Here is a 55907-nt window from a genome sequence, read left to right on the forward strand (position 1 = left end):
TGTTGCGCAGCGCCTCCGCATCCAGCTCATCGGCGATTGCACCCAGGTCCACGGGCGCTTCCCCGGCCGCCCCCACCGCGTCCAGCACAGCCAGTCCGGCGGCGAAGTAACGCAACAGGCCAAACTCGGCACGGACCGCGATCCGCGGTTCCAGCACGGCGGCCCGACCGGCTGTGGCGTCCCGCAACGGACCTTCATAGGGGGCGACCACCACCACGCGCGCACCCCGACGCACCCCAGCGGCTGCGGCGGCGACCAGCGCTGGATCCCCGGGGTCATCGCCGGCCACGGCCAGGACGTCCAACGACCCGATCCACGCCGGTGCCTCAGCCGCCAGCACCAGGGGTGCTCGGGCGGCATCGCCACGCACCGCAGCCAGCATGCTCCCTGCCATGGCCGCGGCTCCACGGGTGGACAGCCAGATCACCGACCGCGGTGGATAGTCCCGGCTCTCGTTGCGGACGCCGTCCAACGCACCCTCGTCGACCGCGGCGGCAGTCGCGCGCACCTGCGCCCCAGCCGTCGACGCAGCCCACAGCGCACCGTCGTGGTCGGCGGCCAGCAGGGCCTCGGTGTCATCGAGGTCGACGGCGGAGAAGGAGCCGGAGAAAGCGGTCACGGACGCGGCGTCTCCGCGGCCTGATGATCGATCTGTTCGGCCACCCGGGCCACCACCGCGTCCACCGCGGCGGCGTCGGGTGCCTCCACATTGAGCCGCAACAACGGCTCGGTGTTGGAACTGCGCAGGTTGAACCAGCTACCCGCACCCAGGTCCACGGTCACCCCGTCGAGGTGATCGACGGAGACCTTCTCTCCGAACGAGGAGACCACGGCATCCACACAGGCCTGCGCATCAGCGACGGTGAAGTTGATCTCGCCCGACGCCGCGTAACGCTGGTAGTCGGCAGTCAGCTCCGACAGTGGCCGCGCCTGTTCACCGAGGGCGGCCAGCACGTGCAGGGCGGCCAGCATCCCCGAGTCTGCGCCCCAGAAATCCCGGAAGTAGTAGTGCGCCGAGTGCTCCCCGCCGAAGATGGCCCCGGTCTCCGCCATCAAAGCCTTGATGAACGAGTGCCCCACCCGCGACCGCAGCGGCGTGCCGCCGCGTTCGGCCACCAACTCGGGAACAGCATGCGAGGTGATCAGATTGTGGATGACCGTGGCCCCGGGTTCGCGGGCCAATTCGCGAGCCGCCACCAGACCGGTCACCGCCGACGGCGACACCGGCTCGCCGCGCTCGTCGACCACGAAGCACCGGTCGGCATCGCCGTCGAAGGCCAACCCGATATCGGCACCCTGTTCGCGCACGAACGCCTGCAGATCGGTGAGGTTGGCCGGATCCAGCGGGTTGGCCTCGTGGTTGGGGAAGTTGCCGTCCAGCTCGAAGAACAGTGGCAGCACGGTGATCGCGCCGACCGATCCGAATACCGCCGGGGCGGTGTGGCCGGCCATTCCGTTGCCGGCGTCGACAGCAACCCGCAGTGGGCGCACTCCGGAGATGTCGACCAGGGAATGTAGGAACGCCGCATAGTCGGCCAGCACGTCGCGGTCGGTGATGCTGCCCCGCGGTCCGTTCCCGTCGCCGGCCGGGTCAACTCCGGCGATCAGCTCATCGCGAATCCGTCCCAGACCGCTGTCAGCACCCACCGGCTTGGCCCCCGCGCGACACAGCTTGATGCCGTTGTAGGCGGCCGGATTGTGGCTGGCGGTGAACATCGCGCCCGGGCAGTCCAGCGCCCCGGCCGCGTAATAGAGCTGATCGGTGGAGGCCAGCCCGATCCGGACCACATCGAGCCCTCGGGCCTGCACCCCTTCGGCGAACGCCGCCGCCAGCGGAGGCGAACTGTCCCGCATGTCGTGGCCGATCACCACCTGGCGGGCGCCTTCTTCGGCCATCAGCCGGGCAAACGAATACCCGACCTCAGCAACGAGGGATTCATCGATCTCTGAACCGACCAGGCCACGTACGTCGTACGCCTTGATCACACGGTGGACAGCCGCAGCGGGCCGAGACATGGGTAAGGGCTCCTGACGACGTGGACTCGAGACACCCAAGCCTAGCCCGGAACCTGCGGTCAGTCCGACGGGTCGGGCAATACACGCAAGTGGCCGCGGCGACGACCGTTGGTCTTGCCGGGCGGACCAGCGGGTGCCAACAGGCCGCCACCAGGCGCAGCAGCCGGTGCGCCCCGGTTGGGCGAGTCAACCGGATTGGTCTGCGGGTACCACCCGTTGGCGGGGGCCGCCCGACCGGATTCCCCTTCGCGAACGGCCTCGGCAAGCGCGATCAGGTCATCTTCTTCGGGTGACACCCACGGGCCGGGGTGGCGGACCAGCTCCCAGCCCCGTGGGGCGGTGATCCGGCCGGCATGGCTGAAACACAGGTCCCAGGAATGCGGCTCAGCGGCCGTCGCCAGCGGACCGACCACGGCGGTGGAGTCCGAGTAGACAAACGTCAGCGTCGCCACCGCATAGTGCGGACACCCTGGCCTGCAGCAGCGGCGGGGAACGTTCACGCGGTCGAGGCTATCGTGGCCGCGCGCCGCGACGCCGCCGGACACGCGCAAGCGACGGGCACCCTATGCACAACCGTTACCATCGTGGGCGTGATCGCCACGCGTCGGCATTGGCGCGGCCGTGAACCCCGCGGGCCGCTGTTACCGCCGACTGTGCCAGGTTGGCGCAGTCGCGCGGAGCGTTTCGATATGGCGGTCTTGGAGGCCTACGAACCCATCGAACAGCGGTGGAAACAACGGCTGGCAGCCCTCGATGTGGCCGTCGACGAGATCCCGCGAATCGCCGCCAAGGATCCCGACAGCGTGCAGTGGCCCCCTGAGGTGGTCGCGGACGGTCCGATTCCGCTGGCCCGCTTGATTCCTGCCGGGGTAGACGTTCGAGGCAATTCCACGCGCGCCCGGATCTTGTTGTTCCGCAAGCCGATTGAGCAGCGCGCAAATGACAGCACTGAACTCGATGAGCTATTGCACGAGATCCTGGTGGCCCAAGTGGCCACCTACCTGGATGTCGAACCCAGCGTCATCGATCCGACGATCGACGACTGAGTTCTCCGAACATCACGCGCGCAGCGGCGCGGCCGAGACCGGGATCAGATGATGCCGCGCTTGAGGCGACGGCGCTCCCGCTCGGACAGCCCGCCCCAGATTCCGAAACGTTCGTCATGCGCCAGGGCATACTCCAGGCACTCACTACGTACCGAGCAGCGCTGGCAGATCTTCTTTGCCTCGCGGGTAGAGCCGCCCTTCTCCGGAAAGAAGGCCTCGGGGTCCGTCTGGGAGCACAGCGCACGCTCCTGCCACTGCTCGTTGGTGGCCGTCTCGGGGTCGAACGGGTCGAATTCGTCGTACTCCTCGGGCTCCGGAACCAGACTCAGATGCGGCCGACTGGGCGCCACTTCGAGTCCGGTCGACGGGATCTCGAGTCCGGTCGGCGCAGCCAATTCGGCACCGGCGTGCGTTGCGCCCCCCATCACGCCCCAAAGGTGCTCATAGGACATGCTCCGCTCCTCACCTGTAGCGCGATACTGATATGACGGCCCAAACTCGAGATACTGACCATCCCGATTCGAACATGTGATCGAATCTCGGTCTGCGACACCAAAATCGGCTGGCCAACCGGGAAATGACACTAGTGTGATTAGACACGGGTTGCCCCAGCGCGGTCAAGCCGATTGGCCAAATTCCTTACCATCTCGTGATCGTTTTCCCACGCGTCCGTGATCGGCGAGTCCCTGTCATCTACCCCACATCGGGGTATCGGCGTGTCTTACCGCACTGCGCGGTGGCGCCGATGACGGTCCGCCACAACGACCATATCGGCGCCAAAGGTACTGTCGTGCGCTGTGAAGGTCACCGTTCTCGTCGGGGGGGTAGGCGGCGCCCGATTCCTGCTCGGCGTCCAGAAACTGCTGAGTCTGGGCCAATTTGCGCCCTCCTCAGCCGACGAAACGCCCGCGCACGACCTGACGGCAGTGGTCAACGTGGGCGACGACGCCTGGATGCACGGCGTGCGGATCTGCCCGGATCTCGACACCTGCATGTACACCCTGGGCGGCGGCGTGGACACCGAGCGCGGCTGGGGCCACCGCGACGAAACCTGGCACGCCATGGAGGAGTTGGCCCGCTATGGCATGCAACCGGACTGGTTCAGCCTCGGCGATCGCGACCTGGCGACCCATCTGGTCCGGACCCAATCGTTGCGGGCCGGCTATCCGCTGTCGGAGGTGACGGCCGCCCTATGTGAGCGCTGGCGGCCCGGAGCGCGGCTGCTGCCGGTCACCAATGACAGCTGTGAAACCCACGTCGTGATCACCGATCCCGAAGATGACACTCAGCGCGCGATCCACTTTCAGGAGTGGTGGGTGCGCCACCGCGCCCAGGTGCCCACCCACGGCTTCGGCTTCGTGGGCGCGGAGAAGGCATCGGCCGCACCAGAAGTCGTTGATGCCATCACCGGTGCCGATATCGTGCTGCTGGCCCCCTCAAACCCGGTGGTGAGCATCGGCGCCATCCTGGCAGTCCCGGGTGTGCGCGCAGCCCTACGTTCGACGGCGGCGCCCGTAGTCGGGTACTCCCCGATCATCGCTGGAAAGCCGTTGCGCGGCATGGCCGATATCTGCCTGAGTGTGATCGGCTTGGATTCCACCTCGCGGGCCGTCGGCGAGCACTACGGCGCACGCAGCGGAACCGGGATATTGGACTACTGGCTGGTGCACGAGGGCGAACAGGCCGGCGGCGACGAAATCGCCGGAGTGACCGTACATGCCGCCCCACTGCTGATGACGGACCCGTCGGCGACCGCCGAGATGGTGCGCGCCGGGCTGGATCTCGCGGGCGTGCGATGACCGAGCACGGCAGCGCCGCCAAAGTTGAGATCCTGCCGGTGAGCGGGCTCGGCGAATTCCGGCCGGGCGACGATCTCGCATCGGCTCTGGCGCAGGCCGCACCCTGGCTTGCCGACGGCGACATCGTGGTGGTCACCAGCAAGGTGGTGTCCAAATGCGAGGGCCGTATCGTCCCGGCGCCGCACGATGCCGAGGCGCGGGACGCGTTGCGACGTCAACTGGTCGAGGCAGAGGCGGTGCGGGTGCTGGCCCGCAAAGGCCGCACCTGGATCACCGAGAACCGCATCGGACTGGTGCAGGCGGCAGCCGGCGTGGACGGCTCCAACGTCGGGGCCGACGAACTCGCCTTGCTGCCGGTCGATCCGGACGGCAGCGCCGCGCAGTTGCGCACCGGTCTGGCCGAGCGGCTGGGCGTGGACGTGGGTGTGCTGATCACCGACACCATGGGACGGGCCTGGCGCAACGGACAGATCGACGTCGCGATCGGTGCGTCGGGCCTGACCGTCCTCAACGGCTACGCCGGTGCACTCGACCGGCACGGCAACGAGTTGGTCGTGACCGAAGTCGCCGTCGCCGACGAACTGGCTGCCGCCGCGGACCTGGTCAAAGGCAAGCTCACGGACGTGCCGGTAGCCGTGGTGCGCGGGGTCTTAAGCCCCGACAACGGCTCCACCGCGGCAGCACTGGTGCGCTCAGGTCCCGACGACCTGTTCTGGCTGGGCACCGCCGAGGCCATTGAGGCCGGACGAAGCCAGGCTCAGCTGCTGCGCCGCTCGGTGCGCAGCTTCACCGGCGAACCTGTTCCGGAACAACTGATCACCGACGCCATGGCCGAGGCTCTGACCGCACCGGCGCCGCACCACACCCGCCCGGTGCGGTTCGTCTGGTTGCAGACTCCGCAGCTGCGGACCCGGCTCCTCGACGCCATGGCCACCCAGTGGCGCGCCGACCTGACCGACGACGGTAAGTCCCCGGAAGTCATCGAAGCCAGGGTGTCACGCGGCCAGATCCTTTACGACGCACCCGAAGTCGTCATACCGATGATGGTTCCCGACGGCGCACACCACTATCCCGACGCGGCCCGAACCGCCGCTGAGCACACCATGTTCACGGTCGCGGTCGGCGCCGCAGTCCAGGGCCTGTTGGTTGCGCTGGCGGTGCGCGGCGTGGGCAGCTGCTGGATCGGGTCGACCATTTTCACTCCGGCACTGGTACGCGCCGAGCTCGACCTTCCTGCCGATTGGGAACCGTTGGGCGCCATCGCTATCGGCTATCCCACCGAGCCGCCTGAGCCGCGCCCGCCGGCCGATGTCGGCGAGCTGCTGGTGCGCCGATGAGTCTGCACGACTCCGCTGTTGCGGCACTGAGGTCCTGGACCGCACCGGATTCCGCGCAGGATTCGCTGCGGCACGCGGTACTGGCATTTCTGGATGCGCGCAGTGACGCATGCCTACGGGAATGCGTTCCCGGCCACATCACCGCATCGACCTTGGTGCTCGACCACACCGGCGGGCAGGCCCTGCTGACGCTGCACCCGCGGGTCGGGCGCTGGCTGCAGCTCGGCGGGCACTGTGAGGACACCGACGCCGATATCACCGCCGCCGCACTGCGCGAGGCCACCGAGGAGTCCGGTATCGCCGGCCTGCGACTGGATCCGCAGCTGGCGGCGGTTCACGTGCACCCGGTGACGTGCTCACTGGGAGTGCCGACCCGGCACCTCGACCTGCAGTTCGTGGCGCATGCGCCGGCCGACGCCCAGATCGGGATCAGCGAGGAATCGCTGGCCCTGCGCTGGTGGCCGGTCGACGCGCTGCCACCGGACGCCGACGACGCCTTGGCGCATCTGGTGGCACAAGCAGTCGGGTAGACCTTTTACGGGGAATCGGTCACTCGCGTCCAGGGCTGACAGTTGTGCGATTCAAAGGCCTTGACCGATGCCGGAATGCTGGCATACATCGGGCCGATCGACGTGTTCGCCGCGACCACATGATCTTTGGTCGCATCGGGTGTGCTGTAGGTGAACCACGAGCACATCGACTCCTGGGTCGGCACATCGTTGATCCACACGCCGAAGGCCGAACCCGAACCGCCGGTGTGGTAGAGGCCCGGTGCGATATCGGCGCCTACGTGAAAGACGCCGTTGCCCGGTATCGGGTCAAGCGGATCCGCAGCGGCAGGCACCGCCATGGCTACTGCTGCCACGCACACGATGCAGACCCTGGCGAACATAGCTCTCACTATTCACCGTTGACTCTGCGTGTAGGGCGGAAAAGTGCGAGAAGGGTGCGCCGTGAGCGCAGAGTCAACGCACGACGCGGCTCAAACGTCGCTGGAGTAGCGGATCCCGCAGTCGGGAATCGACACCCCGGGCCACACCCGGGCACCGCGCAGTAGCTCGCAGCGGGCCCCGATGTCGGCGCCGTCGCCGATCACCCCGTCCCGGATCAGCGCCCGTGGACCGATCCGCGCGCCGAATCCGATGATCGAGCGTTCGATCACGCAACCGGCCTCGACCTTCACCCCGTCGAAGATCACCGCGCCGTCGAGCCGAGCCCCCGGGCCGATCTCCGCGCCCCGACCGACCACGGTCCCGCCGATCAGCACCGCACCCGGCGCCACCGAAGCACCGTCGTGCACCAGTGCCTCACCCCGTTGGCCAGTCAGCGCCGGCGACGGCGCGATGCCGCGCACCAGGTCCGCCGAACCGCGCACGAAGTCCTCCGGAGTGCCCATGTCGCGCCAGTAGCTGGTGTCGACGTATCCGCAGACCTTGACACCGTCAGACAGCAGGACCGGGAACACCTCGCGTTCCACCGAGACCGGCCGTCCGCGCGGAATAGCTTCGATCACTCTGCGGGACAACACATAACAGCCGGCGTTGATCTGGTCCGTCGGCGGGTCCTCGGTCTTCTCCAGGAATGCGGTGACCCGACCGTCGCGGGTGGGGACACAACCGAAAGCCCGCGGGTCGCCGACGCGCACCAGATGCAGAGTGGCCTCAGCGGCCTGCTCGCGGTGGTAGTCGTACAACTCGGTCAAGTCCGCTCCGGACAAGACGTCGCCGTTGAACACCATCGCGGTGTCGTGGCGCAGCTTTCCGGCGACGTTGGCGATGCCGCCGCCGGTGCCCAGTGGCTCCTCTTCGGTCACGTAGTCGATCTGCAGGCCCAGCGCGGACCCGTCACCGAATTCCTGCGCGAACACCTCCGGTTTGTAGGACGTGCTGAGGATGACGTGCTCGATACCGGCGGCGGCGATCCGCGACAGCAGGTGCGTCAGGAACGGCAGACCCGCGGTCGGCAGCATCGGCTTGGGCGCCGACAGCGTCAGTGGACGCAGCCGAGTGCCCTTGCCGCCGACGAGGACGACCGCGTCGACTTCGCTCAGTGTCACGATTGCCCCTTCGTCAGTTTGCGGCGAGCATTGCGCACCGCCAGGTGTGAGCGCACCGCCAGCGCGCCCCGCATGCTCCAGCGCAACGGGGCACGCGACCAGCCGGTGTGCCGGTCGGCCAGGTAGGTGTAGGTGCTGCGGTGGTGTGCCGCCAGGTTGCGCGCCGGGTCCTTGCCGGTGGCATGCCCCTTCTGGTGCAACACCTCGGCGGAGGGCACGTAGACGTTGAGCCAGCCGGCCTTGTCCAGCCGGTCCCCCAGGTCGACGTCTTCCATATAGAGGAAGTAGCGCTCGTCGAAGCCGCCGATCGCGTCGAACGCCGCCCGGCGCACCAGCAGGCAGGCCCCCGAGAGCCAACCCACCGGGCGCTCGCTGGGCTCCAGCCGTTCCTGTCGATAGGCGCGGGTCCACGGGTTGTTGGGCCACACCGGGCCGACCACGGCGTGCATACCGCCACGGATCAGGCTGGGCAGATGGCGGGCTGAGGGGTATACCGAGCCGTCCGGCTCCCGGATGAGCGGACCCAGCGTCGCCGCTTTCGGCCAACGGGCGGCCGCATCCAGCAGGGCATCGATGCTGCCCGGGCCCCACTGAACGTCGGGGTTGGCCACGATGAGAAATTCGCTGCGTTCGCCGTCCTCGGCGTCCAGTTGCGCCACGCCGGCATTGACCGCTCCGCCGTAACCCAGGTTGGCCCCGGTACGCAGCAGGTGCACGTGGGGATACCGCTGCACGGCCTCCTCCGGCGCACCATCGGTCGATCCGTTGTCGGCAATCACCACGCGAACCGGGCGATCGGTCGCCATTGGCAGCGATGCCAGGAAGCGATCGAGATGTCGTCCCGGCGAATAGGTCACCGTCACCACCGGTAGCGCCTCACTCACGGCGTAGAGGTTATCTGGCCAATGCCGCGGACAGTGCATCGCTCCACTGGCGCAGCGGTTGCAGGCCGGCCCGCGCCGATTCGGCTCCCGACAGGGCGGAGTAGGCGGGCCGGGCAGCCGCGCGGGGATGCGCAGCGCTGCTGACCGGGCGGACCCGGTCCGGATCGGCACCGACCGCGGCGAAGACCGCCCGGGCTTGTTCATACCGACTCGCGGCCCCGGCGTTGGCCGCATGCACCACCCGGGCACGTGGCGGTGCGGCCGCCAGCGCCAGCAGCGCATCCACGAGGTCGCCGACGTAGGTCGGGGACCCGACCTGGTCGTCGACCATCTCCACGTCGCCGTCACCAGCGGCCTTTTTGCGCATCACCGCGACGAAGTCGGAGCCGCCGGGGCCGCCGGTGTAGACCCAGGCGGTGCGCACGACAAGAGCATCCGGTGCGGCTGCCAGCACGGCGCTCTCCCCGGCCAGTTTCGTGCGCCCGTACACCGACAACGGCCGGGTGGCATCACCCGGTTCGTACGGTCGTGGCGGGGCCCCACCGAAGTCGCCGTCGAAGACGTAGTCGGTGGAGATGTGGATCAGCCGCGCACCGGCACGTGCACACGCGGCCGCCAAGTGCCCCGGTCCGGCCGCATTGACGGCATGGGCGCGCTCGGCATCGGCCTCGGCCGCGTCCACCTGGGTGTAGGCCGCGCAGTTGATCAGCACGTCACCGGACCGCAGGTCGACGCGGTCCACCGCGGCGGGATCGGTGATATCGCATTGCGCCGAAGTCAGTGCCAACACGTCGCTACCTGCGTCGGCAGCGCGTTTGGCCAGGAAAGTGCCGACTTGGCCGCCGGCGCCGGTGATCACGATCCGCATGAGCGTGAGCTTATGCGGCGGCCCCAGCACGGCTAAACCGCCGAGCTTATGCGGCGGCCCCAGCTTCGCCTCTCCTCCGTCGAGGCTCGCTAGGCCGCCCCGCCCATCCGGCGGCCCCAGCTTCGCCTCTCCCCGTCGAGGCTCGCTAGGCCGCCCCGCCCATCCGGCGGCCCCAGCTTCGCCTCTCCTCCGTCGAGGCTCGCTAGGCCGCCCCGCCCATCCGGCGGCCCCAGCTTCGCCTCTCCTCCGTCGAGGCTCGCTAGGCCGCCCCGCCCATCCGGCGGCCCCAGCTTCGCCTCTCCTCCGTCGAGGCTCGCTAGGCCGCCGAGTCTGGCACGCCGATGTCGGCTACCGGCGATACGGCAGTTACGCAAGTAATCTGAAGTGATGCCTGCGCAACGTGTGATTCGTGTGATCGCCACGGTGGCAGCCGTCGCCATCGTCCTGGGCACCGGGGTCGCCTGGAGCCAAGTCCGGTCATTCGAAGACGGCATCTTCCATGTCTCGTCGCTGGCGCTGGGCGACGGCGGGTCCGACGGCGCGGTCGACATCCTGCTGGTCGGGATGGACAGTCGCACCGACGCGCATGGAAATCCGCTGACCCCCGAAGAGCTGGCCGCACTACGCGTCGGGGACGACGAAGCCACCAACACCGACACCATCATCTTGGTCCGGATCCCCAACAACGGTAAGTCCGCCACCGCGATCTCGATCCCCCGCGACTCCTACGTGGCGGCACCCGGGCTGGACAAGACCAAGATCAACGGCGTGTACGGGGCCACGCGGCTCGAGACTGCCGACGCGCTCGTCGAATCCGGGATGGATCCGGTGCAGGCGCAGGCCCGCGGCACCGAGGCAGGACGCGAGGCCCTGATCCAGACGGTCGCCAATCTGACCGGAGTCACCGTCGATCACTACGCCGAGATCGGGCTGCTCGGGTTCGCGCTGATCACCGATGCCCTCGGCGGCGTCGACGTCTGCCTCAAGGAACCGGTCTATGAAGAGCTCTCCGGCGCGGACTTCCCCGCCGGCTGGCAACGGCTCGGCGGCGCCCAGGCCCTCAGCTTCGTCCGGCAGCGCCATGAACTCCCCCACGGCGACCTGGACCGAGTCCGGCGCCAGCAGACGGTCATGGCGTCGCTGGCGCACCAGGTCATCTCCGGCAAGACACTGTCAAGCCCGGGCACCCTGTCACGACTGCAGGCGGCCGTACAGCGTTCGGTGGTGCTCTCTGCCGGCTGGGACGTGATCGACTTCGTCACCAAGGCCCAAGACCTGGCGGCGGGCAAGGTGGCTTTCGCCACGATCCCGGTGCTCGAGGAGGCTGGGTGGAGCGACGACGGCATGCAGAGCGTGGTGCGTGTCGACCCCAACCAAGTGGCCGACTGGGTGGCCGGTCTGCTGCACGATCAGGACGAGGGCAAGACCGAGCTGCTGGCCTACAGCCCGGAGGAAACCACCGCCAGCGTGCTCAACGACACCGACATCAACGGCCTGGCCTCGGCGGTCTCCGGGGTACTCAACGCCAAGGGGTTCGGGACCGGGGCTGTCGGCAACAACGAAACCGGTCATGTGCCCACCAGTCAGGTGCAGGCTGCCTCGGCCGAGGACCCCGGCGCGCGGGCGGTGGCCAGGGATCTGGGCGGACTGCCGGTGGTGGCCAACGAGTCCGTTCCGAGCGGCACGGTGCGCGTCGTGCTGGCCAATGACTACACCGGGCCCGGATCGGGCCTAGGCACCGGCGACCGCACCGAGGCGGCCGGTATCTCCAGCTTCGATGACGACGACGCACCTCAAATCCCGGTTGCGTCACCGATTCTGACCGCAGGTTCCAACGACCCGCAGTGCGTGAACTAACGTCGCTGCGGTGACCAACCTCAGCTCGGCGATCCTTGATCCGATCCTGCGCGCCGACCCGATGGGGCCACGAATCACCTACTACGACGACGCGACCGGGGAACGTATCGAGTTGTCCGCGGCGACGTTGGCGAATTGGGCCGCCAAGACCGGCAACCTGCTGCGCGACGAACTCGGCGCCGGCCCGGGCAGCCGCATCGCGGTGTTGTTGCCGGCGCACTGGCAGACCGCGGCGGTGCTGTTCGGCGTGTGGTGGATCGGCGCCGAAGTGCTGCTGGCCGCACCGGACGGCGATGCCGACGTCGCGCTGTGCACGGCCGACCGTCTCGATCAGGCCGACGCGGCGGTGGCCGAGACCGGCGGCGAGGTGGTGGTGCTGTCGCTGGACGCGTTCGGCCGGCCCGCTCCGGACCTGCCGGTGGGCGTCACCGACTACGCGACATCGGTGCGCGTGCACGGCGACCAGATCGTCGCCGAACGGCACCCCGGCCCGGCCCTGACGGGATCCTCCGTCGACGACGTGCTGGGGCAATCCCGGAGTGTCGCGGCGGCAGCGGCGCTGACACCGTCGGACCGGGTGTGGTCCACCCAGGGCTGGGACACCCCGGCTGAGCTGATCGAGCACTTGCTGGCGGTGTTCGCCGTGGGCGCGTCCCTGGTACAGGTCGCCAACCCCGATCCCGACCTGCAGGAGCGCCGTCGGGCCAGCGAGAAGGTCACCCGAATCCTGGCCTGACTCGCCCCGGCCCTCGAGCCGGAATTTCACGACGCGACACGCCCACGTCGCGTCGCCAGATTCCGACTGGGGACGCGTTCGCGTCCGATATCGGGGCCAGACCGCGCCGCCTATTCATGCATAGATGCTTATATGCTGATACCCTTACCCGCAAGAATCCGCCGCGTGAAAGAGGAGAAGGCTCATGGCAGTGCAGGGATTGTTGGCTAAAGCGGCATCGACGGTGTTCACCGGTCTGGTCGGAGTGAGCGCGTACGAAGTGGCCCGCCGGGCACTGGCGAAGGCTCCGCTGCACGAGGCAGCGGTCACCGCCACCGAGTGGAGTCTGCGGGGAACCCGCCGGGCTGAAGAAGCGGCCGAGTCCGCCCGACTGAAGGTGGCCGACGTGGTCGCCGAGGCTCGTGAGCGCATCGGCGAAGAGGCGACCCCGCCGGCCGCGGCCGTCGCGCACGACCACGACCACTGAGCGCCCGGCGCCGACGATGGGGAGTGCAGCGATGACACGCAACGGCACCGTGGCGACCGTGCCCACCGACGAAGAGCTGGCCGTCGTCTCCGACGCGGCCGGGCGGATGCGGGTGCGGGTCGGGTGGGTGCGCGGTGACTCGCGACGCGCCGTGGCCGCCGAGGAGGCCGCCGGACGCGTCAACGGCGTCCGCACCGTGCACGCCTATCCCCGCACCGGCGCTGTCGTGGTCTGGTACTCACCGAAGCGCAGCGACACCGCGGAGATCCTCGCGGCGATCGCCTCCGCGGCCACCGTCGCCGCCGAACTGATCCCGACTCGCACTCCCCGCTCGGCCGACATCCGCAACACCGACGTGCTGCGCATGGTGATCGGCGGCGCCGCACTGGCACTGCTGGGTCTGCGCCGCTACGCCTTTGCCAGACCGCCCCTGCTGGGACCCAGCGGCCAGCTCGTCGCCACCGGTGCCACAGTGTTCATGGGCTACCCCTTCCTGAGGGGTGCGCTGCGCTCGATCCGGTCCGGCAAAGCCGGAACCGACGCGCTGGTGACCGCTGCGACGGTGGCCAGCCTCGTACTGCGTGAGAACGTGGTGGCCCTCACCGTGCTGTGGTTGCTCAATATCGGTGAGTACCTGCAGGATCTGACGCTGCGCCGCACCCGCCGCGCCATCTCCGACCTGCTTCGGGGCAACCAGGACACGGCCTGGATCCGGCTGACCGACGGTACCGAAGTACAGGTGCCCATCGACACGGTGCAGATCGGCGACGAGGTGATCATCCACGACCACGTTGCGATCCCGGTCGACGGCGAAGTCGTCGACGGCGATGCGATCGTGGACCAGTCCGCGATCACCGGCGAGACTCTGCCGGTCACCGTGGCCACCGGCGCGGGCGTGCACGCCGGTTCCGTGGTGGTACGCGGCCGACTCGTGGTGCGGGCGACCGCGGTGGGCAATGAGACCGTGATCGGCCGGATCATCAGCCGCGTGGAGGAGGCCCAGCTCGACCGCGCCCCGATCCAGACCGTCGGCGAGAACTTCTCCCGGCGCTTCGTTCCGGCTTCGTTCCTTCTGTCGGCGGCCACCCTGGTGCTTACCGGCGATGTCCGCCGCGCGATGACGATGCTGCTGATCGCCTGCCCCTGCGCGGTGGGCCTGTCCACACCGACCGCGATCAGCGCCGCGATCGGCAATGGTGCTCGCCGCGGAATCCTGATCAAAGGTGGATCGCATCTGGAGCAGGCCGGCCGGGTCGACGCGATCGTCTTCGACAAGACCGGAACATTGACGGTGGGCCGCCCAGTGGTGACCAACATCGTTGCTATACATAAAGATTGGCAACCCGAGCAGGTGCTCGCCTACGCGGCCAGCTCAGAATTGCATTCGCGGCACCCGCTGGCCGAGGCGGTGATCCGATCCACCGAAGAACGCCGCATCATCATCCCGCCGCATGAGGAGTGCGAGGTCCTGGTCGGTCTGGGCATCCGCACCTGGGCCGATGGCCGCACATTGCTGCTGGGCAGCCCGAACCTGCTGCGCTCGGAGAAGGTCCGCATCTCGAAGAAGGCGGCGGCCTGGGTCACCAAGCTGCGCGCGCAAGCCGAGACCCCGCTACTACTGGCGGTGGACGGCGTGCTGGTCGGTTTGATCAGCCTGCGCGACGAAGTCCGCCCGGAGGCTCGTGAGGTGGTCGAGGAGCTGCGCGCCACGGGAATTCGCCGGATCGTCATGCTCACCGGCGACCACCCCGAGACCGCGGCGGCAGTGGCAGACGAACTCGGCATCACCGAATGGCGCGCCGAGGTGCTGCCCGAGGACAAGCTGCAGGTGGTCCGCGGGCTGCAGGACGAGGGCTATGTGGTGGGCATGGTCGGCGACGGTGTCAACGACGCGCCGGCGTTGGCAGCCGCTGACATGGGCATCGCGATGGGCCTGGCCGGCACGGATGTGGCGGTCGAGACCGCCGATGTCGCACTGGCCAACGACGATCTGCGCCGGCTGCTCGATGTCCGGGATCTGGGCGGCCGGGCCGTCGAGGTGATCCGGCAGAACTACGGAATGTCGATCGCGGTCAATGCGATCGGCCTGCTGATCGGTGCCGGCGGTGCGCTGTCACCGGTGCTGGCGGCGATCCTGCACAACGCGTCGTCGGTGGCCGTCGTGGCCAACAGCTCGCGATTGATTCGCTACCGGCTCGAGACAGAACCGTTGGCGTCTGCCCCCGCGGTGCCGTAATCTGTCTCCCGTCCCGACTGTTCCTGTCGAGCACCACCACCAGCTCCAGGGCAGTCGGGACTTCGCGTTCCTGCGGGAGGCGCGACCGGGTTTCCCCGGTGGTCAGCAGCCGCAGCCCTCACCGCGCCAGGAGCGGAAGCCCTGCCACACCGAGACGCCGGCCACCCCCAGACCGATCAGCGGGTCCAGCCACCAACCACCGGCCCACTGCGTGGCCAGCGTGAGCCCGACCAACACTGCGGCGGCCTGGATCGCACACAAGTAGTTCTGCACGCCCTCACCGACGGTCGCCGCCGAGCCCAATCGGGTGCCGAGCCGCCGCTGGGCACGGCCCAGAATCGGCATCACCAGAGCGGCGGCGGCCGTCACCGCGATACCGATGGCGGTGCCCTCACTGTGCTGGTCGCCGAAGAAGTGATGTACCGACTCCGCGGCGATGTAGGGGGCGTTGATCCAGAACGAGATCGCCACCCCGATCTGGGCACGCCGCTCGGCGGTCTCGGAGAGGGTACGAGCACCGGTGAAACGCCAGATCACCACCGCCCCGGCCAGCGCCTCGGGAATAGCACCCAGGGCCCAACCGGTCAGAGCGATCGACCCGGCTGCCAGACCCTGCCACAGGCCCACCACGCCTTCCACCGAGACCAGCACCAGACTCACCCAGGCGAGCCGACGGGCCCAGATCGCCGCCCGGCGCCAGCCCTCGTCGCGGACCACACCAACGGTGTGGGCGTGCCCCGCGTGATCGTGGTCGTGCTGCCCGGTGGTTGCGACCGCCGCGTCGATCACCGGCTCGGTGATGCCCGTTGCAGGCCCCACGACGCGACTGTCCACGAAAAAAATGCTACCTGCCGTTTCAGTGAGACAGCCGTCACAGCGGCGGCGGCGCCGGTCGCCTAACTGTCGGTGTCCACCTTGACCACCCGGTCATTACCGCGGTCGGCGACGTAGACACCGCCATGCTTGTCGACCGCCACGTCCAACGGAGCGTTGAGACCGGTGAACGGGAGCACCACCGGGATCGCGGCCCCGGCCGCCAGTTTCACCACCTTGTTGCGGTTGTGTTCGGTGACGTAGACGTCACCGGCCTCGTCGACCGCGATACCCCATGGGGCGACGATCCCGGCGAAGGGCAACACCACCTGTTCGCCCGAGGCAACCACTAGTTTGAGCACCCTGTTATTGCCGGTGTCGGTGACGTAGACGTTGCCGGCGGAGTCGACCGCCACCCCGTCGGGCTTGTTGAGGCCGATGAACGGCACCGTGGTCTGGATATTGGAGACGGCGTCCAGCCGCAACACCACATCGTTGCCGCGGTCGGCGACGTAGACGTTGCCCTCGGAGTCCACCGCGACACCGTCGGGGTCGTCCAGGCCGGCGAACGGCAGCACCGTGTGGGTGTCCGACTCTGCGCCGAGTTTGATCACTCGGCTGTTGACATCGGAGAAGTACACGTTGCCGATGCTGTCCACCACCAGGCCGCGCGGCTGGTACTGGTCACTGAACGGCATCACCGTCGAAGCGGCCGAGTCGGCGGCCAAGCGCACCACCCGCCCGTGCATGCCCTCGCTGGCGACGTAGACGTTGCCATCGCCGTCCACCGCCACCCCACCGGGTGAGAGTCGGTACTCCAGGTTGGTGAAGGGCAGCACATCCTGGGGTGGCGCGGCGACGGGCGTCGCCGACGAGGGCTGCGACACCAGATGCCCGATGCCGGCGACGACCGTGACCACTGCAACCGCAGCGGCGGCCACCAGCACCGGTTTGCTGGGACGCCGCCAGCGCCGGGACGGGGTGGGGATGATCGGGGTAGGCGCCTGCAGGTCGCCGCGCAGCAGGGGCGACATGGGCAACGGTGCCGGGGCCGGGCCACCAAGACCGGCTTCCGCCGGCGTCCATCCCGTTCGGCTGACACCTGCCGGCAGCGCAGCGCCGCCGCGGAACTCGGATCGGGGTTCAGGCTCCAGGCCGCCGGGCAGGTGCAGTGCCGGCTCGCCGCGCCGCAGAATGCGGGAGACCTGGTGGCGTTCGGGCTCCGTCAGCGCCTGGTAGGCCGCGGCCGCCAGCTCACCGGCGCTGCTGTAGCGCTCCTCGGGTTTCCGCGCCAGCCCGCGTGCCAGCACGGCGTCGATGGCCGCCGGAACTCGCCCGGGACGGAGCCTGCTCGGCTGCGGGAGCTCCGCCGTGCGGCGTTCCTCGATCGCCTCGTCAACTGTCTCGGCGGCGAATGGGGGCACCCCGCTGAGCGTCTCGGCCAACACACAGGCCAGCGAATAGATGTCGGCGAGGTGCGTGACCTGCTCCCCGGAGAGACGCTCGGGCGCCATGTAGGCGAGAGTTCCTGCAGAGGGCTTGGCCCTCGCACCGGGTTCGGCGAGCGCCGCGGCCACCCCGAAATCCATGAGGTAGGCCAGATCGTCCCCGGTGACAAGGACGTTGGCGGGTTTGACGTCGCGGTGCACCACATAGGCGTTATGTGCCGCGTCCAGCGCGGCGGCGATCTGGCGCACGATGGCCACCGCACGTGGCGGGCTCAGCGGACCGGAATCCGCCAACACCGTCGCCAGGTCGGCGCCGTCGAGCAGACCGGTCTCCAGATACAGCACACCGTCGATCTCGCCGTAGGCACGGATCGGCACCACATGGGGTTCGGTGAGCTGACCGGCAGCCTCGGCTTCGTCTTCCAGCCGGCCGCGGAACGCCGCGTCGGCCGAGAGCACCTCGGAGATCAGGTTGAGCGCCACCATCTCGTCATGGCGAGTGTCCTCGGCCCGGTAGAGGTCGCCCACGGCATCGTGGCCGAGCAACCGCCCCAATTGGTACGGGCCGAATCGCGATCCGGTCCGCGAACCCGGTTCGGGCTTGTTCACCGACGACACTCCCTTCGACCCACAGTGCCGCGCACTGCGGCGAAAGATTGGCTACCAGACTAACCGGCAACAACGCCGCAAACGGTCACGAGATCGCGTTCGCTGCCGCCAGGACCCGGGATGAGAAGGACGCCGGCAGCGGAATGGAGCCGTACTGATCCAGGCCATCCTGGCCAGGACCGATCGCGGCCTGCAGGAACGCCTTGACGGCCGTGCCGGTCGCGGCGTCGGGGTATTTGGAGCAGACGATCTGGTAGGTCGCCGACACGATCGGATATGCGCCGTGGTCGACGGGCCGGTACAGCGAGGTCGTGTCGAGCACCAGGTCATTGTTCGCGTTGATGTCGGAGACGAATTTCGCCCCGGCGATCGTCTTACCGACCGATTCTGCGGAGATCGCCACCGGTGCGGATCCCGCCGAGGCGACGACCTGGGCGATGGGCAGCTGCTTGCCCACCGCAAACGACCACTCGCTGTAGGTGATGGAGCCCTCGGTGCTCTGCAGCGCTGTCGCGACACCGCTGTTGCCGGTGGCGGCCTCACCGATACCGCCGTTGAACATATCGCCGCCCCCGGCGAACCACGCGCCGTCGGAGGCGCTGTCGAGGTACCTCTGGAAACTGGCGGTGCTGGAGGCTCGATCGCCCCGGTAGACCACATGGATGGGCAGTGCAGGCAGGGCGACCCCGGCGTTGAGCGCCTTGATCACGGGGTTGTCCCAGCTGCCGATGCTGCCGTTGAAGATCTTCGCCAGAGTCGGCCCGTCCAGGCTGAGGTTGTTCACCCCGGCGATGCGATAGGTGACCGCGATCGGACTGAACACGACGGGCAGGTTCCAGGCCGGTGAACCGCAACGCTCCGCGGCCCGTTCCGGCTGAGTCTTGGCGGGATCCAGGGCGGCCTCGGAGCCGGCCAGATCGAGCTCATTGGCGATGAAGTCGTCGACACCGCCCGCTGAGCCGTCGGCGACGTAGTCCACGGTCTGGCCCGGGCAGGCCCGGCTGTAGGCGTAGCCGAACTGTTCGATCGCCTTCGCCTGGGCGGTCGAGCCGCCGGCGCGCAGCTCGCCCTTGCCCCCGCAATCCACCCCCGCCGACGGGTCGGCGGCGGACACCAACTGAGTGGCACTGTCGCTGCAGGCCGAGACCATCACTGCGCCGATCGTCAGTAGCGCCGCAAGCACGGTCGATCGGCCGGATTTCACAGGACGAGACTGTACCGCGACCGCCCGCCCGCGGGCCTGGTACCGCCGGTTTCAGCGCGGGCAGTCAGACGCGGTTCCGGGCCCGGTGAGGAGCATCCGTGCACCGGTCAACGCGGCCAATATCACCGCGACACAGATCAGCCCGTCATCTTTGAGCCCCCACTTGACCGCGACCAGTGTCGCGGCCCCAGCCACCAGAAGCAGCAGGCCCGCGACGGTTCCGCGGCCCGGGGCCGCGACGATCGGGGCGTCCCAGCCGGGCAGGGCGTTGTTCTCCAGCCCCCGCAGCACCACAAACAGCCAACCGACCGCGGTTACCACCAGGATCAGCTGCATGACGCTGATGACGGCGAAGTGCGGCAGTCCCGGATAGCGAGCCCAGCCCATCTGGTCGAAGAGCAGGTGGACGCCCAGCAACACCGGGATGTGCCACAAATACAGCGTCATGGCTCCGGAGTTGCCGACCGCGGCCAACCACCACACCCGTGGCCGGTGCGCCCATCGGGTGATCACCGGGGCGGCGCAAATCGCCAACGCACTGAGCACGATCGCGTGCCCGGCCAGCAGCAGCGACGGCGGATTGGTGTTGGACAGTTGGTGATCGCCGGTGCCGACCATGCTCAGTTGGTAGGGCCCGAAGACCACCAGCGCGACATCGATCATCAGGAGCGCCGCCGCGATTGCCAGCGCCACGCGCCGGGCCAACAGCCCGCGCCGGAAAGCGACACCGAACATCGCCGGGATCAGCCATACCGCCAGGTTCAGGTAGCCAAGCGGCGCGAACGCCGGATCGTGCAGCCGTAGGACGTCGATGACCGCGATTGATCCGTAGACAGCGGTGACACCGACGAGAAGTCGGCCTGCGGTGGTGATCCGAGACAGCATCGGCATCGCGGCAAGCACCAGCACGTAGGCCCCGAGGAACCACAGCAGCTGAATACTGATGCCGGCCACCGGTTCGTAGACGTGGCGGGGCAACAGCGGCCGCAGCACGGACAGCGCGACGGCCCAGAAACCCAGGTAGAAGAACACCGGCCGGAACAACCTTGTGCAGCGTCTCATCAGCCAGACGCCCCACTCGCCTCCCGGACGCCAGGTGCTCAGGCAGGCGGCGGCGCCGGCGAAGAAGAACAGCGGCATGACCTGGAAGACCCAGGTCAATCCCGCCAGTGCCGGCGTGGCGGTCAGCAGGTTGTCCCAGATCAGCACTCCGTCACGGATCACGCTGGTGGCCATCACCGTGTGGCCGGCGACCACGCCCACCAGCGCGGTGATGCGCATGACGTCCAGAGCGCGATCACGCTCGACCGGCGTCGCCGCAGCGAGCTCGGCGGGTCCCGGGAATCCCAACAAGGTGGTCATCATCGGCTACCGCTCGTCCTGCTGCGCCAGACTGCGCGCGTACCCGGTGCCCATGCCCAGCAGCAGCAGGCCCGCGACGATGAACGCCGCTACCCGGAACATGCCGTCCAGAGTGCCCAGGTCGAACAGGAAAAGCTTGGCGGTGGCGGCTCCGGTGAGCGCCAGACCGGCCGCGATCGCCCACGTACGGGCACCGCGGTCGGCCAGGCGCAACGCGTGGCGCAGCAGCACGGCAGCCATCGTGATCCAGCACAGGGTGGCCGCCATGTGACCAGCCAGGAACCCGCCCCCGGTACCGCCGACAGCGACGCCGGCGGTGACGGTGAACGCGGTGACGGCATAGCCGATCAGCGCCCCACCGGCCACCGCCAAGATCGGAGCATTGGCCGGATCTGTGCTGTCGGCCAGCGCGTAGGCCCGGGCCACGGCGATCACCAGCGCGATCACCAGCAGGCTCGCAACCAGCGTTGCGACCGTGTCGGGAATCGACATCTGCGTTGGGCTGATCAGAGTGCCCGGTGCTGCATAGCCGAGGTAGACGATGCCTCCCGCGAAACCGAAACCTGCTGAGACCCAACGGCCCACGCCACTGCGCTGCCCGGCGATCGCGACCAACAGGGCCATGCCCAGCAGCACCGGCGCCAGTACCGAGCCCTGGAACGCCGTGGTCACCGCGATCAGTGCGGCGACCGCGGACAGCGCCGCGAAGACCTGCACGGCCACCGGCTGCAGTGCCCGGTGAGCAAGGACTATCCCGAGCATGACGACCGAAAGCGCACCCGCGAGCACGGTGGCCGGCGCCCGGCCCACCACGGCTCCCACTGCCAGCACCGGCAGTGTGCCGGCGGCCGTCAACAACGCGACTGTGCCCGGCCTGGTGCTGGTCGGAAGTACCAGCAGGCCACCGATGACGGCGAGCACTGCCGCCACCGCGCAGGCCCCGCCGAGCAGCAGCCGGTGGTCGTCACCGCTGACCGCGACCAGCGCGGTCAGCAGGGGCAACGTCGCCGCCGCGATGCGTGCCCCGAACATCGCGGTCCAGTCCTTGCCCAGCTGCACCGGCAAGGCCGTCGCCGACAAGGCCAGCAGGAAACCGATCAGCAGCAGGTCGATGTCCCCGGTCAGGACCGGCGCCAGACCAATCAGCGGAACCAACACCAGCACCCCGAGGTGCTCAGAGTCCCAACGCCTCGACAAGACCAGTCCGGCTCCGCCGACCGCGGCCGCAACCACCAACCCGACGGCCGCCGGCACCCACTGGTAGTAGGCGGTGATCGCGACGATGTCCAGGTAGGCCGCGGCGATTCCGGTGGCCGCCAACGCGATGGCCCCGGTCCGTCCGCCAGGGCGACCGTGCAGCCGGTGTGCCGCTCCGACCAGCAGGGCCGACAGTACGAAGCCGCCGACCACCCGGATCTGGGGACGCAGGATGCCGGCCTGGGCCGCCAGCACGAGAAGCAGGACGACGCCGACGAGTGTCACCGCGACACCCGCAACGGCAAGCAGTTTGCCGACCCACCCCGAGGCGCCCACGGGGACTTCAGGTTTGGGGACTACCTGAGTTGGTGACGGCGCCGGGCTCGGCGGCACGTACGGCGCTGCCACCGGGATCACGGGCACGGCGGCAGCCGGCGGGATGCTCGGTGCGCTGAGCTGCCGATCCAGTTCGGCGAGCTCCGTCGAGACTCGGTAGAGCTGCCAGGACAGTGCGTGGCATTCCGCGGTAAGCCGAGTAAGAACAGCACGTGGTTCGGTCACGTCGGCAACGATGCCGCACGGCAGGCGAAATCGGATGAGTAGGACTACTCGACTTTGCCCTTCAGCTGTCCAATCCGTGTTCGATGGCATACCGGGCAAGTTCAACCCGGTTGGCGACCTGCAGCTTGCGGAACGTCGCCTGGACATGGTTTTCCACGGTGCGATGACTCAAGCTGAGCCGCTGCGCGATCTGCTTGGCGGACAGGCCCTTGGCCACGTGGCGTAACACCTCGGTCTCCCGCTCGGTCAGGGCGGGCGTGTCCGGTCCTGCCTCCGGGCTGCGTTCCAGGCGGCGATACTCGCCCAACACCAGTCCGGCCAAACCCGGGGTGAACACCGCGCGCCCGGCGGCGGTGGCGTGTACCGCCTCCGTCAGTTCCTCCCGGGAGGCGCTTTTGACCAGGTAACCGGTGGCCCCGGCCTTGACCGCCTGCAAAACGTCGTCACGTTCGTCCGAAGCCGACAACACCAACACGCGGGACTGTGGCGAGACCGCGAGGATCGCCGTTGTTGCGGTCACCCCGTCGCCGTCGCCCATGCGCATGTCCATCAGGACCACGTCGGGCTTGACCGCCTCGGCCCGCCGACGCGCACTGTGCACACCGTCGGCGGTCGCGACCACGGTGAACCCGGAATCGGCCAGGTCGCGAGCGACGGCGTCGCGCCAGATCGGATGGTCATCGACCACCATCACCGTCGGATGCTCAGTTCCCACTCTGTTCCCTCCCCGACCTCGGTGCGCAGGACTGCGCCGCCGCCCAACGCGGCCAGCCGACCCACGATCGACTTCGATACCCCGACATGTCCCTGGCGAACGGCCTCCTCCAACCGGCCGGCGGCGATTCCCACCCCGTCATCGCGCACGCTGACTGTCACCGTTGCACCCAGGTCTTCGCAGAGCACGAAGGCCCGAGCGTGCACCCCGGCGTGGGCCCACACGTTGTCCAGCGCATTACCCACGGCCGCGTCGAGCTCGGCGGCCGTATCCGCCTGCAGCAGTACCGGAGTGCCGGGCAGGCTGAGCGAAACACGTTCGCCGGCTCGGCGGTTCAACAGCGCCCGTAGGTCCGTGGCGCCGGTGGCGTCATCCTTCGCCGCGACGTCTCCCGAACTCACCAGCCGGCGCAGTGCTCGCTCCTGTTCGCCGGCCAGCTCACCCAGCTCTGCTGCGGCGCCACCGATCTCACGTCCGCGGCGGGTGACCAACGCGAGCACCTGGATGACTCCGTCGTGCACATGCCGCGACAGCCGCTCGCGTTCTTCGGTTGCCGCCGCCAGCCGGGTCGCCCGCTGCAGCTCGTTGTGGGCTCGGCGTGCAGTCTGGGCGGCCATGCCGACCGCCAGGCCCAGTGCCAGTTCGACGATCATCGTGGCGTTGCGGCCGAAGTTCAGGCTCACGTAGCCCTTGACGAAGGCGCTGGCCGCGGTCACGAGGGCCGCGGTCGCCATCCCTCCGGTCGAGCCGAACTGCAGCGCGGCCGAGACCGTGGCATTGCTGGCCCACAAGGTCGTCGGCCAGGATTGGTTGTCGAGTTCCCACTGCCGAGAGGCCACCACATCGGTGGAGAGCATCAGGGCCACGACCACGATGATCTCGGTGATCACCCACGCCGGCCGGCGAGCGAAGCCGCGTAGATAACCGATCCCACACAGGCCGCTGAAGCCGATCAGGACCGCGAACAGCAGCCAGGCCAGTCCGGGACGGCGCATGTCGTCGTTGATCGCCAGCTGGAATCCCAGCGCATATAGACAGCTGAGTAGCCGAAAGACCTGCGCGGCCCGCCACAGTGGGGTCACCGGGTCCGGGTCGCAGGCGGTGCTCACACGAACTGCCAGGCGGCCCGCGCTATCGCCAACTCTTCGTTGGTCGGTACCACCAGGACGGTGGTGGGTGAGGCGTCGGTGGAGATGACGCGCGCGCCCTTGCCGCTGCGGTTGCGCTGGGGATCCACCACGATGCCCAGCCCGTCCAGGCCCGCCAGCGCGTCTTCGCGCACGCTGGGCGCGTTCTCCCCCACCCCGGCGGTGAAGGCGATCGCATCGACACGACCCAGCACCGCCAGGTAAGCGCCCACGTATTTGCGCAGCCGGTGAATGTAGACGTCGTACGCCAGGGTGGCGGCCTCAGCTCGCGAACCGCCGGCGGCGCGCTGCTCGAGCAGTTCCCGAAAGTCGTTGACCCCGCACAGCCCTTTCAGGCCGGAGCGCCGGTTCAGCAACTCGTCGAGCTCATCGATGTCCAGTCCGGCAGTGCGGTTGAGGTGGAACAACACCCCCGGGTCGATGTCGCCGCTGCGGGTGCCCATCACCAGGCCCTCCAGCGGGGTCAGCCCCATCGATGTCTCCACGGCCACCCCGCCGCGCACGGCCGACGCCGAGGCGCCGTTGCCCAGGTGCAGCACGATGATGTTCAGCTCGCGCGGCTCTCGGCCCAGCAGCACGGCCACCTCACCCGAGACGTATTCGTGCGATGTGCCGTGGAATCCGTAGCGGCGGATGCCGTACCGGGTTGCGACGTCGTGGTCAATGGCGTAACTGGCGGCGGCGGCCGGCAGCGAGTGGAAGAACCCGGTGTCGAACACCGCCACATGCGGGACGTCCGGAAAGTCCTTGCGCGCCAACTCGATCCCGATCACATTAGCCGGGTTGTGCAGGGGCGCCAGTTCGGACAGTCGCGCCACCTCGGCCACCACCTCATCGGTGATCAGCGTGGGGGCGTAGAACAGGTTGCCACCGTGCACCACCCGGTGCCCGACGGCCCGAACGGCGGCAAGGTCGATGCCGGAGTCGGTGAGCTGCCGATGGATCAGGCGCAGCCCGGCCGCATGGTCGGCCACCGGACCGTCGGGTTCGCCGATCTGTTCCACCAGGCCGGACAGCGGCACGGTGCCCACCACCGGGTCGACCAGCTGGAACTTGATCGACGACGAGCCCGAATTGAGCACCAGCACCAACCCGGGTGCGGCCGCGGTCATCGAGCCGCCTCCTGCGCTTGGATCGCGGTGATGGCCACGGTGTAGACGATGTCGTCGACCAGGGCTCCCCGGGACAGGTCGTTGACGGGTTTGGCGAGGCCCTGCAGTACCGGGCCGATCGCGACCGCGCCGGCGCTGCGCTGTACCGCCTTGTAGGTGTTGTTGCCGGTGTTGAGATCGGGAAACACCAGTACGGTGGCGCGCCCGGCGACCTTCGACTCCGGCATCTTGACCGCGGCGACTCCCTCGTCGACCGCTGCGTCGTACTGGATCGGTCCGTCGGCGAGCAGGTCGGGGCGCCGCTCGTGCACCAACTGCGTTGCGGCCCGGACTTTGTCCACACCGGCACCCGACCCGGACTCACCGGTGGAATAGGACAGCAGCGCCACCCTGGGTTCAATGCCGAACGCGGCCGCGGTGGCGGCCGAGGAGATGGCAATGTCGGCGAGTTGCTCCACGGTGGGATCCGGTACCACCGCACAGTCTCCGTAGGCCAGCACCCGATCCGACAGGCACATCAGGAAGACACTCGACACCGTTGATACCCCGGGTGCGGTCCGGATGATCTCGAAAGCTGGTCTGATCGTGTGGGCCGTGGTGTGCGCGGCACCCGACACCATGCCGTCGGCGATCCCCAGGTGCACCATCATGGTGCCGAAATAGGAGATGTCGCGCATGATCTCGCTGGCACGCTCTTCGGTCATGCCCCGGTGCGCACGCAGCCGGGTGTATTCGGCGGCGAATCGTGCTTGCAGTTCGCTGCTCGCGGGGTCGATCACCCGTGCCGAGTCCAGGTCCACGCCCAGTTCGGCGCCGCGTCTGCGCACCGCGCCTTCCACGCCCAGCAGGGTCAGGTCGACAATGCCGCGAGACAGTAATCGTCCTGCTGCCAACAAGATTCGATCATCGCTTCCTTCCGGAAGTACGATATGACGGCGGTCGCGCCGGGCTCGTTCCAACAGCCGGTACTCGAACATCTGCGGGGTGACGACGGTCGACTGCGGAACCCGGAGCCGTTCGGCCAGTTCGACGCCGTCGACGTGAGCCGCCATCAGTGCCAGTGCGGTGTCGATCTTGCGCAGCGCATCGACGGTGATCTTCGATCCGGTATTGGACACCATTTCGGCGGTGTCGTAGGTGCGGTGGCTGGTGGCGATCAACGGCAGCGTGGGCCGCAGACCCTTGACCAATTTGTCGATGGCCGGGTGCGGCAACAGGCCGCCGTTGAGGATCATCCCGGCGAGCGAGGGAAATCCCTGCGCTTCATGGGCGTTCACCAGTGCCAGCAGCACATCGGAGCGGTCGGCGGGCACGATCACCACTTGACCTTCGATCAGCCGGTCAAGAATGTTCTCAGCGGTCATGCCGCCGACCATGACGCCGAGAACTTCGCGTCGCAGTAACTCCGGGTCGCCGCTGTAGACGGTGCCGCCCAGTGCGGCGCAGAGTTCACCCATCGTCGGAGCCGACAGCAGGGCGACCTCGGGCACTGCGAAGGTCGGGATGTCGGCGCCGGCCAAACTCACCGAGATGGCACTGGTGATCTCGGCCAGCCGGTCCGGGTCACAACGGTTGGCGATCACCGCAGCTGTGTGTGCATGCACCGCGGCCACTTCGGCCAGGCATCGATCGGTGATCTCGGCGATCGCCTGTGGGTCGCGCTGGTGTCCGTTGACGGCGAGCACCAGGGGCGCCCCCAGGTTCACCGCGATGCGCGCATTGAAGCTCAGCTCGCTGGGGTTGACGATGTCGGTGTAGTCGCTGCCGACCACCAGTACGGTGTCGCAACACCGGGCTACTTCGTGGAACTGCGCGACGATCTCACTGAGCGCGGCGTCCCGGTCGGCGTAGACCTGCTGGTAGGTGACGCCGCGGCAGGCGTCGTGGTGGTCGACGGTGGCGGTGGCATGCGCAAGCAGCAACTCAAGCAGCTCGTCGGGTTCGTCCAGCGATCGCACGACCGGACGGAACACACCCACGCGTGCCGATGAGGCGGCCAGCTGGTTAAGCAGGCCCAATGCCAGGACGGACTTGCCGGTGCCGCCCTCGGCGGCGGCGAGGTAGATGCTCGAGGCGCCCGCGTTGCCGTCTGACATCGGTTCAGGCCACGGCGATCCGGTCAAGCGCCGCAGTCAGTCGCGCCACCGTTCCCTCGACGTCAGCGAGCTTGTCCAGCCCGAACAGACCCAACCGGAACGTACTGAACGCCGCCGGCTCATCGCATTGCAGAGGCACTCCCGCGGCGGTCTGAAGTCCCTGGGCCACAAACTTCTTCCCACTACGAATGTCTGGGTCCGTGGTGTAGCTCACCACCACGCCGGGGGCCTCGAAACCGGGTGCTGCCACACTCGGGAAGCCCCGTTCAGCCAGCAGTGCCCGCACCTTGCGGCCCAGGGTGAACTGTTGTTCGCGAACCACATCGAAACCGAGTTCTCGGGTCTCGGCCATGGCGTCGCGCAGGCTGCGGATCACTCCGGTCGGCATGGTCGCGTGGTAGGCATAGCCGCCGTTCTCGTAGCTGGCCATGATGTCGCGCCACTTCTTCAGATCCAACGCGAAGCTGGTGCTCTGGGTGCGTTCCATGACCTCCACGGCGCGGCGGGACAAGCAGACCATCGCGCAGCCCGGTTCAGAGCTCCAGCCCTTCTGCGGTGCGGTGACCAACACGTCCACGCCTAGCGCCGCCATGTCCGACCAGACGACTCCCGAGGCGATGCAGTCCAAGACGAACAGGCCGCCCACCGCCGTTGTCGCCGCGCCGACGCGTGCCAAGTAGTCGTCGGGAAGCAGTATTCCGCTGGAGGTTTCGACGTGGGGCACACACACCACGGCCGGCCGGACCCGGGCGATGGCCTCCTCCACCTCGTCGACGGGTGCAGGGGCCCAGGGCGCCTGGTCGCCGTCGCCCGTCGGGCCTGCCTTGAGCACGGTGGTGCGGTCGGTGATGCGCCCAGTCTCCAGAATCTGGCTCCACCGGTAGCTGAAGAACCCGTTCCGCAGGACAAGCACCTCGGCGTCGGTGGCGAACTGTCGCGCAACCGCCTCCATGCCGCACGTCCCGTTGCCGGGCACCAGGACCGCTGCGTCGGCGTGGTACACCTCGCACAGCATGGCCGAGACATCGTTCATGACGGTCTGGAAGCAGGTGGACATGTGATTGAGCGCCCGGTCGGTGTAGACGACGGAGTACTCCAATAAGCCGTCGGGGTCGACCCCGGGCCGTAGTCCTGCCATCAAGCCTCTCCTAGGTCGGACGGGCAGCGCCGATTGCCAATCTTAGGGCTGCGGGGGTTCGGGGTTCACCGATGCGCGTGACCGATCTCAACCGATCTGGACATCGGAAATGTTGCGACCACCCAGGCCGAGCACAGCGTGGTGCCGTGGTCGAATTGGGCGCCGGAGAGCCCTTCGACGGTGTCGACGAACGCATGCCGGGCCGTACGAACGGGTTCGTGTCGCGTGCTCATCGCCCCGGCGTCAGCGCAGGAGGTGCCGGCTCATCACGACACGCTGAATCTGGTTGGTGCCCTCATAGATCTGGGTGATCTTGGCGTCACGCATCATCCGCTCCACCGGGAAATCAGTGGTGTAGCCAGCCCCGCCGAACAATTGCACCGCGTCAGTGGTGACCTCCATGGCGACATCGGAGGCGAAACACTTCGACGCTGCGGAGATGAACCCCAGCCCGGTCTCACCACGCTCGGCACGAGCCGCCGCCGAATACACCATCAACCGGGCGGCCTCCAGCTTCATCGCCATGTCGGCCAACATGAACTGCACGCCCTGGAACGTGCTGATGTTCTTGCCGAACTGCTTGCGATCCTTGGTGTAGGCGATCGCCGCGTCCAGCGCCCCCTGAGCGATACCGACGGCCTGCGCACCGATCGTCGGACGGGTGTGGTCCAGCGTCCGCAACGCGGTCTTGAAGCCGGTGCCCGGCTCGCCGATGATCCGGTCACCGGGAATCCGGCAGTTCTCGAAGTACAACTCCGTCGTCGGTGACCCCTTGATACCGAGCTTGTGCTCTTTGGGACCGATGGTGAAGCCCTCGTCGTCGATGTGCACCATGAACGCCGAGATGCCGTTGGCATCCAGGTCCGGGTCGGTCACCGCCATCACCGTGTACCAACTGGACTTACCACCGTTGGTGATCCAGCACTTGGAGCCGTTGAGAATCCAGTCATCACCGTCGGCTTTGGCGCGGGTGCGCATCGCCGCGGCGTCACTGCCGGCCTCGCGCTCGCTCAACGCATACGACGCCATCACCTCGCCCGACGCAAGCCCGGGCAGCACCTGAGCCTTGAGCTCTTCAGACCCCGACAGGATCAATCCCATGGTGCCGAGTTTGTTCACCGCCGGGATCAGCGAGGAAGAGGCACAGACTCGGGCCACCTCCTCGATCACGATGCAGGCCGCCACCGAGTCTGCACCCTGGCCGCCGTACGCCTCAGGCACATGCACCGCGTTGAAACCGGAGGCGTTCAGCGCCGCCAAGGCCTCGTCGGGGAACCGGGCCTGCTCGTCGACCTCCTTGGCGTGAGGAGCGATCTCCTTCTCCGCCAGCGCCCGGATGGCCGCACGCAATTCATCGTGCTCCTCGGGGAGCTTGAACAGGTCAAACGATGGATCTCCGGCCCACCCAGCCATGACAGCCTCCTAAGCTACTCGCCGGTAACTTTACCTTGAAGCATCGCGTCCTTCGCAAGCACGCTCTCGGCCAGTTGCTCTTGAAAGGCCACCATGCGGGTGCGCAGCGCAACGTCGGCCGACCCCAGAATGCGCACCGCCAGCAAACCAGCGTTGCGCGCGCCGCCGATAGAGACGGTGGCTACCGGAACTCCAGCCGGCATCTGCACGATCGACAGCAAAGAATCCAGGCCGTCCAACCGGGCGAGCGGGACCGGCACACCGATCACCGGTAGCGGTGTGGCCGAAGCCACCATCCCGGGCAGATGCGCGGCGCCGCCCGCCCCGGCGATGATCACCTCGATGCCGCGGCCGCCGGCGTCGCGCGCGTAGTCGAACATGCGCTGCGGAGTGCGGTGCGCTGAGACCACTCCGACTTCGAAGGGGACGTCGAACTCGGCCAGCGCCATGGCCGCGTCCTCCATCACCGACCAGTCGCTGTCACTGCCCATGACGACGCCGACCCGGGGACCGGGCCTGTGTTCACTCATGCGGATCCCATCCATCGCTCCATTCCCCATGCGACAACCAGTGTGCCGCGCTTTCGGCCCGCTCGCGCAGCTTCGCGACGTCCGTCGCTTCGGCCCCGAGCAGGTTGATGTGGCCGATCTTGCGGCCCGGCCGTTCACCTTTGCCGTAGAGGTGAACCCGGGCATCGGGATACCGCGCGAACAGGTGGTGCAACCGCTCGTCCATCGTCATTGTCGGGGCTGCCGCAGCGCCGAGGACGTTGGCCATCACGGTCACCGCCGCCACCGGCGTGGTGGCGCCGAGCGGATAGTCCAGCACCGCACGAAGATGCTGTTCGAACTGGCTGGTGGCCGCACCGTCCATGGTCCAGTGCCCCGAGTTGTGCGGCCGCATAGCCAACTCGTTGACCAGCAACTCTCCGTCGACGGTTTCGAAGAGCTCGACCGCCAGCACTCCGACCACGCCCAACTCGTCGGCCAGGTTCAGCGCCAACCGTTGCGCTGCCACAGCAGCTTCGTCGGAAAGATCGGGCGCCGGCGCGATCACGGTCACACAGATTCCGTCTTCCTGGACAGTCTCGACCACCGGCCACGCCGCGCCTTGACCAAACGGCGATCGGGCGACCAGCGCCGAAAGCTCCCGGCGCATCACCACCCGCTCTTCGGCCATCACCGCCACCCCGGCGGCCCGATAGTCCTCCACAGCGGCGCGGGCCGCCGTGATGTCGTCGACGAGCGACACCCCCCGCCCGTCGTAGCCGCCGCGGACCGCCTTGACCACCATGGGGCCGCCGGTCAACGCCGCGAAATCCTCGAGATCCTGCGGCGTCTCGATCGCGGCGAATCGCGGCACCGGCGCTCCCAGCTCCGCCAACTTGCGGCGCATCACCAACTTGTCCTGCGCGTGCAGCAGTGCAGCGGGCGGAGGTGCGACGTTGATGCCCTCGGCGATCAGCTGGTCCAGCAGTTCGCCCGGGACGTGCTCGTGGTCGAAGGTGAGCACGGTGGCCCCGGCCGCGGCCCGGCGCAGGTCGTCGAGGTTGGTGTGCGAGCCCAGCACGACGTCCGGGGTGACCTGGGCAGCCGGCTCGTCCGCCGCCGCGGCCAGCACCCGCAGCCGCTGTCCCAGCGCGATCGCCGCCTGATGGGTCATTCGAGCCAGCTGGCCGCCACCCACCATGGCGACCAAGGGTGTACGCCCATCGGCAGGCGAGGTAGAGGTTGGGGGGGTCGGCACGGGCAATATCGTGTCACGCCGGCCCAACGGGGTCGCTACGCAGTCGTTAGGCACGCAAGGGCCTGAGTCCGTACACTGGCAACTTGTGTCTTTTACCGACGCCACGATCGCCCGCCTACCGCGGGTGATCCGTCCGCTGGCCGAACGCCATCATGAGCTGATCAAGTTCGCCATCGTCGGCGCGACCACCTTCGTCATCGACTCGGCGCTGTTCTACACGCTCAAGCTGACGATCCTGTCGCCCAAGCCCGTCACCGCCAAGGTCATCTCCGGGATCGTCGCGGTGATCGCCTCCTACATTCTCAACCGGGAGTGGAGCTTCAAGGCCCGTGGAGGCCGGGAGCGCCACCACGAGGCGCTGCTGTTCTTCGGGGTCAGCGGTGTGGGCGTGCTGCTGTCGATGGCGCCGTTGTGGTTCTCCAGCTACGTGCTCGGGCTGCGCGTGCCCATGGTGTCGTTGACCGTCGAGAACCTCTCGGACTTTGTCTCGGCCTACATCGTCGGCAACCTGCTGCAGATGGCGTTCCGCTTCTGGGCGTTCCGCCGCTGGGTCTTTCCCGACGAGTTCGCGCGCAGCACTGCCACCGCACTGGACGCAACGCTGGAGACCGGTGCGCTGGCCGAGGCCATCGAGGACGTCTTGGAGGGCGGCCCGGACACCGGCGTGGTGACTCTGCTCCGCCGCACACCGCACCCTCAACCGCGAGCGGACGGCCTGTCGAAGACTTCGTGATACAGCAGCGTGTGGACCTGCTCCACCCGCGGGATGTCGTAGAACTCCAGTGGCTCCTGTGACGCCGACTCGATGATCAGCGTCCCAGTGCGCAGGATCCGATCGATTAACCCGTGGACGAATTCCACACTGTTGATCCGGGACAGGGCGATGTCGAGCCCGCTGCGGGTCAACAAGCCGTGCCGAAACATCACCCGCCGGTCGGTGACGACGAAATGCGTCGTGAGCCAGCTCAGGAACGGCCAGACCGATAGCCAGCCGACGACCACCAGCCAGATCACCCAGATCACGGCGAAGACGATGTTCTTGGCGGTCGGATCCCAGGCCCGCGGGTTGACGAAGCCGCAGGCGAACGCGGCGAAGGCGGTGGCCAGCAACAGTGCCAGCACCGGCAGGATCAGGCGTTTGACATGCGAATGCCGATGCAGCACCAGCTGCTCGTCGTCGGCCAGCACGTTCTCCGGGTAACCCACGGCAGTCGCCTAGCCGTTGCGCCGCAGCCGAGTGACGTCACCGGCCGACACCGTGACCGTGGAGTCGCCGGTGTTGATGACCAGGCGGCCGGTGTCGTCGATAGCCTCGGCCAGCCCCAATACCTGGTGATCACCGGGGATGTCGGCGCGGACCTGTGCCCCCAGCGTGCAGCTGTGCCGCCGATAGTCCGACACCAACGCGTCGTCGGCCCCACCGGCCGCGCGCCACGCCGCGATCCGGTCCGCCAGGTGTCGCAGAACCGCGCCGGCCCAGATATTTCGGTCGATCACCGGGGAGCCGAGCATGGCCAAGGAGACGGCCGCCGGGTCCGGGGCCTCCTGCGCGGTCATGGTCACGTTGAGCCCGAGACCCACCACGATCCGCTGCTGCGGCGCGGCCACCTCGGCCAGGATGCCGGCCAGCTTGCCGTCGCCCGCCATGACGTCATTGGGCCACTTCAAGCCGACCTCAATGCCCGAGACCTCGGCGATCGCGTCAGCGACGGCGACCCCGGTGGCCAATGTCAGCCAGCCCCAGCCCGCCGTCGGTACCGTGTCCGCGGCGACGCCCACGGACAACGCGAGCTGGCTGCGCACCGGGGCGCTCCAGTGGCGACCATGGCGCCCACGACCAGCTGTCTGATGCTCCGCCAGCAGCACCGCGCCGTCGATGTCGTCGCCCTTCGCCGAGCGGGCCAACAAGTCGGCATTGGTGGAGCCGGTTTCGGCCACGACATCCACGGCACGCCAGGCTGCGGGACCGATCAGCGCAGCGCGCAGTGCGGCGGCGTCCAGCGCGGGTCTGTCCATGGCGGTCAGCTTACGACCGGGCGGGGTTCCGTAGCGGCACCACACGTTCTAGGTTGGCATCATCATGGGCCGATTTCGCGCCGACGGTGCAGACATTGACAGCGACTACGACGAGCACGGTGTGCGAATCACCCCGCGCAAGGGCGAAGCCGCCGGAGTGCGGGCGGTGCTGGTCTCGTTGCAGCGCAGCCTGAGCCAGATGGGCCTGTGGCGAACCGGTGCCGCCTGGGCCCGGCTGAATCAACGTCACGGGTTCGACTGCCCCGGTTGCGCGTGGCCGGAGGAACACGGCGGGCGCAAGATCGCCGAATTCTGCGAGAACGGCGCCAAGGCCGTCGCTGAGGAGGCCACCAGCCGCGTCATCGGGCCGGATTTTTTTGCCCGTCACTCGATCGAAGAACTGTCCAGCAAACCGGAGTACTGGCTGTCGCAACAGGGCCGCCTCACCCAGCCGGTGGTGCTCCGTCCGGGCGACGACCACTACCGCCCCATCAGCTGGGACGACGCCTATCGACTGATCGCCACGGAGCTGCAGGCGTTGGAGAGCCCCGACCAGGCGGTGTTCTACACCTCGGGTCGCACCAGCAATGAAGCCGCCTTTGCCTACCAGCTCATGGTGCGCAGCTTCGGCACGAACAACCTCCCCGATTGCAGCAATATGTGCCACGAATCGTCGGGGCAGGCGCTCGGCGAATCGATCGGGATCGGCAAGGGCTCGGTCACCGTCGACGACATCGAACGCGCCGACCTGATCCTGATCGCCGGCCAGAATCCCGGCACCAACCACCCGAGAATGCTGTCGGTCCTGGAGAAGGCCAAGGCCAACGGGGCACAGGTGGTGGCGATCAACCCGCTGCCCGAGGCCGGACTGATCCGCTTCAAGGATCCCCAGAAGCTCAATGGCGTGCTCGGCCACGGCGTCCCGATCGCCGACGAGTTCGTCCAGATCCGCCTCGGCGGCGACATGGCGTTGTTCGCCGGGCTGGGCCGACTGCTGCTCGAGGCCGAGGAGCGCGCCCCCGGCACCGTCGTCGACCATGCCTTCATCGACGCGCACTGTGCCGGGTTCGACGAGTACCGCAGCCGGACGCGCGAGGTGGACTTCGACGTGGTGTCCGCCGCGACGGGAGTCGGGCAGGCTCAGCTGCACCGTGTCGCCGAGATGCTGATGGCGTCGCAGCGCACGGTGTTGTGCTGGGCGATGGGCCTGACTCAGCACAGGCATGCCGTGGCCACCATCGGGGAGGCCACCAACGTGCTGCTGCTGCGCGGCATGATCGGAAAGCCCGGCGCCGGGGTCTGCCCGGTGCGAGGGCACTCCAACGTTCAGGGCGATCGAACCATGGGCATCTACGAGCAGATGCCCGAATCGTTCCTGGCCGCGCTGGATCGCCACTTCGGGATCGTGAGCCCGCGCAGGCATGGCTATCACACTGTCGACGCCATCAGGGCGATGCGCGACGGCCGGGCCACGGTGTTCATGGCCATGGGGGGCAACTTTGCGGCCGCCTCGCCGGACACCGAGGTCACCGAGGCCGCACTCCGGCGCTGCTCACTGACAGTGCAGGTGTCGACCAAGCTCAACCGCAGCCATCTGGTCCACGGCAGCAGTGCCCTGATCCTGCCGGCCTTGGGACGCACCGACCGCGACGTCCGCAACGGACACAAACAAGTGGTCTCGGTGGAAGATTCGATGTCGATGGTGCACCTGTCACGCGGCCGCCTGCGCCCTCCCAGCGACGAGGTTCGCAGCGAGGTGCAGATCGTCTGCGAGCTGGCCCGCACCGTGTTGGGGCCGGATCATCCGGTGCCATGGGAGCGCTTTGCCTCCGACTACGACAGCATCCGCGATGCGATCGCCGCGGTGGTCCCCGGCTGCGCCGACTACAACCGCCGGGTCCGCCAACCCGATGGCTTCCAGCTGCCCCATCCGCCGCGTGATGCCCGCGAATTCCCTACGCACACAGGCAAGGCCAACTTCGCGATCAATACCCTGGAATGGGTCCCGACGCCGCCCGGGCGGCTGGTGCTGCAGACCCTGCGCAGCCACGATCAATACAACACCACGATCTACGGGCTCGATGACCGCTACCGCGGGGTGAAGGGCGGCCGCCGGGTGGTCTTTGTCAACCCCACCGACATCGACGCGCTGGGACTGTCCGACGGCAGCCGCGTCGACCTGGTGTCGGAGTGGCGCGACGCCGACGGCCGGCTGCAGGAGCGGCGCGCCGACGATTTCCTGGTGGTGGCCTACGCCACACCGGTCGGCAATGCGGCCGCCTACTATCCGGAGACCAATCCGCTGGTACCGCTGGACCACACCGCGGCCAAGTCCAACACACCGGTGTCCAAGGCCGTGGTGATCCGATTGGAGCCGACGCGGGGCGGGTGACTCGCCTAACCGATCCGGTCGGCCGATCCCGCAGCACACACTTTAAGATCGTTTCTTATGACCAGTGTTACTGAGCACTCCGGTGAGGCCCACGTAGAGGCGCAAGCCGAGCATGTCGTCGACATCCACACCACCGCGGGCAAGCTCGCCGACCTCAAGCGTCGGACCGAGGAGACCCTGCACCCGGTCGGTGAGGCCGCCGTGGAGAAGGTGCACGCCAAGGGCAAGCTGACCGCGCGGGAACGGGTCTACGCCCTGCTCGACGAGGGTTCGTTCGTCGAGCTCGACGCACTGGCCAAGCACCGCAGCACCAACTTCGGCCTGGCTGACAAGCGTCCGCTGGGCGACGGCGTGGTGACCGGATACGGCACCATCGACGGCCGCGAAGTCTGCATCTTCAGCCAGGACGCCACCGTGTTCGGCGGCAGCCTCGGCGAGGTCTACGGCGAGAAGATCGTCAAGGTCCAGGAACTGGCCATGAAGACCGGCCGGCCGCTGATCGGCATCAACGACGGCGCCGGCGCCCGCATCCAGGAGGGTGTGGTCTCGCTGGGCCTGTACAGCAAGATCTTCTACAACAACATCCGGGCCTCCGGCGTCATCCCGCAGATCTCGCTCATCATGGGTGCGGCCGCGGGCGGTCACGTGTACTCCCCCGCCCTGACCGACTTCATCGTGATGGTCGACCAGACCAGCCAGATGTTCATCACCGGCCCCGACGTGATCAAGACCGTCACCGGCGAGGAAGTCACCCAGGAAGAGCTGGGCGGCGCGCACACCCACATGGGCAAGTCCGGCACCGCGCACTACGTCGCTTCCGGCGAGCAGGACGCACTGGACTACGTCCGCGACCTGCTGAGCTACCTCCCCGCGAACAACTACGCCGACCCGCCGCACTTCCCGGTGCCGGCAGCCGAGGGCGCCATCGAGGACAACCTCACTGCCGAGGACCTCGAGCTCGACACGCTGATCCCGGACTCGCCGAACCAGCCGTACGACATGCACGAGGTCATCACCCGGATCCTCGATGACGACGAGTTCCTGGAAGTCCAGGCCGGCTACGCGCAGAACATCATCGTGGGATTCGGCCGGATCGAGGGCCGCACCGTCGGCATCGTGGCCAACCAGCCGACCCAGTTCGCCGGCTGCCTGGACATCAACGCCTCCGAGAAGGCCGCCCGGTTCATCCGGACCTGCGATTGCTACAACATCCCGATCGTGCTGCTGGTCGACGTGCCGGGCTTCCTGCCCGGCACCGAGCAGGAATACAACGGCATCATCCGGCGCGGCGCCAAGCTGCTCTACGCCTACGGTGAGGCCACCGTCGCCAAGATCACCGTCATCACCCGCAAGGCCTACGGCGGCGCGTACTGCGTGATGGGGTCCAAGGAGATGGGCGCTGACGTCAACGTGGCCTGGCCGACGGCCCAGATCGCGGTGATGGGTGCCTCGGGCGCGGTCGGGTTCGTCTACCGCCAGCAGCTCACCGAAGCCTCGAAGAACGGCGACGACGTCGACGCCCTACGCCTGCAGCTCCAGCAGGAATACGAGGACACGTTGGTCAACCCCTACGTTGCCGCCGAGCGCGGCTACGTCGATGCGGTCATCCCGCCGTCGCACACCCGCGGCTACATCGCGGCGTCGCTGCGGTTGCTGGAACGCAAGATCGTCCAGCCGCTGCCCAAGAAGCACGGGAACATCCCCCTGTGAGCGGGGCGAGCGGAGGGAGCGCAGCGATCGACGCGAATGACGCTGTGAGCGGCGACGAGAACGAGGCCACCGCTGCCGTGGAGGAAACTGCGCCGGCTGCCGAGCCGTTCATCAAGGTGCTGCGCGGCAACCCCACTGACGAGGAACTTGCGGCGCTGGTCGCCGTGGTGGGCAGCGCAGGCGGCTCTGGGGCCGAAGCCGGCGCCGGTGCCCGCAATATGTGGGGCCACCCGGTGGACAAGTTGCGGATTCCGGTGTTCAGCTGGCAGCTGATCACTCTGCGGGAACGCACCCATATGCGCCGGTGACGAGACTGAGCGCCAGCGATGCGGAGGATATCCGGCGCCATCTGACCCCGCCGGTGACCCACCGATGACGCGGCTGGTTCTCGGCTCGGCGTCCACCGGGCGCCTGGCGGTGCTGCGTGGCGCCGGACTGGACCCGTTGGTGGTGGTCTCCGGTGTCGATGAGGACGCCGTTATGGCGGGCTTGCCCGCTACCTCAGGTCCAGCTGAAGTGACCGAGGCGTTGGCGGTGGCTAAAGCCGAGCAGGTTGCCTCTGTCATCACATCCCCGGTGAGCACCGATTGCGTTGTGATCGGCTGCGATTCGATGCTGTACATGGCCGGCGAGCTCTGCGGCAAACCACCCACGGTCGACGAGGCCCGGGCCCGCTGGCGCGAGATGGCCGGCAACTCCGGCCAGCTCTACACCGGGCACAGCCTGATCCGGTTGCGTGACAACGTGATCACCCATCGCATCAGCGAATCCAGTGTCACCACAGTGCGGTTCGGCCGGCCCGACGACGATGACCTGGAGGCCTACTTGGCCAGCGGGGAGCCGCTGCGGGTCGCGGGCGGTTTCACCTTGGACGGTCTGGGCGGCTGGTTCGTCGACGGTGTCGACGGAGATCCCTCCAGCGTCATCGGGATCAGCCTGCCGATGTTGCGCCGGCTGCTGCGCCGGGCCGACCTCTCGGTCGCCGCCCTGTGGAAGTCCAACCCCGTCTGACCCTGACGCTGCGCACGCCGACGAGATTTCCCGGCATAAGTGGCGCAACGGTTACCGACCGGTAGGCTCGGCATCGTGCCAGTGCCTGCCGATCCCACCCCCGCCCTGCAGTCCTACGCTCACCCCGAACGCCTCGTGACAGCCGACTGGCTGGCGGGCAATCTGGGCAGGCCCGGTCTGGTCGTGGTGGAGTCCGATGAGGACGTGTTGCTCTACGACATCGGCCACATTCCCACCGCCGTAAAGATCGACTGGGTCACCGACCTCAACGATTCCCCGGTCCGTGACTACATCACCGGCGAGCAGTTCGCCGACCTGATGAACCGCAAAGGCATCTCCCGCGACGATACGGTGGTCATCTACGGCGACAAGTCCAACTGGTGGGCCGCCTATGCGCTGTGGGTGTTCACCCTGTTCGGCCACGAGGACGTACGGCTGCTCGACGGCGGGCGCGACCTGTGGGTGTCCTCGGGCCGCGAGACCACGCTGGACGTGCCGTCGAAGGCCACCACGGGCTACCCCGTCGTCAAACGCAACGACGCCCCCATCCGGGCCTACAAGGACGACGTGCTGGCGAGTATCGGCCAGGTGCCTTTGATCGACGTCCGCTCACCGCAGGAGTACACCGGCGAGCGCACCCACATGCCGGAATACCCGGAGGAGGGCGTGCTGCGCGGGGGCCACATTCCCACCGCGGTGTCGGTGCCGTGGAGCCGGGCGGCCGACGATGCCGGCCGGTTCCGCAAGCGTGAGGAACTCGAGGTGCTCTACGGGTTCCTCAAGCCCGGCGACAAGCCGATCGCCTACTGCCGCATCGGGGAACGCTCCAGCCACACCTGGTTTGTGCTGACCCATCTGCTCGGCCTGGACAACGTCCGCAACTACGACGGCTCCTGGACCGAGTGGGGCAACACGGTTCGCGTGCCGATCGTCGACGGACCTGACCCCGGACAGCTCGCCGGAGCCCCGAACAGCTGATGAGCCTGCCGGAGGGACTGGCGCAGGTGGTATCCGACTTCGCCGAAGTCGAGGGCCAGGACAAGCTGCGACTGCTGATCGAATTCGCCGACGAACTGCCCGCACTGCCTGACGACCTGGCCGAATCGGCCATGGAACCGGTACCAGAGTGCCAGTCTCCGTTGTTCCTGCATGTCGACGCCGCCGACCGCCAGCGGGTGCGGCTGTACTTCAGCGCGCCGGTAGAGGCACCGACGACGCGAGGCTTCGCGTCGATCTGGGCCGCCGGCCTCGACGGCCAGCCCGCCGACGTCATCCTGGGCGTACCGGAGGATTTCGCCTCCACGCTGGGGCTGGCGGCCCTGATCAGCCCGCTGCGGCTACGCGGAATGTCGGCCATGTTGACCCGCATCAAGCGGCATTTACGCGCCGCCTAAGGGGCACCTGGAACAGGTTCAGCGGTCGCGCTTTACACTGCCTGAAGCTAGATTCTTAAAGACCTTTCTTAAACATGCCTTCAGGAGGGCCAGTGGCGAACCATGCCAGCTCGAAGATCTCCAAGGTGCTCGTCGCCAACCGCGGAGAGATCGCAGTCCGGGTGATCCGCGCCGCGCGCGACGCCGGATTGGCCAGCGTGGCCGTGTACGCCGAACCCGACGCCGACGCACCGCACGTCCGGCTTGCCGATGAGGCCTTCGCCCTGGGTGGGCAGACCTCGGCCGAGTCGTACCTGGTGTTCGAGAAGATCCTCGACGCCGCGGCCCAGTCGGGCGCCAACGCGATCCACCCGGGCTACGGCTTCCTCTCGGAGAACGCCGAATTCGCCCAGGCCGTGCTCGACGCCGGGCTGATCTGGATCGGGCCGAGCCCGCAGTCGATCCGCGACCTCGGCGACAAGGTCACCGCACGTCACATCGCCGCCCGCGCCAAGGCTCCGCTGGTGCCCGGCACCCCGGACCCGGTCAAGGACGCCGACGAGGTGGTGGCCTTCGCCAAGGAGTACGGCGTCCCGGTGGCGATCAAGGCCGCGTTCGGCGGCGGTGGTCGCGGCATGAAGGTGGCCCGCACCCTCGAGGAGATCCCCGAGCTGTTCGAGTCGGCCACCCGTGAGGCGATTGCCGCCTTCGGCCGTGGCGAGTGCTTCGTGGAGCGTTACCTGGACAAGCCGCGCCACGTCGAGGCCCAGGTCATCGCCGACCAGCACGGCAACGTCGTGGTCGCGGGAACCCGCGACTGCTCGCTGCAGCGCCGCTTCCAGAAGCTGGTCGAGGAGGCCCCGGCGCCGTTCCTGACCGACGCGCAACGCAAGGAGATCCACGAGTCGGCCAAGCGGATCTGCAAGGAGGCCGGCTACTACGGCGCCGGCACCGTGGAGTACCTGGTCGGCCAGGACGGGCTGATCAGCTTCCTGGAGGTCAACACCCGGCTGCAGGTGGAACACCCGGTCACCGAGGAGACCTCCGGTATCGACCTGGTGCGTGAGCAGTTCCGGATCGCCAACGGCGAGCCGCTCGACATCACCGAGGACCCCGCACCGCGCGGCCACTCCATCGAGTTCCGCATCAACGGCGAGGACGCCGGTCGCGGCTTCCTGCCCGCCCCCGGCCCGGTCACCCGCTTCGACCCGCCGACCGGCCCCGGCATCCGGATGGACTCCGGCGTGGAGACCGGTTCGGTGATCGGCGGCCAGTTCGACTCGATGCTGGCCAAGCTGATCGTGACCGGTGCGACCCGGACCGAGGCCCTGGAGCGCGCCCGGCGCGCCCTGGACGAGTTCCACGTGGAGGGGCTGGCCACGGTCATCCCGTTCGACCGTGTGGTGGTTCGCGACCCGGCGTTCATCGGCGACGAGAACGGCTTCACGGTGCACACCCGCTGGATCGAGACCGAGTTCGAGAACAACATCGAACCCTTCACCGGCGGTGAGCCGCTCGATGAGGACGACGCCGCACCTCGGCAGAAGGTGGTCGTCGAGGTCGGCGGTCGGCGCCTGGAGGTGTCCTTGCCGGGCGATCTGGCCCTGGGCGGCGGCGGTGCCGGCGGCGCCGGCGGCGCGATCCGCAAGAAGCCCAAGGCCCGCAAGCGTGGTGCGCACGGCGGTGCAGCGGCGTCCGGCGATGCCGTCACGGCACCGATGCAGGGCACCGTGGTGAAGGTGGCCGTCGAGGAGGGCCAGGAGGTCGCCGCCGGTGACCTGGTCGCCGTCCTGGAGGCCATGAAGATGGAGAACCCAGTCACCGCGCACAAGGACGGTGTCATCACCGGGCTGTCCGCCGAGGCCGGTTCTGCGATCACCCAGGGCACTGTGCTCTGCGAGATCAAGTAACCGGCCATAGAGCCCGTCGAGATCAACGCCGGCCCGTGGTATCTGCGGATGCCACGGGCCGACGATCGGGTCGATGACCGCCCCAGCCTGGCCGACCTCGGTGAGTCCGATCCGGACTACGTCGCCAGGGCGGCAACCGGTTGGGCCGAGGACACGCGCTATCTGTGGGCGGTCTGCGAGCCTACGACCGGTGAACTACTAGCCGAAGTGGCACTGAATCCAGGTTCGGGTGAGATCGGCATTCGTCACCGGCCAGGTCACGACCAGGCAGGCCAAACCGGGGCGCAAGCAGTGTTTCGATTCGCCGCCGCAGCGTTAGGTCTGGCCCCGGCGACGGCCCTCGCGGATAGTCCGGCGGCGGCCGACGAAAAGCCAGACGACGCCGCCGACCGCCAGGGCTAGGACCGAAATCCCAAAGCCCAGCGTCCAGCCGGCATCGTGCTGCGCCGCGGCACTCATGAAGCCCACCAACGCCAAGGTCGCCATCACCAGCATGGCCAACCCCGGCAGTTCCCGGCGGTCCTTGAACACCAATCCGGCGCGCGGTTGGGTCGTTCGCCTGCGATCGATTCCCTCATCGGTATCGCTCATGGGAGTTCGGGTACCCGCGACGCTGTTTCGCAAAACCCCAGCATCGCTATGCCGCTGCGTCTCGCAGCGCCGCCAACAGCGGCTCCGCAGCCTCCTTGAGGAACGCCTCCTGCGTATCTCCCCCGATCTGAATCAGGGCGATGTCGGTGAATCCCGCATCGCGGTAGGCGCCCACCGCATTGACGATCGCACTCAGATCCGGGCCACAGGCTATGGCGTCGGCGACGTCGCGTGGCTGCACGAAGCGGGTGGCAGCCGCGAATGCAGTCGGTGTCGGCAACTCGGCGTTGACCGACCAGCCGCCGCCGAACCAGCGGAACTGTCGGTGGGCGCGTTGGATCGCCGTGTCACGGTCGGGGTCCCAACTCACCGGTAGCTGTCCGATGACGCGGCCTCCCTCGGCCAACCCTGCCGCCCGGCGGGCGGCGTGCCACGACTGAACCAGGTCGCGGTCGGGCTGGACCGCGATCAGATGGTCCGTGGCGGCGGCAAATCTGTCGACCCCCTCGTCCCCCGACATGGCCACGGCCAGCGCGACCGGTATGTCGGGGAGGTCCCACAGCCGTGCCTGGTCGACCTGAAAGTACTCGCCGTCGTGGTCGACCGTCTCACCCATCAACAGCTCCCGGATGATCTTGATGGCCTCACTGAGCATGGCTTGCCGGCGTCGGGCATTCGGCCAACCCGCACCTGTGACGATGTGCTCGTTGAGGTTCTCCCCACTGCCCAGCCCCAAGGTGAATCGCCCCTCGGCAAGAATCTGCAGGGTCGCCGCCTGCTGCGCCACCACCGCGGGGTGGTAGCGCATGGTCGGGCAGGTCACGTAGCTGTACAGGTCGATGTCGGCAGTGGCGTACGCAACCGCGCCCAGCACCGTAGCCGCGTGGGGTGCGTGGCCCTGCGAGGTCAACCACGGCGAGAAGTGATCGCTACACACCGCAAAGTCGAAGCCGCGCTCCTCGGCGGCAATGGCGTGGCGGACAAGTTCGGTGGGCCCACTCTGTTCGGTCATGAGGGTGTAGCCAAAGCGTGTCATGGCAGCGTGGGTACCCATCGGTCCATCGGCGAAACGATGCGCCACCGTTTGGCGCGGGCCCCGCGCGGGGTAACCGCAGACGTGACCATCGCAGCGATCACCACCGAACCCCGCCTGCCCGTCGCCTGCGGCCCGTTGTCGGCGGCGGTCTGCGGGTTGCTGACCCTGCCCCCCGGAGCAGCCCCCGAGACCCTGCCTCCGATCGCCGGTGCCGACCCCTACGGTCGCGACCTGCAATTGGCGCTGTACGTCTGCTACGAGCTGCACTACCGCGGTTTCGCCGGGGTGGATCCGGACTGGGAATGGGACGTCGCACTGTTGGCGCTGCGCGCGCACCTGGAGAGGGCATTCCTCGACCGCGTCCGCCAGGACGTCGGGGAAACACCGCCGTCGTGGTCGGCGAACGACGAAATGAACGCTGCAGCCACCGAGCCGGTGCAAGGCACGGGGCCCTCGTGGCACCTGCGGGATCACGGCACCTGGGGCCAGGCCCGCGAGTACTTCGTCCACAGGTCGCTGTATCACCTCAAAGAGGGCGACCCGCACGCCTGGATCATCCCGCGCCTGACCGGCCAGGCCAAGGCCTCCTTTGTCGCGGTCGAGTTCGATGAGTATGGCGCCGGACGGGGGCCGAAGGCGCACCAGCAACTGTTCGCCGACCTGCTCACCGCCGCCGGCCTGGATGCCGACTACCTCGCGTACCTGGACATCGTTCCGGCCGAGTCGCTGGCAGTGGTCAACCTGATGTCGCTGTTCGGACTGCACCGCCGCTGGCGGGGCGCGGCCGCCGGGCACTTCGCCGCCACCGAGATCACTTCCCCGCCCGGCTCCAGCCGACTGGTCACCGCGCTGCGGCGGATGGGCGCGCCGGATCCATGTGTCACCTTCTATGCCGAGCACGTCGAGGCCGACGCGGTGCATGAACAGGTGGTGCGCACCGACGTCATCGGCGACCTACTGCACCACTGTCCGCATTTGGAGACCGATGTCGTGTTCGGTATGCGTGCTCACGCCGCGGTGGAGAATCGGCTTGCCGAACTGATGACATCCGCCTGGTCGGCGGGCCGCTCGTCGTTAGTCCCGCTGTGAGACTTAAGGTTTCGCTGGGATTTTCCCCAATTGTCGGCGATTCCTTTGCCAAGGCCAGCGCCGTTGGGTAACGTCTGCATCGTCCGGTTGAGCTCACAGCCGCAGCAGAACATCACCGGGTCACAGTGACCGGAAAAGATGCACTGATGTCATCCAGCAGTACGATTCGTCGCCTGATGGAGTGAGAATATGACGAGTAGCAGAATCGCCGAGATCGCTTTCGCCACACCTGCAACCGAAGCCACCCAGGCTTGGCGCAGCCATACCGCCAAGTTCACCGTCCACTGGGGGCGGGCCGGAGCGGTGGTCTCGGTCGATGGAGAGATAGACGCCGCCAACGCGAGCGCATTCGCCGACTATGCCAAACAGTGCGCCGACTGCTGCGAGTGGCTGGTGGTAGATTTGTCGCAGCTGACTTTCATTGGTACCGAAGGGTTTTCTGCCCTCCAATCGGTCAGCGCGCAGTGCGCCAGTACACAGACGCAGCTCAAGGTGGTTCCCAGTAGCGCACTACGAACCCTGCTGCGGATCTGCGACCCGCAGTCGCGGCTTCCGCTGGTGGGATCACTGTCGGATGCCCTAGCTGACGTGCAGCGGATCAGCCGGCCGCTTCGCCTGGTGCCCTGAGTCCGGCTGCGACCGCCCGGGTAGCGAACATCCACTAAGTCACCTCGATCAGACGCTGATCGCGGCTGTTGACTTGTCGGCCATGAGCATTGCTCGCTAGCGTCCCCGGACCCGGCGGTTGTACTTCTTGATAGCTGTCACCAGTTCGGCTTTGCGCATCGAGCGCCCGTGGATGTCGAGCCGGCGCGCAATATCCAGCAGGTGCTGTTTACTGGCGTTGGCGTCGACCCCTTCCGCGGAGGGGCCGGTGTTGTTCGGGCCGCCGCCCGCCGCGCTTATCCGACGGGCCGCGCTTGGCCTTCGCCTCCCAGTGGTCGCCGACTTTCTCGAAACTGTGCTTCAGCGCGGCGTAGGCCACCTGAGCTTTGGCGCTGGAACGTTGCAGCGTGGTGGGCAGCTCGGTCCACTTGGGGGTGCCGCTCTTCGACATCTTGGGCATGAGGCCTCCTCGTGAACATCTCGATCGCGTCTGGATACCCGTCCGGAATACCGGCCAATCCGTTGCGACCCGTGGTTCGTCGATCCGGCTTTTTCCACTTGCCAGGTTTCGACTGCGTGCAAAGCGGGAATGAATGCGTTCACAACAAGAATGGAGGACGCATGCGGATCGGTGGATTGGCCGGGCCCATTGTGCTGCTCTGGTTGGTGATCGGCATTTTCGCCGCGTGGCAGCGCGACTATTTCCACGGAAGCCAGACCAGCTGCGCCAGTGCCGGAACCATCGCCGTGACCGTTCTGGCCGGCCCGCTGAACTATGCCGGCGTCAAACCCGTCGTATCGGATTGCCATATACCGCAGCCGTCATCATTGGATGCGGTCGGTTTCATTGTGTGAGAGAAGGGATTGCAAATGATTGGCCTCGGGGTAATTCTGCTGATTCTGGCGCTCGTCTTCAAGATCAATGTCCTCTGGACGGTCGGCGTCATTCTGCTGGTGGTCGGTGCTGCATTGTGGATTCTGGGTGCGATCGGGCGTCCGGTCGCGGGCCGACGCTACTGGTACTGATCGGCTAAGGCGCGCCGTCGCTGAAGTCTTGACCTAGGCCTGGGACGGCCTGTTCTGGGACCGCTCACCTTGGAGGACAGGGGCAGATGCGATGGCCGTCCCCACCGGCGACGATCGGGACCCGTTCACGCATATCGCCCTGACGTACGGATCACCGCAGGAATACCTGGATCATCTGGTGCCGTTCGTCGGCGATGGCGTGAATGACGGCTTTCCGGTCTTGGTCGCGGTCCCGGGCCCCAACCTGTCACTGCTGCGTGACCGCCTGCCCGCGGGCACCGTCGACGCGGTGAAGCTGGTCGACATGAGCCTGGTCGGACGCAACCCCGGCCACATCCTGGGCGCGGTGTTCGGCACCTTTGCCGCGCGGCACCCGTCGGGCCCGGTGCGAATGGTCGGCGAGCAAGTCTGGATTGGCCGATCACCGTTGGAGTATTCGGCCTGCCTGCAGCATGAGGCACTGGTCAATGAGGCATTCGCGGGCCGCGACATCGCATTGGTCTGCCCCTACGACGCAACGCATTTGGACTCAGAGACCCTTGCGGACGCAGCGCTCACCCATCCACGAGTGAGCCGGAGCGGACGTCCGGATCAGGCCAGCGCCAGCTTCGCTCCAGAAGCCGCCTGGGCACGCTGCAACGAGCCGTTGCCCGGCAACCCCACCGCGGCCAGCTATGCATTGCACCGCCTCGCAGATCTGGCCGGCGCCCGACAATTCTGCGCCAAGTACGCGCGGTGGTTCGGCTTCTCCGCCGACGGCATCGCAGATCTGCAGCTGATCGTCAATGAGCTGGCCTCTAACAGCCTGCAGCACGGACGACGGCCGAGCACCCTGTTGTTGTGGGAATCCGCGGGTTACCTGGTCTGCCAGGTACGCGACGCCGGCCAGCTGACCGACCGACTTGCCGGACGGCGGCCGATCGTGGATGACGTCGATGACGGTCGCGGCCTGTACGTGGTCAATGCCACCGCTGACTTGGTGCGCATCCACACCGGGCCATCGGGGACCACGGTGCAGGCACATCTTCGGATGCGCCGGGGCTGACCGCGGGAGGGAGGGCGAGGCAACGCTGCGGGGAGAGCAGTGAACCGCAGCGTTACCTCGCCGAACCCCATGGTGACGTCGCGCTGCACACTCCTTGTCCGCCACGCCCGTGGCGATACGCGCGTCACCGATCGTCGTTGTCCGTAGTGCTGGAACATCACCTCCTCTGAGTGGCACGTGCTCGATCAGATCCGCCGCGGGAGCCACGGCGGACACCACGTAGTAGGCGAGGCCGGCTATGGGCCCCGGCCGATCAGGCGTTGATGACCCGCTCTCCGTGGCCGCTGGCGACCTTGATCCGGCGCGGCTTCGCCTTCTCGGCTACCGGGATGGTGAGGCGCAGCACCCCATCGTGGTAACTGGCCTGGATCTGCTCGGCATCGAGGGTGTCGCCGAGGAACAGTTGCCGGCTGAACACTCCGCGCGGCCGCTCCGCTGACACCATCTCGCGGCTCTGGTCCAGCGCCGGACGCCGGGCATGCACAGTCAGGACGTTGCGCTCCACGTCGAGGTCCAAGGAATCCTCGGCGACGCCCGGGAGGTCGAACTCGACGATGAACTGGTCACCGTCACGCCAAGCATCCATCGGCATGAGCGCCGGTCGCGCCGCGGTCCCCGACACCTGCTGGGTCCAACGGTCGAGATCACGGAACGGGTCGGTACGCATCAACATCATCTCCACCTCCTGATTATCCGGCAGATCATCTATGCCTGCCGACATAGATTTTTATATAGCACCGGTGGTAGGTTGATGCAACAGCTGGCGGCAACGAATTCTCGACGAGTGAAGGCGACGTGCGGTGACACCAGACAGCAACGCCCGATCCGGGCTCGGGGTATACGGGATCTCGGTGGCTGCCGAACTGTCCGGACTCGGCCAGCAGACACTGCGTCTCTACGAGAGCCGCGGATTACTGACCCCGGCGCGCACTCCAGGCGGAACGCGCCGCTACAGCGATGACGACATTGCTCGACTTAGACGCATCACGGAGCTGGTCGGCATCGGTATCAACGTGGCAGGCATCGGTCAGATACTCGGCCTGGAAGCGGACAATGCCCGATTGGTCTCCGACAACACCCGGCTGCGATCGGACAACTCCCAGCTGAAGACGGATTACGCCCTGCTGGCTGGTACCCGAAGCAGCGCACACCAGCCCCTGTCGCGCGGCTAGCCCGAGTCAGCGGCGTCCACCGGGACCTGTCGGGACGAGCCACTGCGCCGCCGGTGGCTGGTGTCGCACAACGGATAGTTGCGACTGCGCCCACACGTGCAGATGGCGACCATGAAGCGATCGGATTCGACGACGCCGTGTGGTGTCTCGATACGCACCGGCCCTGCGACCAGCATCGGGCCGTTGCGCACGATCTGCACCACCCGAGGCTCTGGCGCGGTCATGGCTTGTCCGCCCTGATCACCACCAGCTGTTCCACCCGACAGCCGTAGGGCACCTGGCCGGTCGATTCCAGCCAGCCGGCGTGCGCCGAGAGAACCGGACCGAAGGGGATGTGTCGAACGGCAGCGACCTGGGCGGTCAGCCCCACGGCCCGCAGCGCAACGAGGGACTGCCCGACGCCGGCGAGAGCGGACTGCACCAGTAGCAGGGAGCCCCCTTTGCCCAACAGCGCTGCCGCAGAGTGGCACAGCGGATCCAGCACGAGCCGGCCGTCCGCTCCGCCATTCCAGGACCATTCCGGACCGCCCGCGGACCGGACGGGCCCACCGTGGCGTGGCGAAGGCACATAAGGCGGATTAGCTACCACCAGGTCGAAAGGCGCGTACCGCAGTGCGTCGTCCCATGGGCCCTGCCGGACTGCGATGTCCACGCCGGCCGCACGGGCGTTGTCGCGAGCACACCGCACGGCTCGCGAGCAGATGTCGAACGCGGTGACGCGGTCGGCTCCCAGCTCGGCCGCCGCGATAGCCGCGACGCCGCTGCCGGTGCATAGGTCCAACACGCTGGCGCGGTGAGCCAAACAGGTGCGTTCGATGGTCTCGATGAGCAGCTGGGAATCTGCTTGCGGAACATAGACACCGTCTACGCGCGGCGGCCGGTGACGTCGGGCCGCGGGCAGGCCAACGATGGTCATGGGCGGCTGCCCGTCAGTTCTGCGGAGGATGTCACGCAGCACCGAGTACCCGCGCCCGGCAGTGTCAAACACTGCGCCCCAAGCGATCTCCGCCCGATCCTGCGAAGCGAGCCCGCAACGCCGCTGGGCCCGATCCGTTGGATCGGGCCCAGCTCAGCCGCAGAGGTCAGGTGTTGCTCGTCCAGACCAGTACATCCTGGACTCCGTCGTTGTAGACCACACCGTCCGGTGCAGGGCCCGTCACGTCGAAGTAGATCTTGCCGTTCGCGGCCGTACCCTGGGCGATCGGTGCCGGACTGATGCCGTCAGGCGTCGGAACCGTGTTGACCACCCGATATGTGTCACTGTTGGCCGCCCTGGCGTTGAAATCAGCGACCACCGGCGTCACGGTGCCACTGTCGGCGCGAGCGGTCACGTCGGCCTGATACAGCTTGCCGCGCGGTTGATAACCCGGGATGGTGACGTTGGCCGGGCCCAGATTGCTGACCGTGTACGACGTCACCATCGCGCCGTCGTTGAGCTGTGACGGCGTTCCGAACGGCTGAATCGCCGGCTCGGCGGCCGCGGTGCCGGCGGCAAATACACTCAGCGCAGCGATTCCGGCCGCACCAGCGGCTGCTTTGACCGCAGTTGTGGAGAGCTTCATTTCTGACTCCTCCGATTCCTTTCGATTTTTGGCGGCAGTCCGCTTTTCTGGAACCTGGCCGCGCGTCTCACAGCGCTTACCCCGTGCGACCGACGGCGAAACCTGGTGGTGCTTGCGCACAGTGGGGAAATTGTGGATAGTTACGCCAACCTCGGGCGTTCAGCAGACAGCGCCGGTACGGATCGACCTTGCATCCATTCCTGCGTTTCAGACCGCGGATCGCCCACCGGCCAAGGGATCAACTCATACTGTGCGGGGTGCGAGAAGGCGGGTTTGCGGTGATCGGGGATGTCAACGCTGAATGTGCGGGACCCGCGGGCGGTGAAGCCGAGGTGCACAACGGACTCGACTTGGTGGTCGGTCACGGCGAACCTCAGCGAGTCGGCAGGTTCCGGTACTGGCTCGGCGAACAGCGCTGGGAATGGTCGGACACGGTGGCCCGAATGCATGGCTACGAGCCGGGTACCGTTGCACCGAGCACCGAGCTGCTGCTGCAGCACAAGCATCCCGAAGACCGCCCGCAGGTGGCCGAAGCCCTGGAGCGCGTGCTGCGGGGCGAGCCGTTCAGCAGTCGACACCGGATCATCGACACCGGGGGGCTAGAGCACTGGGTGATCGTCGTCGGCGACCGAATGCTCGATGACGCCGGAGTGGTCACCGGAACGGCCGGCTTCTACGTCGATGTCACCGATGTGGTGCAGGCCGATGTCAGCGCAGCGGTATCCGAAGTCGCCGAATCTCGCGCGGTGATCGAACAGGCCAAGGGAGTCCTGATGGTCGGCTACGGCATCTCCGCCGAACGGGCGTTCGACATCCTGGTGTGGCGTTCGCAGGAGACCAACGTCAAGGTACGCGACTTGGCCACTCGATTCGTGGCTGCCTTCACCGGCAGACTCCCCGCCGAAGTGCTCTCCGACCTCGACCACACCCTGCTGACCGTGACCTGAGCCCAGCGCCGGCCGCACTGGTGAGGTCACCGCCCCGCGTGGGTAACCACCGAGCCGAAGGCGGTGAACACGCGCGCGGAGACAACGCGAACCGGCTGGCGCAGCACCGGATCGGCTGACCGCATCCCCCCACCATGTCGCTACGACTGGTCGCAGCCCTATCTTCGCTCCGCCCCCGCGACCCGAATGAGGCGAATCCATAGTTCCGCGATCAGGCATTGCACGGCAGCCGATGGGCGCGAAAGTGCCATACAGCGTCTAATTCAAAGAAATACTCAAATTTATTTCAGTAGTTACACATTCACGCAGGTAGATGAACTACCAGCGCCGCCTCGCCGTCATGCCACACCGGAGCAAAGCCATCAACAAAGAAGTTAATATGTTGCACCGCAATCGAATTCAATCGGGCGGCGCGGCTCCGTTACCGAATCGTTGCAGAATCGCGGCGAACGGCGTACGTTCGTCACTAGGTTGAGTTAACAGCCACCCGGAAGACGCGTCACCCACGCTAGCCAGGGAGGCATTCTCCCTGCATCTCATCCGTGAAGGTGAAACTCGCATCGACGCGATCCACAGTACGAGTTTCGACTGATGGAGCACTGCAATGCCCGCTTTGAATACCGCCGGATCAGCGCGTTCGGCCTCTCGATCACATGCCCCTTCCCCGTCCGATACCTGGACGAGCCACACCGCGCGGGGCGCCATCCACTGGGGGCGCAGCGGTGCGGTGGTCAGCGTGGAGGGCGAACTGGACGCCTCCAACGCCAGCCACTTGGCAGACTACGTGCAGCGTTGCGCGTGCCACTGCGCTTGGCTGATCCTCGACCTCGACGCCCTGAAGTTCATTGGCACCGCTGGTTTTTCGACTTTGAAGACGATCGCCGACCGGTGCGCCGAAGCCCAGCTCTATTACACGATGGTTCCCGGCACCGAGGTTGAGCGACTGCTGCGCATCTGCGATCCCGACCACGCGTTGCCGACAACGCCGTCGAGGGCCGACGCACTGGCCGGTGCGCAGGTCTTCCAGCAGGTCCGCTGACCCACACACACCAGCCAGCAGCTAGCCGACCCGGCCCTGCAGCTGGCGGGCCGCAAAGTCGGCGCCCTGCTGAACCATCGTCGGGTCTTCGTCGGCGTAGCTGTCATGGGCGGCAAAGTTCATGCCGTCGGAACAGACGGCGTCCTCTGCAGCACACACCGGCAGCGTCTTCGTCTGGTACAGCGGACCGATCACGATCGTGGGCTCGTTGAGGAAGTTCATCGCCCGCTCATTGGGCATCGCGAACAGCACTACCGCAGCCACATGGTCGGCGACCTCGGGGTCCAGCGGCTTAGGCACAGTCGCTGGGTCGACGCCGTCGGGAACCTGGGCCGAAGTGACAAAGCCCATGACCGCGGCACCTTGGGAGTAACCCCCGAGCACCATCTTGGTGCTCGGACAGGTAGTGGCTCTCGAGACCACATGCGCTCCCGCGTCCCGAATACCGTCGACCCCGGTGTCCCACTGGTCGCTCGCCGGGTAGTCCACCGCATACACCGCCGGACCGGTTCCGATGCGCGTGGTGAGCGCATTGAGGAAAGCCTGGCCGGTCGGACCCAGGCCCGGAGGCTCACCGGTGCCCCGGGCAAACACCAACTCGGTATCGGGACAGGGCTCAGCTTCGGCAGCCGGAATGATCGGACCCACCAGGGTCGCGGCACCCGTGGCGACTGCGGTAACGGCTAGGGGACCAAGAGAATTGATGATGTCACGGACAAACATGTCCGTTAAGGTGCCCGCGCCGACGGCGGCTCAAACCGCCTTCTTCGATTGTCTTGCGGAACGTTTGCAGGCCGGGACCCGGACCACGGCGTCCGAGCTCAGTACCAGTAGCGTCTGCCTCCCACCGGCCGGCCGAGAGCGCCCAACAGCCAGAACACCGCGCCGACCACCAGCAAGACTATGCCAACCGCCCACAGGACGTAGATGTTGAAGACCATGCCCACTATCAGCAGCACAAGTCCGACGCCGATCATGAGCCACACCCCAGGATCGCGTCGGCGTCGGCGGCCGCCGACGTGTCATCACACAGCATTTGTTCCATCACAGCGTGATACCCGAGAGACCGGGGGGCAAAACCTATCTCAGTTCGGCCGCTCAGGCACCACGCCCATCCGGGAGCCGATCCGTGAAGCCAGACTTACTCAGGCCGAAAAGCGATCGCCAGTGCCAGCAGATCGACCGCCAGCAGCGCCCACCCCGCAGCCGGTACCAGCCATCCACGCCGTCTGCCCGCTGTGAAGAACGAGGCCAGGATAGTCAGCACAGCATGAACTCTCCCTTCGGTGCAGCGGACCGTTTCCGTAGGTGTCGACCGCTCAGTTCTTGCCGCCGGTCCTAGCGATCGTCCCGGCCAGGTGCACGGGCTGCGTTGCCTCCGACACTGCAGAAGCAGCGCCGTGGCGCACGTCGGTAGAAGACGCGGCCAAAGACGTTGCAATCATCAGCTTCTCACCGTTTTTCGGCGATCCGCCACGACGGCACCGAACTAGTCTTTCCCTTTTTCCCTGGGCTGAAACCACGGTTTGCCAGCGGACTGCAACGGGTATCAATCGTCTCGTTGTGATGAGTCAGATCCTTACCGTGGTGGCCGTGTCGGGCGGCGCGCTGTTGTTCACGTCGGCGAGTGGCGACGCGGTCGCCGCTGGGTGCGCCGACATCGCGGTGGTGTTTGCGCGCGGCACCGGGGAAGCCCCCGGCGTCGGTTGGATGGGCCAGCAGTTCATCGACGCGCTGCGATGGCGCACCTGGGGGCGCGCACTGGATGTCTACCCAGTGGACTTTCCCGCCGTGCCCGAGTTCGAGCCCTCGGCCGCCGGTATCGCCAACGCCGCCGCTCACCTCCGCGATCTCTACACCAGGTGTCCCGGTACCCAGCTCATCGTCGGCGGGTACTCGCGTGGTGCGGCACTGATCGGATATGTGACCGATCCGGCATCGGCCGGCAAGTTCGGAGCCTCCCTGCCTCCCGAGGCTGCCAGTCACGTCGCCGCCGTGGCCTTACTGGGCAGACCGTCCGCAGCGTTCTTGTACTCAATCGGGGCCCCACCGCTGTCCATCGGACCGAGCTACGCCGCCAAGACCATCGACTTGTGCGCGCTCGGCGATCCTGTCTGCTCGGCGGGCGACAATGGAGCCGCGCATACCGCGTACGCCGCAAATGGCATGACCGCTGAGGCCGCAGACTTTGCCGTCGACCACCTGAGGCCACTTGAAGCCGTTCCGGGGCAGCCGCTCTAGCGTGTGGTGGCTGTCCGCCACATTTTCCGGAGAGTACAGGCACTGCCGCGCCACACTGACACGTTTCGGTCCTTCCCCGCGGGGTACAGATTCGAGTATGACGTCGCTATGGCTCGCCAACAGGATTGAAACGTCGCCGGATTCGGGCAGAGCTGAGGATCTGCCCGAGCATGCCGACGTGGTGGTGGCGGGCGCCGGCATTACCGGCCTGATGACCGCGCTGCTGCTGGCGCGAGCGGGCCGCCAGGTGCTGGTGTTGGAAGCCCGCACGGTTGGCGCCTGCGCGACCGGAAACACCACCGCCAAGATCAGCCTGCTGCAAGCCACCCAGCTCTCGAAGATCTTGGCCAAGCAGGGCAAGGACCTGGCGGCCGGATACCTGGCCGGCAATCGCGCCGGACAAGACTGGCTGCTGGCGTTCTGCGCCGCCTCCGGGGTGCCGGTCCAGCGCGAAGACGCTTACAGCTTCGCCCAGTCCGAGCACGGGGTGGCCGCAGCCCGCGCCGAGTTCGAAGCCTGCCGTGCGCTTGGGCTGCAAGCTACGTGGGAAGCACACGCCGACACGCCATTTGATTACCACGGCGGGGTCCGGCTTGAAGAACAAGCGCAGTTCGATCCGATGCTCTTTCTCGACGCGCTCCGCGCCGAGCTATGCGCGAGCGGCGGACAACTGCTGGAACACACACGCGTGCAGCATGTTTCCAGCAGGCACCGCATCCTTCGCCTACGCCTCGACACGCCCCGTGGGCATGCCGAACTGCGGGCCGCTCAGCTGGTGCTGGCCACCGGAGTCCCGGTACTGGACCGTGGTGGATACTTCGCCCGAGTCAAACCCAGCCGCTCATACTGCATGGCATTCGAGGTACCCGGCGACATCACCCGGCCGATGATGATCTCCACCGATTCACCGACCCGGTCATTGCGCTACGCCCCGGCCAACGGATCGCGGCTACTGCTGGTCGGTGGGGCCGGGCACACCGTAGGCCGCGAGAAGCACCCGGGCGAAGCACTGGCAGAACTGGAGTCGTGGACCGTCAGGCACTACCCGGGAGCGGTCCGAACGCACCTGTGGTCGGCGCAGGACTATGCCTCTGTAGACGAGCTTCCCTACGTGGGAACTCTCCTTCCTGATAGCGAGACCATCTATGTGGCAACTGGTTTCAACAAATGGGGTATGACGAATGGGGCGGCCGCGGCACTGGCGTTGTCGGGCCGTATCCTCGGTGCGCGACCAGATTGGGACCGAGCGTTTACGACCTGGCGAACCGGCGAGCTGCG

Annotated in this window: 60 protein-coding genes and 1 pseudogene (2 of these 61 only partly in view); 27 read left to right on the plus strand and 34 right to left on the minus strand. The window is 67.4% G+C overall.

Translation table 11 applies throughout. From position 1 onward, the window contains the following. The 3 genes in view from G6N09_RS03650 to G6N09_RS03660 are tightly spaced (at most 59 nt apart) and all read right to left on the minus strand, a layout consistent with a single transcriptional unit that may run on beyond the window. Nucleotides 1-619, minus strand: partial view of a TobH protein gene (locus tag G6N09_RS03650; RefSeq protein WP_083023803.1) — the 5' portion only. The gene continues 512 nt to the left of window position 1, outside the view; the window shows 619 of its 1131 coding nt (coding positions 1-619); the start codon lies at nucleotides 617-619; its stop codon lies beyond the left edge, outside the window. Further along, nucleotides 616-2016 (minus strand): phosphomannomutase/phosphoglucomutase, encoded by a 1401-nt coding sequence (locus tag G6N09_RS03655; RefSeq protein WP_083023801.1) that lies wholly within the window; start codon nucleotides 2014-2016, stop codon nucleotides 616-618. The genes G6N09_RS03650 and G6N09_RS03655 overlap by 4 nt, the downstream gene beginning before the upstream one ends. Nucleotides 2017-2075: 59 nt before the next feature. Further along, on the minus strand, nucleotides 2076-2516 hold the full coding sequence (locus G6N09_RS03660) for a DUF3499 domain-containing protein (protein ID WP_083023987.1): 441 nt from the start codon (nucleotides 2514-2516) through the stop codon (nucleotides 2076-2078). A 93-nt stretch (nucleotides 2517-2609) separates the two neighbouring features. On the opposite strand from G6N09_RS03660, the gene G6N09_RS03665 reads away from it, so the two are divergent. Next, nucleotides 2610-3062, plus strand: coding sequence for a metallopeptidase family protein (locus G6N09_RS03665; protein ID WP_109558857.1), 453 nt, complete (start codon nucleotides 2610-2612; stop codon nucleotides 3060-3062). Nucleotides 3063-3106: 44 nt separating this feature from the next. Here the strand turns inward: G6N09_RS03665 and G6N09_RS03670 are convergent, their stop codons facing one another. Then, a complete protein-coding gene (locus G6N09_RS03670) occupies nucleotides 3107-3514 on the minus strand; it encodes a WhiB family transcriptional regulator (protein WP_083023799.1) in 408 nt (135 codons plus the stop codon). A gap of 345 nt (nucleotides 3515-3859) precedes the next feature. Between G6N09_RS03670 and cofD the strand changes: the two genes are divergently transcribed. Genes cofD through G6N09_RS03685 form a run of 3 tightly spaced genes read left to right on the plus strand, consistent with a single transcriptional unit; the run spans nucleotide 3860 to nucleotide 6728 of the window. Continuing rightward, nucleotides 3860-4861: a 2-phospho-L-lactate transferase gene (gene cofD / locus G6N09_RS03675; protein WP_083023797.1), complete on the plus strand. Its 1002-nt coding sequence runs from the start codon at nucleotides 3860-3862 to the stop codon at nucleotides 4859-4861. Next, nucleotides 4858-6198: a coenzyme F420-0:L-glutamate ligase gene (locus G6N09_RS03680; RefSeq protein WP_083023794.1), complete on the plus strand. Its 1341-nt coding sequence runs from the start codon at nucleotides 4858-4860 to the stop codon at nucleotides 6196-6198. Before cofD ends, G6N09_RS03680 begins: the two co-directional genes overlap by 4 nt. Further along, nucleotides 6195-6728, plus strand: a complete 534-nt coding sequence (locus G6N09_RS03685; RefSeq protein ID WP_083023792.1) for an NUDIX hydrolase — start codon at nucleotides 6195-6197, stop codon at nucleotides 6726-6728. Before G6N09_RS03680 ends, G6N09_RS03685 begins: the two co-directional genes overlap by 4 nt. A gap of 5 nt (nucleotides 6729-6733) precedes the next feature. On the opposite strand, the gene G6N09_RS03690 is transcribed toward G6N09_RS03685, so the two are convergent. The 4 genes from G6N09_RS03690 to rfbD form a co-directional block, all read right to left on the minus strand. Next, nucleotides 6734-7090: an Rv1352/Rv1906c domain-containing protein gene (locus G6N09_RS03690; RefSeq protein ID WP_083023790.1), complete on the minus strand. Its 357-nt coding sequence runs from the start codon at nucleotides 7088-7090 to the stop codon at nucleotides 6734-6736. Nucleotides 7091-7180: 90 nt separating this feature from the next. Continuing rightward, nucleotides 7181-8254, minus strand: coding sequence for a mannose-1-phosphate guanylyltransferase ManB (manB, locus tag G6N09_RS03695; protein ID WP_109558845.1), 1074 nt, complete (start codon nucleotides 8252-8254; stop codon nucleotides 7181-7183). After that, nucleotides 8251-9138: a glycosyltransferase family 2 protein gene (locus G6N09_RS03700; protein WP_083023788.1), complete on the minus strand. Its 888-nt coding sequence runs from the start codon at nucleotides 9136-9138 to the stop codon at nucleotides 8251-8253. Before G6N09_RS03700 ends, manB begins: the two co-directional genes overlap by 4 nt. A gap of 10 nt (nucleotides 9139-9148) precedes the next feature. After that, nucleotides 9149-10006 (minus strand): dTDP-4-dehydrorhamnose reductase, encoded by an 858-nt coding sequence (gene rfbD, locus G6N09_RS03705; RefSeq protein WP_083023786.1) that lies wholly within the window; start codon nucleotides 10004-10006, stop codon nucleotides 9149-9151. A 387-nt stretch (nucleotides 10007-10393) separates the two neighbouring features. Here rfbD and G6N09_RS03710 point away from each other — a divergent pair, with 387 nt between their 5' ends. The 4 genes from G6N09_RS03710 to ctpC all read left to right on the plus strand — a co-directional run bounded on the left by G6N09_RS03710 (nucleotide 10394) and on the right by ctpC (nucleotide 15301). Beyond that, the gene (locus G6N09_RS03710) at nucleotides 10394-11863 is read left to right on the plus strand and encodes an LCP family protein (protein WP_179959870.1); all 1470 of its coding nucleotides are present in this window, start codon (nucleotides 10394-10396) and stop codon (nucleotides 11861-11863) included. Between the two features lie 61 nt (nucleotides 11864-11924). Next, a complete protein-coding gene (locus G6N09_RS03715) occupies nucleotides 11925-12599 on the plus strand; it encodes a TIGR03089 family protein (protein ID WP_234806948.1) in 675 nt (224 codons plus the stop codon). A 184-nt stretch (nucleotides 12600-12783) separates the two neighbouring features. Continuing rightward, complete coding sequence (locus G6N09_RS03720; protein WP_083023784.1) at nucleotides 12784-13065, plus strand: DUF1490 family protein; 282 nt, start codon at nucleotides 12784-12786, stop codon at nucleotides 13063-13065. Nucleotides 13066-13096: 31 nt separating this feature from the next. Continuing rightward, nucleotides 13097-15301, plus strand: coding sequence for a manganese-exporting P-type ATPase CtpC (ctpC, locus tag G6N09_RS03725; RefSeq protein WP_083023781.1), 2205 nt, complete (start codon nucleotides 13097-13099; stop codon nucleotides 15299-15301). Nucleotides 15302-15403: 102 nt separating this feature from the next. On the opposite strand, the gene G6N09_RS03730 is transcribed toward ctpC, so the two are convergent. From G6N09_RS03730 to G6N09_RS03795, 14 genes are all read right to left on the minus strand, one after another. After that, nucleotides 15404-16018 carry a cation efflux transmembrane domain-containing protein gene (locus tag G6N09_RS03730; RefSeq protein WP_083023977.1) on the minus strand — a complete coding sequence of 205 codons (615 nt, stop codon included), beginning with the start codon at nucleotides 16016-16018 and terminating at the stop codon, nucleotides 15404-15406. Between the two features lie 179 nt (nucleotides 16019-16197). Then, nucleotides 16198-18171, minus strand: a complete 1974-nt coding sequence (locus G6N09_RS03735; protein WP_083023975.1) for a serine/threonine-protein kinase PknD — start codon at nucleotides 18169-18171, stop codon at nucleotides 16198-16200. Between the two features lie 85 nt (nucleotides 18172-18256). After that, nucleotides 18257-19375 (minus strand): phosphate ABC transporter substrate-binding protein PstS, encoded by a 1119-nt coding sequence (pstS, locus tag G6N09_RS03740; RefSeq protein ID WP_083023779.1) that lies wholly within the window; start codon nucleotides 19373-19375, stop codon nucleotides 18257-18259. Nucleotides 19376-19426: 51 nt separating this feature from the next. Beyond that, nucleotides 19427-20737 (minus strand): acyltransferase family protein, encoded by a 1311-nt coding sequence (locus G6N09_RS03745; RefSeq protein ID WP_083023973.1) that lies wholly within the window; start codon nucleotides 20735-20737, stop codon nucleotides 19427-19429. Between the two features lie 6 nt (nucleotides 20738-20743). Next, complete coding sequence (locus G6N09_RS03750; protein WP_083023777.1) at nucleotides 20744-22495, minus strand: DUF2339 domain-containing protein; 1752 nt, start codon at nucleotides 22493-22495, stop codon at nucleotides 20744-20746. 61 nt (nucleotides 22496-22556) lie between these two features. After that, entirely contained in the window at nucleotides 22557-23186 is a 630-nt protein-coding gene (locus G6N09_RS03755) for a response regulator (protein WP_109558855.1), read from the minus strand. Continuing rightward, nucleotides 23186-24319, minus strand: a complete 1134-nt coding sequence (gene macS / locus G6N09_RS03760) for a MacS family sensor histidine kinase (RefSeq protein WP_083023776.1) — start codon at nucleotides 24317-24319, stop codon at nucleotides 23186-23188. Before macS ends, G6N09_RS03755 begins: the two co-directional genes overlap by 1 nt. Beyond that, nucleotides 24316-25470 (minus strand): acetate kinase, encoded by a 1155-nt coding sequence (locus G6N09_RS03765; protein ID WP_083023775.1) that lies wholly within the window; start codon nucleotides 25468-25470, stop codon nucleotides 24316-24318. Before G6N09_RS03765 ends, macS begins: the two co-directional genes overlap by 4 nt. Continuing rightward, nucleotides 25467-27566, minus strand: a complete 2100-nt coding sequence (gene pta / locus G6N09_RS03770; protein ID WP_083023774.1) for a phosphate acetyltransferase — start codon at nucleotides 27564-27566, stop codon at nucleotides 25467-25469. The genes G6N09_RS03765 and pta overlap by 4 nt, the downstream gene beginning before the upstream one ends. 4 nt (nucleotides 27567-27570) lie before the next feature. Further along, on the minus strand, nucleotides 27571-28704 hold the full coding sequence (locus G6N09_RS03775; RefSeq protein WP_083023773.1) for an aminotransferase class V-fold PLP-dependent enzyme: 1134 nt from the start codon (nucleotides 28702-28704) through the stop codon (nucleotides 27571-27573). A 65-nt stretch (nucleotides 28705-28769) separates the two neighbouring features. After that, complete coding sequence (locus G6N09_RS03780) at nucleotides 28770-28937, minus strand: hypothetical protein (RefSeq protein ID WP_163752650.1); 168 nt, start codon at nucleotides 28935-28937, stop codon at nucleotides 28770-28772. Nucleotides 28938-28947: 10 nt separating this feature from the next. Beyond that, nucleotides 28948-30117 carry an acyl-CoA dehydrogenase gene (locus G6N09_RS03785; RefSeq protein WP_083023772.1) on the minus strand — a complete coding sequence of 390 codons (1170 nt, stop codon included), beginning with the start codon at nucleotides 30115-30117 and terminating at the stop codon, nucleotides 28948-28950. A gap of 14 nt (nucleotides 30118-30131) precedes the next feature. Beyond that, nucleotides 30132-30647, minus strand: coding sequence for a 5-(carboxyamino)imidazole ribonucleotide mutase (purE, locus tag G6N09_RS03790; protein WP_083023771.1), 516 nt, complete (start codon nucleotides 30645-30647; stop codon nucleotides 30132-30134). Continuing rightward, complete coding sequence (locus tag G6N09_RS03795) at nucleotides 30640-31806, minus strand: 5-(carboxyamino)imidazole ribonucleotide synthase (protein ID WP_234806947.1); 1167 nt, start codon at nucleotides 31804-31806, stop codon at nucleotides 30640-30642. Before G6N09_RS03795 ends, purE begins: the two co-directional genes overlap by 8 nt. 142 nt (nucleotides 31807-31948) lie before the next feature. Here G6N09_RS03795 and G6N09_RS03800 point away from each other — a divergent pair, with 142 nt between their 5' ends. Then, on the plus strand, nucleotides 31949-32596 hold the full coding sequence (locus G6N09_RS03800) for a GtrA family protein (protein WP_083023767.1): 648 nt from the start codon (nucleotides 31949-31951) through the stop codon (nucleotides 32594-32596). Here the strand turns inward: G6N09_RS03800 and G6N09_RS03805 are convergent. Both G6N09_RS03805 and G6N09_RS03810 read right to left on the minus strand, forming a co-directional pair. Further along, nucleotides 32560-33069 (minus strand): PH domain-containing protein, encoded by a 510-nt coding sequence (locus G6N09_RS03805; RefSeq protein WP_083023765.1) that lies wholly within the window; start codon nucleotides 33067-33069, stop codon nucleotides 32560-32562. The two genes, G6N09_RS03800 and G6N09_RS03805, sit on opposite strands and share 37 nt — an antisense overlap. Before the next feature lie 9 nt (nucleotides 33070-33078). Continuing rightward, nucleotides 33079-33879 carry a biotin--[acetyl-CoA-carboxylase] ligase gene (locus tag G6N09_RS03810; protein WP_083023969.1) on the minus strand — a complete coding sequence of 267 codons (801 nt, stop codon included), beginning with the start codon at nucleotides 33877-33879 and terminating at the stop codon, nucleotides 33079-33081. 64 nt (nucleotides 33880-33943) lie between these two features. Here G6N09_RS03810 and G6N09_RS03815 point away from each other — a divergent pair, with 64 nt between their 5' ends. The 8 genes from G6N09_RS03815 (at nucleotide 33944) to G6N09_RS19805 (ending at nucleotide 42677) form a co-directional block, all read left to right on the plus strand. Then, the gene (locus G6N09_RS03815; RefSeq protein ID WP_083023762.1) at nucleotides 33944-36271 is read left to right on the plus strand and encodes an FdhF/YdeP family oxidoreductase; all 2328 of its coding nucleotides are present in this window, start codon (nucleotides 33944-33946) and stop codon (nucleotides 36269-36271) included. A gap of 57 nt (nucleotides 36272-36328) precedes the next feature. Continuing rightward, nucleotides 36329-37981 (plus strand): acyl-CoA carboxylase subunit beta, encoded by a 1653-nt coding sequence (locus G6N09_RS03820; protein WP_083023760.1) that lies wholly within the window; start codon nucleotides 36329-36331, stop codon nucleotides 37979-37981. Beyond that, on the plus strand, nucleotides 37978-38289 hold the full coding sequence (locus G6N09_RS03825; protein ID WP_308214839.1) for an acyl-CoA carboxylase subunit epsilon: 312 nt from the start codon (nucleotides 37978-37980) through the stop codon (nucleotides 38287-38289). The genes G6N09_RS03820 and G6N09_RS03825 overlap by 4 nt, the downstream gene beginning before the upstream one ends. A 64-nt stretch (nucleotides 38290-38353) precedes the next feature. Beyond that, nucleotides 38354-38992, plus strand: coding sequence for a Maf family protein (locus tag G6N09_RS03830; RefSeq protein ID WP_083023756.1), 639 nt, complete (start codon nucleotides 38354-38356; stop codon nucleotides 38990-38992). 75 nt (nucleotides 38993-39067) lie between these two features. After that, nucleotides 39068-39970 (plus strand): sulfurtransferase, encoded by a 903-nt coding sequence (locus G6N09_RS03835; protein ID WP_083023754.1) that lies wholly within the window; start codon nucleotides 39068-39070, stop codon nucleotides 39968-39970. After that, the gene (locus G6N09_RS03840) at nucleotides 39970-40386 is read left to right on the plus strand and encodes a SufE family protein (protein WP_083023752.1); all 417 of its coding nucleotides are present in this window, start codon (nucleotides 39970-39972) and stop codon (nucleotides 40384-40386) included. The genes G6N09_RS03835 and G6N09_RS03840 overlap by 1 nt, the downstream gene beginning before the upstream one ends. Nucleotides 40387-40478: 92 nt before the next feature. Further along, a complete protein-coding gene (locus G6N09_RS03845) occupies nucleotides 40479-42275 on the plus strand; it encodes an acetyl/propionyl/methylcrotonyl-CoA carboxylase subunit alpha (protein ID WP_083023749.1) in 1797 nt (598 codons plus the stop codon). A 6-nt stretch (nucleotides 42276-42281) separates the two neighbouring features. Beyond that, a complete protein-coding gene (locus G6N09_RS19805; protein ID WP_234806946.1) occupies nucleotides 42282-42677 on the plus strand; it encodes a GNAT family N-acetyltransferase in 396 nt (131 codons plus the stop codon). Here G6N09_RS19805 and G6N09_RS03855 read toward each other — a convergent pair. Then, a complete protein-coding gene (locus tag G6N09_RS03855; RefSeq protein WP_163752573.1) occupies nucleotides 42591-42866 on the minus strand; it encodes a UsfY protein in 276 nt (91 codons plus the stop codon). The two genes, G6N09_RS19805 and G6N09_RS03855, sit on opposite strands and share 87 nt — an antisense overlap. Before the next feature lie 46 nt (nucleotides 42867-42912). After that, nucleotides 42913-43902, minus strand: coding sequence for a TIGR03557 family F420-dependent LLM class oxidoreductase (locus G6N09_RS03860; RefSeq protein ID WP_083023745.1), 990 nt, complete (start codon nucleotides 43900-43902; stop codon nucleotides 42913-42915). 81 nt (nucleotides 43903-43983) lie between these two features. Here G6N09_RS03860 and G6N09_RS03865 point away from each other — a divergent pair, with 81 nt between their 5' ends. Next, nucleotides 43984-44991, plus strand: a complete 1008-nt coding sequence (locus G6N09_RS03865; RefSeq protein ID WP_083023743.1) for an iron-containing redox enzyme family protein — start codon at nucleotides 43984-43986, stop codon at nucleotides 44989-44991. A gap of 189 nt (nucleotides 44992-45180) precedes the next feature. After that, the gene (locus tag G6N09_RS03870) at nucleotides 45181-45618 is read left to right on the plus strand and encodes an STAS domain-containing protein (protein ID WP_083023742.1); all 438 of its coding nucleotides are present in this window, start codon (nucleotides 45181-45183) and stop codon (nucleotides 45616-45618) included. A gap of 96 nt (nucleotides 45619-45714) precedes the next feature. Here the strand turns inward: G6N09_RS03870 and G6N09_RS03875 are convergent. Continuing rightward, a pseudogene (locus tag G6N09_RS03875) lies at nucleotides 45715-46057 on the minus strand (ChaB family protein). Between the two features lie 161 nt (nucleotides 46058-46218). Between G6N09_RS03875 and G6N09_RS03880 the strand changes: the two are divergent. The 3 genes from G6N09_RS03880 (at nucleotide 46219) to G6N09_RS03885 (ending at nucleotide 47668) form a co-directional block, all read left to right on the plus strand. Continuing rightward, a complete protein-coding gene (locus G6N09_RS03880; protein ID WP_083023967.1) occupies nucleotides 46219-46452 on the plus strand; it encodes a hypothetical protein in 234 nt (77 codons plus the stop codon). Nucleotides 46453-46467: 15 nt separating this feature from the next. Continuing rightward, nucleotides 46468-46623, plus strand: a complete 156-nt coding sequence (locus G6N09_RS19450; RefSeq protein WP_165756570.1) for a hypothetical protein — start codon at nucleotides 46468-46470, stop codon at nucleotides 46621-46623. 91 nt (nucleotides 46624-46714) lie between these two features. After that, nucleotides 46715-47668 carry an anti-sigma factor RsbA family regulatory protein gene (locus tag G6N09_RS03885; RefSeq protein ID WP_083023740.1) on the plus strand — a complete coding sequence of 318 codons (954 nt, stop codon included), beginning with the start codon at nucleotides 46715-46717 and terminating at the stop codon, nucleotides 47666-47668. A gap of 253 nt (nucleotides 47669-47921) precedes the next feature. Here G6N09_RS03885 and G6N09_RS03890 read toward each other — a convergent pair whose 3' ends face one another. Beyond that, nucleotides 47922-48344, minus strand: a complete 423-nt coding sequence (locus G6N09_RS03890; RefSeq protein ID WP_083023965.1) for an Hsp20/alpha crystallin family protein — start codon at nucleotides 48342-48344, stop codon at nucleotides 47922-47924. Nucleotides 48345-48468: 124 nt separating this feature from the next. Between G6N09_RS03890 and G6N09_RS03895 the strand changes: the two genes are divergently transcribed. After that, on the plus strand, nucleotides 48469-48840 hold the full coding sequence (locus G6N09_RS03895) for a MerR family transcriptional regulator (protein ID WP_083023738.1): 372 nt from the start codon (nucleotides 48469-48471) through the stop codon (nucleotides 48838-48840). Here G6N09_RS03895 and G6N09_RS03900 read toward each other — a convergent pair. The 3 genes from G6N09_RS03900 to G6N09_RS03910 form a co-directional block, all read right to left on the minus strand. Beyond that, nucleotides 48837-49064, minus strand: a complete 228-nt coding sequence (locus G6N09_RS03900; protein ID WP_083023736.1) for a CDGSH iron-sulfur domain-containing protein — start codon at nucleotides 49062-49064, stop codon at nucleotides 48837-48839. The genes G6N09_RS03895 and G6N09_RS03900 overlap by 4 nt on opposite strands. Continuing rightward, nucleotides 49061-49756: a HemK2/MTQ2 family protein methyltransferase gene (locus G6N09_RS03905; protein WP_083023718.1), complete on the minus strand. Its 696-nt coding sequence runs from the start codon at nucleotides 49754-49756 to the stop codon at nucleotides 49061-49063. Before G6N09_RS03905 ends, G6N09_RS03900 begins: the two co-directional genes overlap by 4 nt. A gap of 166 nt (nucleotides 49757-49922) precedes the next feature. Next, nucleotides 49923-50402: an MPT63 family protein gene (locus G6N09_RS03910; protein ID WP_083023716.1), complete on the minus strand. Its 480-nt coding sequence runs from the start codon at nucleotides 50400-50402 to the stop codon at nucleotides 49923-49925. A gap of 278 nt (nucleotides 50403-50680) precedes the next feature. Here G6N09_RS03910 and G6N09_RS03915 point away from each other — a divergent pair, with 278 nt between their 5' ends. Beyond that, a complete protein-coding gene (locus G6N09_RS03915) occupies nucleotides 50681-51349 on the plus strand; it encodes a PAS and ANTAR domain-containing protein (RefSeq protein WP_083023963.1) in 669 nt (222 codons plus the stop codon). A gap of 604 nt (nucleotides 51350-51953) precedes the next feature. After that, on the plus strand, nucleotides 51954-52388 hold the full coding sequence (locus G6N09_RS03920; RefSeq protein ID WP_083023713.1) for an STAS domain-containing protein: 435 nt from the start codon (nucleotides 51954-51956) through the stop codon (nucleotides 52386-52388). A 21-nt stretch (nucleotides 52389-52409) separates the two neighbouring features. Here the strand turns inward: G6N09_RS03920 and G6N09_RS03925 are convergent, their stop codons facing one another. The 3 genes from G6N09_RS03925 to G6N09_RS20220 form a co-directional block, all read right to left on the minus strand. Then, nucleotides 52410-53111, minus strand: coding sequence for a cutinase family protein (locus G6N09_RS03925; protein ID WP_083023710.1), 702 nt, complete (start codon nucleotides 53109-53111; stop codon nucleotides 52410-52412). A gap of 98 nt (nucleotides 53112-53209) precedes the next feature. Next, nucleotides 53210-53365: a hypothetical protein gene (locus G6N09_RS19455; protein ID WP_165756569.1), complete on the minus strand. Its 156-nt coding sequence runs from the start codon at nucleotides 53363-53365 to the stop codon at nucleotides 53210-53212. A gap of 164 nt (nucleotides 53366-53529) precedes the next feature. Continuing rightward, entirely contained in the window at nucleotides 53530-53655 is a 126-nt protein-coding gene (locus tag G6N09_RS20220) for a hypothetical protein (RefSeq protein WP_264073696.1), read from the minus strand. Nucleotides 53656-53954: 299 nt separating this feature from the next. On the opposite strand from G6N09_RS20220, the gene G6N09_RS03930 reads away from it, so the two are divergent. Together G6N09_RS03930 and G6N09_RS03935 are read left to right on the plus strand one after the other, a co-directional pair. Beyond that, complete coding sequence (locus G6N09_RS03930) at nucleotides 53955-54629, plus strand: cutinase family protein (protein ID WP_083023704.1); 675 nt, start codon at nucleotides 53955-53957, stop codon at nucleotides 54627-54629. A 97-nt stretch (nucleotides 54630-54726) separates the two neighbouring features. Then, nucleotides 54727-55907: the 5' portion of an FAD-dependent oxidoreductase gene (locus G6N09_RS03935; protein ID WP_083023701.1), read on the plus strand. The gene runs 325 nt beyond the window's last position; 1181 of the gene's 1506 nt are visible here — the first part of the coding sequence; its start codon is at nucleotides 54727-54729; its stop codon lies off the right edge, out of view.

Origin of the sequence: Mycolicibacter minnesotensis (assembly GCF_010731755.1) — a bacterium.
Lineage (GTDB): Bacteria > Actinomycetota > Actinomycetes > Mycobacteriales > Mycobacteriaceae > Mycobacterium > Mycobacterium minnesotense.

Coding starts and splice junctions, on each gene's coding strand:
- G6N09_RS03655 (WP_083023801.1), bottom strand. CDS start 2,016: ATGTCTCGGCCCGCTGCGGCTGTCCACCGTGTGATCAAGGCGTACGAC.
- G6N09_RS03670 (WP_083023799.1), bottom strand. CDS start 3,514: ATGTCCTATGAGCACCTTTGGGGCGTGATGGGGGGCGCAACGCACGCC.
- G6N09_RS03680 (WP_083023794.1), top strand. CDS start 4,858: ATGACCGAGCACGGCAGCGCCGCCAAAGTTGAGATCCTGCCGGTGAGC.
- G6N09_RS03685 (WP_083023792.1), top strand. CDS start 6,195: ATGAGTCTGCACGACTCCGCTGTTGCGGCACTGAGGTCCTGGACCGCA.
- G6N09_RS03690 (WP_083023790.1), bottom strand. CDS start 7,090: ATGTTCGCCAGGGTCTGCATCGTGTGCGTGGCAGCAGTAGCCATGGCG.
- rfbD (WP_083023786.1), bottom strand. CDS start 10,006: ATGCGGATCGTGATCACCGGCGCCGGCGGCCAAGTCGGCACTTTCCTG.
- G6N09_RS03710 (WP_179959870.1), top strand. CDS start 10,394: ATGCCTGCGCAACGTGTGATTCGTGTGATCGCCACGGTGGCAGCCGTC.
- G6N09_RS03715 (WP_234806948.1), top strand. CDS start 11,925: ATGGGGCCACGAATCACCTACTACGACGACGCGACCGGGGAACGTATC.
- G6N09_RS03720 (WP_083023784.1), top strand. CDS start 12,784: ATGGCAGTGCAGGGATTGTTGGCTAAAGCGGCATCGACGGTGTTCACC.
- ctpC (WP_083023781.1), top strand. CDS start 13,097: ATGACACGCAACGGCACCGTGGCGACCGTGCCCACCGACGAAGAGCTG.
- G6N09_RS03745 (WP_083023973.1), bottom strand. CDS start 20,737: ATGACCACCTTGTTGGGATTCCCGGGACCCGCCGAGCTCGCTGCGGCG.
- G6N09_RS03755 (WP_109558855.1), bottom strand. CDS start 23,186: ATGGTGGTCGATGACCATCCGATCTGGCGCGACGCCGTCGCTCGCGAC.
- G6N09_RS03765 (WP_083023775.1), bottom strand. CDS start 25,470: ATGACCGCGGCCGCACCCGGGTTGGTGCTGGTGCTCAATTCGGGCTCG.
- pta (WP_083023774.1), bottom strand. CDS start 27,566: ATGTCAGACGGCAACGCGGGCGCCTCGAGCATCTACCTCGCCGCCGCC.
- G6N09_RS03775 (WP_083023773.1), bottom strand. CDS start 28,704: ATGGCAGGACTACGGCCCGGGGTCGACCCCGACGGCTTATTGGAGTAC.
- G6N09_RS03780 (WP_163752650.1), bottom strand. CDS start 28,937: ATGAGCACGCGACACGAACCCGTTCGTACGGCCCGGCATGCGTTCGTC.
- G6N09_RS03785 (WP_083023772.1), bottom strand. CDS start 30,117: ATGGCTGGGTGGGCCGGAGATCCATCGTTTGACCTGTTCAAGCTCCCC.
- purE (WP_083023771.1), bottom strand. CDS start 30,647: ATGAGTGAACACAGGCCCGGTCCCCGGGTCGGCGTCGTCATGGGCAGT.
- G6N09_RS03795 (WP_234806947.1), bottom strand. CDS start 31,806: ATGGTGGGTGGCGGCCAGCTGGCTCGAATGACCCATCAGGCGGCGATC.
- G6N09_RS03810 (WP_083023969.1), bottom strand. CDS start 33,879: ATGGACAGACCCGCGCTGGACGCCGCCGCACTGCGCGCTGCGCTGATC.
- G6N09_RS03815 (WP_083023762.1), top strand. CDS start 33,944: ATGGGCCGATTTCGCGCCGACGGTGCAGACATTGACAGCGACTACGAC.
- G6N09_RS03820 (WP_083023760.1), top strand. CDS start 36,329: ATGACCAGTGTTACTGAGCACTCCGGTGAGGCCCACGTAGAGGCGCAA.
- G6N09_RS03830 (WP_083023756.1), top strand. CDS start 38,354: ATGACGCGGCTGGTTCTCGGCTCGGCGTCCACCGGGCGCCTGGCGGTG.
- G6N09_RS03840 (WP_083023752.1), top strand. CDS start 39,970: ATGAGCCTGCCGGAGGGACTGGCGCAGGTGGTATCCGACTTCGCCGAA.
- G6N09_RS03855 (WP_163752573.1), bottom strand. CDS start 42,866: ATGAGCGATACCGATGAGGGAATCGATCGCAGGCGAACGACCCAACCG.
- G6N09_RS03860 (WP_083023745.1), bottom strand. CDS start 43,902: ATGACACGCTTTGGCTACACCCTCATGACCGAACAGAGTGGGCCCACC.
- G6N09_RS03870 (WP_083023742.1), top strand. CDS start 45,181: ATGACGAGTAGCAGAATCGCCGAGATCGCTTTCGCCACACCTGCAACC.
- G6N09_RS03880 (WP_083023967.1), top strand. CDS start 46,219: ATGCGGATCGGTGGATTGGCCGGGCCCATTGTGCTGCTCTGGTTGGTG.
- G6N09_RS19450 (WP_165756570.1), top strand. CDS start 46,468: ATGATTGGCCTCGGGGTAATTCTGCTGATTCTGGCGCTCGTCTTCAAG.
- G6N09_RS03885 (WP_083023740.1), top strand. CDS start 46,715: ATGGCCGTCCCCACCGGCGACGATCGGGACCCGTTCACGCATATCGCC.
- G6N09_RS03890 (WP_083023965.1), bottom strand. CDS start 48,344: ATGATGTTGATGCGTACCGACCCGTTCCGTGATCTCGACCGTTGGACC.
- G6N09_RS03900 (WP_083023736.1), bottom strand. CDS start 49,064: ATGACCGCGCCAGAGCCTCGGGTGGTGCAGATCGTGCGCAACGGCCCG.
- G6N09_RS03905 (WP_083023718.1), bottom strand. CDS start 49,756: ATGACCATCGTTGGCCTGCCCGCGGCCCGACGTCACCGGCCGCCGCGC.
- G6N09_RS03910 (WP_083023716.1), bottom strand. CDS start 50,402: ATGAAGCTCTCCACAACTGCGGTCAAAGCAGCCGCTGGTGCGGCCGGA.
- G6N09_RS03920 (WP_083023713.1), top strand. CDS start 51,954: ATGCCCGCTTTGAATACCGCCGGATCAGCGCGTTCGGCCTCTCGATCA.
- G6N09_RS03925 (WP_083023710.1), bottom strand. CDS start 53,111: ATGTTTGTCCGTGACATCATCAATTCTCTTGGTCCCCTAGCCGTTACC.
- G6N09_RS19455 (WP_165756569.1), bottom strand. CDS start 53,365: ATGATCGGCGTCGGACTTGTGCTGCTGATAGTGGGCATGGTCTTCAAC.
- G6N09_RS03930 (WP_083023704.1), top strand. CDS start 53,955: ATGAGTCAGATCCTTACCGTGGTGGCCGTGTCGGGCGGCGCGCTGTTG.